Source organism: Staphylococcus sp. GDX7P312P, from assembly GCF_008385775.1.
GTDB classification, from domain to species: Bacteria; Bacillota; Bacilli; order Staphylococcales; family Staphylococcaceae; genus Staphylococcus; species Staphylococcus haemolyticus.
Genome location: NZ_VUKI01000005.1, coordinates 1 through 57,671, shown reverse-complemented (window position 1 = coordinate 57,671; position 57,671 = coordinate 1). Strand labels below are relative to the sequence as shown.

Annotated in this window: 71 protein-coding genes (1 of these 71 running past the window's edge); 65 read left to right on the top strand and 6 right to left on the bottom strand. The window is 32.9% G+C overall.

Annotated features, from left to right (window positions below):
• Together F1592_RS02025 and F1592_RS02020 are read left to right on the top strand one after the other, a co-directional pair.
• Positions 1-1,802: the 3' portion of a DNA topoisomerase III gene (locus F1592_RS02025; RefSeq protein ID WP_053016659.1), read on the top strand. Its footprint begins 334 nt before the window's first position; 1,802 of the gene's 2,136 nt are visible here — the last part of the coding sequence; the start codon falls outside the window, past its left edge; the stop codon is at positions 1,800-1,802.
• 113 nt (positions 1,803-1,915) lie between these two features.
• Positions 1,916-3,250, top strand: a complete 1,335-nt coding sequence (locus F1592_RS02020; RefSeq protein ID WP_016931146.1) for an NCS2 family permease — start codon at positions 1,916-1,918, stop codon at positions 3,248-3,250.
• Between the two features lie 43 nt (positions 3,251-3,293).
• Here F1592_RS02020 and F1592_RS02015 read toward each other — a convergent pair whose 3' ends face one another.
• Positions 3,294-3,689 carry a hypothetical protein gene (locus F1592_RS02015; protein ID WP_037536006.1) on the bottom strand — a complete coding sequence of 132 codons (396 nt, stop codon included), beginning with the start codon at positions 3,687-3,689 and terminating at the stop codon, positions 3,294-3,296.
• A gap of 377 nt (positions 3,690-4,066) precedes the next feature.
• Here F1592_RS02015 and rpsJ point away from each other — a divergent pair, with 377 nt between their 5' ends.
• The 35 genes from rpsJ to rpsI all read left to right on the top strand — a co-directional run bounded on the left by rpsJ (position 4,067) and on the right by rpsI (position 22,846).
• Positions 4,067-4,375 (top strand): 30S ribosomal protein S10, encoded by a 309-nt coding sequence (gene rpsJ / locus F1592_RS02010; protein ID WP_033079618.1) that lies wholly within the window; start codon positions 4,067-4,069, stop codon positions 4,373-4,375.
• 27 nt (positions 4,376-4,402) lie between these two features.
• Positions 4,403-5,065, top strand: a complete 663-nt coding sequence (gene rplC, locus F1592_RS02005; RefSeq protein ID WP_037536010.1) for a 50S ribosomal protein L3 — start codon at positions 4,403-4,405, stop codon at positions 5,063-5,065.
• Positions 5,066-5,091: 26 nt separating this feature from the next.
• Positions 5,092-5,715 (top strand): 50S ribosomal protein L4, encoded by a 624-nt coding sequence (gene rplD, locus F1592_RS02000; protein ID WP_149809432.1) that lies wholly within the window; start codon positions 5,092-5,094, stop codon positions 5,713-5,715.
• On the top strand, positions 5,715-5,990 hold the full coding sequence (gene rplW / locus F1592_RS01995) for a 50S ribosomal protein L23 (RefSeq protein ID WP_011275127.1): 276 nt from the start codon (positions 5,715-5,717) through the stop codon (positions 5,988-5,990). The genes rplD and rplW overlap by 1 nt, the downstream gene beginning before the upstream one ends.
• A gap of 39 nt (positions 5,991-6,029) precedes the next feature.
• A complete protein-coding gene (gene rplB, locus F1592_RS01990; RefSeq protein WP_011275128.1) occupies positions 6,030-6,863 on the top strand; it encodes a 50S ribosomal protein L2 in 834 nt (277 codons plus the stop codon).
• A 64-nt stretch (positions 6,864-6,927) separates the two neighbouring features.
• On the top strand, positions 6,928-7,206 hold the full coding sequence (gene rpsS / locus F1592_RS01985; protein WP_001829710.1) for a 30S ribosomal protein S19: 279 nt from the start codon (positions 6,928-6,930) through the stop codon (positions 7,204-7,206).
• A gap of 27 nt (positions 7,207-7,233) precedes the next feature.
• The gene (gene rplV / locus F1592_RS01980; protein WP_001829734.1) at positions 7,234-7,587 is read left to right on the top strand and encodes a 50S ribosomal protein L22; all 354 of its coding nucleotides are present in this window, start codon (positions 7,234-7,236) and stop codon (positions 7,585-7,587) included.
• Positions 7,588-7,610: 23 nt separating this feature from the next.
• The gene (rpsC, locus tag F1592_RS01975; RefSeq protein WP_011275129.1) at positions 7,611-8,264 is read left to right on the top strand and encodes a 30S ribosomal protein S3; all 654 of its coding nucleotides are present in this window, start codon (positions 7,611-7,613) and stop codon (positions 8,262-8,264) included.
• A 2-nt stretch (positions 8,265-8,266) separates the two neighbouring features.
• Positions 8,267-8,701, top strand: a complete 435-nt coding sequence (gene rplP / locus F1592_RS01970) for a 50S ribosomal protein L16 (protein WP_002432945.1) — start codon at positions 8,267-8,269, stop codon at positions 8,699-8,701.
• Positions 8,691-8,900, top strand: a complete 210-nt coding sequence (rpmC, locus tag F1592_RS01965) for a 50S ribosomal protein L29 (protein WP_011275130.1) — start codon at positions 8,691-8,693, stop codon at positions 8,898-8,900. The genes rplP and rpmC overlap by 11 nt, the downstream gene beginning before the upstream one ends.
• 26 nt (positions 8,901-8,926) lie before the next feature.
• Positions 8,927-9,190, top strand: coding sequence for a 30S ribosomal protein S17 (rpsQ, locus tag F1592_RS01960; protein WP_011275131.1), 264 nt, complete (start codon positions 8,927-8,929; stop codon positions 9,188-9,190).
• 31 nt (positions 9,191-9,221) lie between these two features.
• Positions 9,222-9,590: a 50S ribosomal protein L14 gene (gene rplN / locus F1592_RS01955; RefSeq protein ID WP_002466492.1), complete on the top strand. Its 369-nt coding sequence runs from the start codon at positions 9,222-9,224 to the stop codon at positions 9,588-9,590.
• Positions 9,591-9,625: 35 nt separating this feature from the next.
• Entirely contained in the window at positions 9,626-9,943 is a 318-nt protein-coding gene (gene rplX, locus F1592_RS01950) for a 50S ribosomal protein L24 (RefSeq protein WP_033079619.1), read from the top strand.
• A 25-nt stretch (positions 9,944-9,968) separates the two neighbouring features.
• Positions 9,969-10,508, top strand: coding sequence for a 50S ribosomal protein L5 (gene rplE, locus F1592_RS01945; RefSeq protein WP_011275133.1), 540 nt, complete (start codon positions 9,969-9,971; stop codon positions 10,506-10,508).
• A 22-nt stretch (positions 10,509-10,530) separates the two neighbouring features.
• Complete coding sequence (locus F1592_RS01940) at positions 10,531-10,716, top strand: type Z 30S ribosomal protein S14 (RefSeq protein ID WP_001140799.1); 186 nt, start codon at positions 10,531-10,533, stop codon at positions 10,714-10,716.
• Between the two features lie 31 nt (positions 10,717-10,747).
• Positions 10,748-11,146, top strand: coding sequence for a 30S ribosomal protein S8 (rpsH, locus tag F1592_RS01935; RefSeq protein ID WP_011275134.1), 399 nt, complete (start codon positions 10,748-10,750; stop codon positions 11,144-11,146).
• A gap of 24 nt (positions 11,147-11,170) precedes the next feature.
• The gene (rplF, locus tag F1592_RS01930) at positions 11,171-11,707 is read left to right on the top strand and encodes a 50S ribosomal protein L6 (protein ID WP_011275135.1); all 537 of its coding nucleotides are present in this window, start codon (positions 11,171-11,173) and stop codon (positions 11,705-11,707) included.
• A gap of 31 nt (positions 11,708-11,738) precedes the next feature.
• Positions 11,739-12,101, top strand: coding sequence for a 50S ribosomal protein L18 (rplR, locus tag F1592_RS01925; RefSeq protein ID WP_011275136.1), 363 nt, complete (start codon positions 11,739-11,741; stop codon positions 12,099-12,101).
• Between the two features lie 20 nt (positions 12,102-12,121).
• The gene (gene rpsE / locus F1592_RS01920; RefSeq protein WP_011275137.1) at positions 12,122-12,622 is read left to right on the top strand and encodes a 30S ribosomal protein S5; all 501 of its coding nucleotides are present in this window, start codon (positions 12,122-12,124) and stop codon (positions 12,620-12,622) included.
• 16 nt (positions 12,623-12,638) lie between these two features.
• Positions 12,639-12,818 (top strand): 50S ribosomal protein L30, encoded by a 180-nt coding sequence (gene rpmD / locus F1592_RS01915; RefSeq protein WP_011275138.1) that lies wholly within the window; start codon positions 12,639-12,641, stop codon positions 12,816-12,818.
• A gap of 19 nt (positions 12,819-12,837) precedes the next feature.
• Positions 12,838-13,278 (top strand): 50S ribosomal protein L15, encoded by a 441-nt coding sequence (gene rplO / locus F1592_RS01910; RefSeq protein WP_011275139.1) that lies wholly within the window; start codon positions 12,838-12,840, stop codon positions 13,276-13,278.
• Positions 13,278-14,570, top strand: coding sequence for a preprotein translocase subunit SecY (gene secY / locus F1592_RS01905; RefSeq protein ID WP_149809433.1), 1,293 nt, complete (start codon positions 13,278-13,280; stop codon positions 14,568-14,570). The genes rplO and secY overlap by 1 nt, the downstream gene beginning before the upstream one ends.
• A gap of 18 nt (positions 14,571-14,588) precedes the next feature.
• On the top strand, positions 14,589-15,239 hold the full coding sequence (locus F1592_RS01900; protein WP_037536020.1) for an adenylate kinase: 651 nt from the start codon (positions 14,589-14,591) through the stop codon (positions 15,237-15,239).
• A gap of 198 nt (positions 15,240-15,437) precedes the next feature.
• A complete protein-coding gene (infA, locus tag F1592_RS01895; RefSeq protein ID WP_001829792.1) occupies positions 15,438-15,656 on the top strand; it encodes a translation initiation factor IF-1 in 219 nt (72 codons plus the stop codon).
• Positions 15,657-15,687: 31 nt separating this feature from the next.
• Positions 15,688-15,801 carry a 50S ribosomal protein L36 gene (gene rpmJ, locus F1592_RS01890; RefSeq protein WP_001829709.1) on the top strand — a complete coding sequence of 38 codons (114 nt, stop codon included), beginning with the start codon at positions 15,688-15,690 and terminating at the stop codon, positions 15,799-15,801.
• A gap of 22 nt (positions 15,802-15,823) precedes the next feature.
• A complete protein-coding gene (gene rpsM / locus F1592_RS01885; RefSeq protein ID WP_011275142.1) occupies positions 15,824-16,189 on the top strand; it encodes a 30S ribosomal protein S13 in 366 nt (121 codons plus the stop codon).
• Positions 16,190-16,211: 22 nt separating this feature from the next.
• Positions 16,212-16,601, top strand: coding sequence for a 30S ribosomal protein S11 (rpsK, locus tag F1592_RS01880; RefSeq protein WP_000101625.1), 390 nt, complete (start codon positions 16,212-16,214; stop codon positions 16,599-16,601).
• Between the two features lie 83 nt (positions 16,602-16,684).
• Positions 16,685-17,629 carry a DNA-directed RNA polymerase subunit alpha gene (locus tag F1592_RS01875; RefSeq protein ID WP_011275143.1) on the top strand — a complete coding sequence of 315 codons (945 nt, stop codon included), beginning with the start codon at positions 16,685-16,687 and terminating at the stop codon, positions 17,627-17,629.
• A 21-nt stretch (positions 17,630-17,650) separates the two neighbouring features.
• Positions 17,651-18,022 (top strand): 50S ribosomal protein L17, encoded by a 372-nt coding sequence (gene rplQ / locus F1592_RS01870; protein WP_011275144.1) that lies wholly within the window; start codon positions 17,651-17,653, stop codon positions 18,020-18,022.
• A gap of 445 nt (positions 18,023-18,467) precedes the next feature.
• Positions 18,468-19,280, top strand: a complete 813-nt coding sequence (locus tag F1592_RS01865; RefSeq protein ID WP_053016662.1) for an energy-coupling factor transporter ATPase — start codon at positions 18,468-18,470, stop codon at positions 19,278-19,280.
• Positions 19,277-20,140, top strand: coding sequence for an energy-coupling factor transporter ATPase (locus F1592_RS01860; RefSeq protein ID WP_053016663.1), 864 nt, complete (start codon positions 19,277-19,279; stop codon positions 20,138-20,140). The genes F1592_RS01865 and F1592_RS01860 overlap by 4 nt, the downstream gene beginning before the upstream one ends.
• Positions 20,130-20,936 carry an energy-coupling factor transporter transmembrane component T family protein gene (locus tag F1592_RS01855; RefSeq protein WP_053016664.1) on the top strand — a complete coding sequence of 269 codons (807 nt, stop codon included), beginning with the start codon at positions 20,130-20,132 and terminating at the stop codon, positions 20,934-20,936. The genes F1592_RS01860 and F1592_RS01855 overlap by 11 nt, the downstream gene beginning before the upstream one ends.
• Positions 20,937-20,940: 4 nt before the next feature.
• The gene (gene truA, locus F1592_RS01850; protein WP_053016665.1) at positions 20,941-21,744 is read left to right on the top strand and encodes a tRNA pseudouridine(38-40) synthase TruA; all 804 of its coding nucleotides are present in this window, start codon (positions 20,941-20,943) and stop codon (positions 21,742-21,744) included.
• Positions 21,745-21,996: 252 nt separating this feature from the next.
• Entirely contained in the window at positions 21,997-22,434 is a 438-nt protein-coding gene (gene rplM / locus F1592_RS01845; RefSeq protein WP_011275149.1) for a 50S ribosomal protein L13, read from the top strand.
• Positions 22,435-22,453: 19 nt separating this feature from the next.
• Positions 22,454-22,846: a 30S ribosomal protein S9 gene (gene rpsI / locus F1592_RS01840; protein WP_011275150.1), complete on the top strand. Its 393-nt coding sequence runs from the start codon at positions 22,454-22,456 to the stop codon at positions 22,844-22,846.
• Between the two features lie 168 nt (positions 22,847-23,014).
• On the opposite strand, the gene F1592_RS01835 is transcribed toward rpsI, so the two are convergent.
• On the bottom strand, positions 23,015-23,746 hold the full coding sequence (locus tag F1592_RS01835; protein WP_149809434.1) for an NAD-dependent protein deacylase: 732 nt from the start codon (positions 23,744-23,746) through the stop codon (positions 23,015-23,017).
• 268 nt (positions 23,747-24,014) lie between these two features.
• Here F1592_RS01835 and F1592_RS01830 point away from each other — a divergent pair, with 268 nt between their 5' ends.
• The 9 genes from F1592_RS01830 to F1592_RS01790 all read left to right on the top strand — a co-directional run bounded on the left by F1592_RS01830 (position 24,015) and on the right by F1592_RS01790 (position 32,522).
• On the top strand, positions 24,015-24,770 hold the full coding sequence (locus F1592_RS01830) for a DeoR/GlpR family DNA-binding transcription regulator (protein WP_149809435.1): 756 nt from the start codon (positions 24,015-24,017) through the stop codon (positions 24,768-24,770).
• A 249-nt stretch (positions 24,771-25,019) separates the two neighbouring features.
• A complete protein-coding gene (gene lacA / locus F1592_RS01825; protein ID WP_037536038.1) occupies positions 25,020-25,448 on the top strand; it encodes a galactose-6-phosphate isomerase subunit LacA in 429 nt (142 codons plus the stop codon).
• A 16-nt stretch (positions 25,449-25,464) separates the two neighbouring features.
• Positions 25,465-25,980: a galactose-6-phosphate isomerase subunit LacB gene (gene lacB / locus F1592_RS01820; protein ID WP_037536041.1), complete on the top strand. Its 516-nt coding sequence runs from the start codon at positions 25,465-25,467 to the stop codon at positions 25,978-25,980.
• Between the two features lie 12 nt (positions 25,981-25,992).
• Complete coding sequence (locus F1592_RS01815; RefSeq protein WP_149809436.1) at positions 25,993-26,925, top strand: tagatose-6-phosphate kinase; 933 nt, start codon at positions 25,993-25,995, stop codon at positions 26,923-26,925.
• A 3-nt stretch (positions 26,926-26,928) separates the two neighbouring features.
• A complete protein-coding gene (lacD, locus tag F1592_RS01810) occupies positions 26,929-27,906 on the top strand; it encodes a tagatose-bisphosphate aldolase (RefSeq protein WP_053016669.1) in 978 nt (325 codons plus the stop codon).
• A gap of 19 nt (positions 27,907-27,925) precedes the next feature.
• A complete protein-coding gene (locus F1592_RS01805) occupies positions 27,926-28,240 on the top strand; it encodes a PTS lactose/cellobiose transporter subunit IIA (protein ID WP_037536047.1) in 315 nt (104 codons plus the stop codon).
• A gap of 5 nt (positions 28,241-28,245) precedes the next feature.
• Positions 28,246-29,997 carry a lactose-specific PTS transporter subunit EIIC gene (locus tag F1592_RS01800; RefSeq protein WP_053016670.1) on the top strand — a complete coding sequence of 584 codons (1,752 nt, stop codon included), beginning with the start codon at positions 28,246-28,248 and terminating at the stop codon, positions 29,995-29,997.
• Positions 29,998-30,012: 15 nt separating this feature from the next.
• Positions 30,013-31,425, top strand: coding sequence for a 6-phospho-beta-galactosidase (gene lacG, locus F1592_RS01795; protein WP_029376694.1), 1,413 nt, complete (start codon positions 30,013-30,015; stop codon positions 31,423-31,425).
• Between the two features lie 245 nt (positions 31,426-31,670).
• Positions 31,671-32,522 carry an alpha/beta hydrolase gene (locus F1592_RS01790; RefSeq protein ID WP_053016671.1) on the top strand — a complete coding sequence of 284 codons (852 nt, stop codon included), beginning with the start codon at positions 31,671-31,673 and terminating at the stop codon, positions 32,520-32,522.
• Positions 32,523-32,561: 39 nt separating this feature from the next.
• Here the strand turns inward: F1592_RS01790 and F1592_RS01785 are convergent, their stop codons facing one another.
• Positions 32,562-33,563: an LLM class flavin-dependent oxidoreductase gene (locus F1592_RS01785; RefSeq protein WP_037536057.1), complete on the bottom strand. Its 1,002-nt coding sequence runs from the start codon at positions 33,561-33,563 to the stop codon at positions 32,562-32,564.
• 143 nt (positions 33,564-33,706) lie between these two features.
• Between F1592_RS01785 and F1592_RS01780 the strand changes: the two genes are divergently transcribed.
• The 5 genes from F1592_RS01780 (at position 33,707) to F1592_RS01760 (ending at position 37,946) form a co-directional block, all read left to right on the top strand.
• Positions 33,707-34,717 (top strand): zinc-binding alcohol dehydrogenase family protein, encoded by a 1,011-nt coding sequence (locus F1592_RS01780; RefSeq protein WP_053016672.1) that lies wholly within the window; start codon positions 33,707-33,709, stop codon positions 34,715-34,717.
• Between the two features lie 119 nt (positions 34,718-34,836).
• The gene (locus tag F1592_RS01775) at positions 34,837-36,387 is read left to right on the top strand and encodes a BCCT family transporter (RefSeq protein ID WP_053016673.1); all 1,551 of its coding nucleotides are present in this window, start codon (positions 34,837-34,839) and stop codon (positions 36,385-36,387) included.
• A gap of 176 nt (positions 36,388-36,563) precedes the next feature.
• On the top strand, positions 36,564-37,100 hold the full coding sequence (amaP, locus tag F1592_RS01770) for an alkaline shock response membrane anchor protein AmaP (RefSeq protein WP_037536063.1): 537 nt from the start codon (positions 36,564-36,566) through the stop codon (positions 37,098-37,100).
• A gap of 12 nt (positions 37,101-37,112) precedes the next feature.
• Positions 37,113-37,352, top strand: a complete 240-nt coding sequence (locus F1592_RS01765) for a DUF2273 domain-containing protein (RefSeq protein ID WP_149809437.1) — start codon at positions 37,113-37,115, stop codon at positions 37,350-37,352.
• 60 nt (positions 37,353-37,412) lie between these two features.
• The gene (locus tag F1592_RS01760; RefSeq protein WP_037536065.1) at positions 37,413-37,946 is read left to right on the top strand and encodes an Asp23/Gls24 family envelope stress response protein; all 534 of its coding nucleotides are present in this window, start codon (positions 37,413-37,415) and stop codon (positions 37,944-37,946) included.
• 79 nt (positions 37,947-38,025) lie between these two features.
• On the opposite strand, the gene F1592_RS01755 is transcribed toward F1592_RS01760, so the two are convergent.
• On the bottom strand, positions 38,026-39,975 hold the full coding sequence (locus F1592_RS01755; RefSeq protein ID WP_053016674.1) for an IucA/IucC family protein: 1,950 nt from the start codon (positions 39,973-39,975) through the stop codon (positions 38,026-38,028).
• Positions 39,976-40,089: 114 nt separating this feature from the next.
• Here F1592_RS01755 and F1592_RS01750 point away from each other — a divergent pair, with 114 nt between their 5' ends.
• The 7 genes from F1592_RS01750 (at position 40,090) to F1592_RS01720 (ending at position 48,921) form a co-directional block, all read left to right on the top strand.
• Positions 40,090-41,259, top strand: coding sequence for an MFS transporter (locus F1592_RS01750; RefSeq protein ID WP_037536069.1), 1,170 nt, complete (start codon positions 40,090-40,092; stop codon positions 41,257-41,259).
• Positions 41,260-41,262: 3 nt separating this feature from the next.
• The gene (locus F1592_RS01745; RefSeq protein ID WP_149809438.1) at positions 41,263-43,023 is read left to right on the top strand and encodes an IucA/IucC family protein; all 1,761 of its coding nucleotides are present in this window, start codon (positions 41,263-41,265) and stop codon (positions 43,021-43,023) included.
• Positions 43,024-44,091, top strand: coding sequence for an alanine/ornithine racemase family PLP-dependent enzyme (locus F1592_RS01740; RefSeq protein ID WP_053016677.1), 1,068 nt, complete (start codon positions 43,024-43,026; stop codon positions 44,089-44,091).
• A 240-nt stretch (positions 44,092-44,331) separates the two neighbouring features.
• Complete coding sequence (locus F1592_RS01735; RefSeq protein ID WP_037536078.1) at positions 44,332-45,330, top strand: ABC transporter substrate-binding protein; 999 nt, start codon at positions 44,332-44,334, stop codon at positions 45,328-45,330.
• Positions 45,331-45,341: 11 nt separating this feature from the next.
• Positions 45,342-46,373, top strand: a complete 1,032-nt coding sequence (locus F1592_RS01730; protein ID WP_053016678.1) for a FecCD family ABC transporter permease — start codon at positions 45,342-45,344, stop codon at positions 46,371-46,373.
• Positions 46,370-47,335 (top strand): FecCD family ABC transporter permease, encoded by a 966-nt coding sequence (locus F1592_RS01725; protein WP_053016679.1) that lies wholly within the window; start codon positions 46,370-46,372, stop codon positions 47,333-47,335. The genes F1592_RS01730 and F1592_RS01725 overlap by 4 nt, the downstream gene beginning before the upstream one ends.
• A 269-nt stretch (positions 47,336-47,604) precedes the next feature.
• A complete protein-coding gene (locus F1592_RS01720) occupies positions 47,605-48,921 on the top strand; it encodes a YjiH family protein (protein ID WP_267918339.1) in 1,317 nt (438 codons plus the stop codon).
• A gap of 75 nt (positions 48,922-48,996) precedes the next feature.
• Here F1592_RS01720 and F1592_RS01715 read toward each other — a convergent pair whose 3' ends face one another.
• Together F1592_RS01715 and F1592_RS01710 are read right to left on the bottom strand one after the other, a co-directional pair.
• Complete coding sequence (locus F1592_RS01715) at positions 48,997-49,311, bottom strand: heme oxygenase (protein WP_037536087.1); 315 nt, start codon at positions 49,309-49,311, stop codon at positions 48,997-48,999.
• 153 nt (positions 49,312-49,464) lie between these two features.
• Positions 49,465-49,725, bottom strand: a complete 261-nt coding sequence (locus F1592_RS01710; protein WP_011275180.1) for a SunI/YnzG family protein — start codon at positions 49,723-49,725, stop codon at positions 49,465-49,467.
• A gap of 176 nt (positions 49,726-49,901) precedes the next feature.
• On the opposite strand from F1592_RS01710, the gene F1592_RS01705 reads away from it, so the two are divergent.
• The 7 genes from F1592_RS01705 to F1592_RS01675 all read left to right on the top strand — a co-directional run bounded on the left by F1592_RS01705 (position 49,902) and on the right by F1592_RS01675 (position 57,160).
• Positions 49,902-50,420 carry a metal-dependent hydrolase gene (locus F1592_RS01705; RefSeq protein WP_053016680.1) on the top strand — a complete coding sequence of 173 codons (519 nt, stop codon included), beginning with the start codon at positions 49,902-49,904 and terminating at the stop codon, positions 50,418-50,420.
• Between the two features lie 55 nt (positions 50,421-50,475).
• Positions 50,476-51,663, top strand: a complete 1,188-nt coding sequence (locus tag F1592_RS01700; RefSeq protein WP_037536090.1) for a UTP--glucose-1-phosphate uridylyltransferase — start codon at positions 50,476-50,478, stop codon at positions 51,661-51,663.
• A gap of 16 nt (positions 51,664-51,679) precedes the next feature.
• Positions 51,680-52,363, top strand: a complete 684-nt coding sequence (gene trhA / locus F1592_RS01695; protein ID WP_149809439.1) for a PAQR family membrane homeostasis protein TrhA — start codon at positions 51,680-51,682, stop codon at positions 52,361-52,363.
• A gap of 138 nt (positions 52,364-52,501) precedes the next feature.
• Complete coding sequence (gene sdrM, locus F1592_RS01690; protein WP_053016682.1) at positions 52,502-53,830, top strand: multidrug efflux MFS transporter SdrM; 1,329 nt, start codon at positions 52,502-52,504, stop codon at positions 53,828-53,830.
• 123 nt (positions 53,831-53,953) lie between these two features.
• Complete coding sequence (locus F1592_RS01685) at positions 53,954-54,421, top strand: SepA family multidrug efflux transporter (RefSeq protein ID WP_016931351.1); 468 nt, start codon at positions 53,954-53,956, stop codon at positions 54,419-54,421.
• Between the two features lie 75 nt (positions 54,422-54,496).
• Positions 54,497-55,948: an MDR family MFS transporter gene (locus F1592_RS01680; protein WP_053016683.1), complete on the top strand. Its 1,452-nt coding sequence runs from the start codon at positions 54,497-54,499 to the stop codon at positions 55,946-55,948.
• Positions 55,949-56,092: 144 nt separating this feature from the next.
• Positions 56,093-57,160: a P-loop NTPase gene (locus tag F1592_RS01675; RefSeq protein ID WP_037536100.1), complete on the top strand. Its 1,068-nt coding sequence runs from the start codon at positions 56,093-56,095 to the stop codon at positions 57,158-57,160.
• Positions 57,161-57,671 lie beyond the last annotated feature (511 nt).

Below are 57,671 nucleotides of genomic sequence, written 5' to 3'. Positions count from 1 at the left end.
TTGCACGGTTAATATTGGATAAAGTTCATAATAAAAAACCGATTAAGCGCTTGTGGATTAGCTCCGTTACCAAAAAAGCAATTCAAGAGGGATTTAAAAAGCTTAAAGACGGACGTGAATTTCAACATCTTTATGAAGCAGCATTAGCTAGAAGTGAAGCGGATTGGATTGTGGGTATCAATGCAACACGTGCATTAACGACGAAATATGATGCTCAATTATCATTGGGTCGAGTTCAAACACCAACAATCCAATTAGTTAATGCTAGGCAACAAGAAATCAATCATTTTAAACCGAAGAAATATTATACACTATCTACTGAAATAGGTGGATTAACTTTCCAATTAAGTACAAAGAAGCAGCACATGACTAAGGAAGACGCAACTCAAATTGCTAATGAAATAGAACATGTAGAAGGTATTGTTGATAATGTTGAAAAGAAAGTTAAAAAAAGTCATCCTAAGCCTCTGTATAACTTAACCGATTTGCAACAAGAGGCATACCAACGATACAAAATGGGGCCTAAGGAAACACTTAATACCATTCAAAATTTATATGAACGCCATAAAGTTCTTACTTACCCACGTACAGATTCTAATTATTTAACAGATGATATGGTGGATACTATTAAAGAACGACTTTATGCTTTATTAGCAACTGACTATAAATCACAAGTCAAATCATTGTTGGGGCAATCTTATTCAAGTAAAATGCGGATTTTTAATAATCATAAAGTATCAGACCATCACGCAATTATTCCAACAGAAGTACGTCCAGATATGCAAAGTTTGAGTAACAGAGAAAGTAAGATATATATGATGGTAGCTGAAAGGTTCCTAGAATCATTAATGGCACCTCATGAATATGAAGCGGTTAGAGTTAATGTTACTGTTGGCCAACATATCTTCGTTTTTAATGAAAAAGTCACACGTCAATTAGGTTATAAAGCACTTAAAAAGAACAATGATAATGTGGTAAAGAAAGTTGCTTTTCAAAAAGGGGAAAAGTATCACCTTCAAAATTTAAAAGTAAATGAACATGAAACGACACCACCTGATTACTTTAACGAAGGTTCATTGCTAAAAGCCATGGAGAACCCTCAAAATTATATACAACTTAAAGAAAAGAAACATGCTAACACATTGAGACAAACTGGAGGGATTGGCACAGTTGCTACAAGAGCGGATATAATTGAAAAACTATTTAATCTTAATGCAATCGAATCTAGAGATGGCAAAATCAAAGTAACATCTAAAGGAAAGCAAATTCTGGATTTAGCGCCTCAAGAATTAACATCTCCATTATTAACTGCCGAGTGGGAAGAGAAACTATTATTAATAGAAAAAGGAAGATATAATTCTCGACACTTTATTGACGAAATGAAGGCATTTACTCAATCGATTGTAAATACTATTAAAAATAGCGAGCAAAAGTATAAGCATGATAATTTAACTACTACTGAATGTCCGACATGTGGAAAATTCATGATAAAAGTTAAAACTAAAAATGGACAAATGTTAGTATGTCAAGATCCTACATGTAAAACTAAAAAGAATGTCCAACGTAAGACAAATGCACGTTGTCCAAATTGTAAGAAGAAAATGACATTATTTGGACGTGGAAAAGATGCAGTTTATCGATGTGTCTGTGGTCATACTGAAACACAAGAACAGATGGATAAACGATTTAAAAATAAATCCAGTGGCAAAGTATCTAAAAAAGAAATGAAAAAGTATATGAATAATGAAGATTCACTTGAGAATAATCCGTTTAAAGATGCATTGAAAAACTTGAAATTATAGTTTAAAATCGAACTTAATCATATTTGTTGGTAAAAAAGTTCGTTTTTAGTATTGTGTTTTTCGAAAAGTAATATTAAAATATTAAAGTATTTTAATAAAAGGAGTTTAAAACCGTGAAAAAATACTTTCAATTCGACGAGTATGATACTAATTATAAGAAAGAGATAATCGGTGGTATCACAACTTTCTTATCAATGGCATACATTTTAGCTGTAAATCCTCAAGTATTAAGTTTAGCAGGTGTTAAAGGTGTATCAGGTGACATGAAAATGGATCAAGGAGCTATTTTCGTGGCAACTGCTTTAGCAGCGTTTGTTGGTTCTTTATTTATGGGACTTATTGCAAAATATCCAATAGCACTTGCGCCAGGAATGGGACTAAATGCGTTCTTTGCTTTTACAGTAGTTTTAACGATGGGAATTCCTTGGCAAATAGGTTTAACTGGCGTACTTTGTTCAGGTATATTCTTTGCTATACTTACAGCAACCGGTCTTCGAGAGATAATAATCAATGCTATTCCATATCAAATGAAAATGGCTGTATCTGCTGGTATAGGATTATTTATTACCTTTGTTGGTTTACAAAGTGCTGGTATCATTGTGAAAAATGACTCAACATTAGTTACATTAGGACATTTAACAAAAGGTCCAGTTTTATTAGCAATCTTTGGAATTGCGATTACAATTATTTTATATGCTAGAAAAGTACCAGGTTCAATTTTTATAGGTATGATTATAACTGCTATAGTTGGAATGATAACTGGATTAATACATACACCTTCTGGCGTAGTTGGTAAAATCCCTAGTATAACACCAACATTCGGTGCAGCATTTGAAGCCTTTAAGGATCCAAGTCAATTATTTACGATTCAATTTTTAATTGTAATTTTAACTTTCTTCTTTATAGATTTCTTTGATACTGCTGGAACATTAGTGGCAGTAGCTACTCAAGCAGGTATTATGAAAGATAACAAGCTTCCTAGAGCAGGTAGAGCTTTATTTGCTGACTCTTTAGCTACTATTGTTGGTGCCATTTTTGGTACAACAACAACTACATCTTATATTGAATCTACTTCTGGTGTAGCTGTGGGTGCGAGAACAGGTTTTGCTAGTATCGTGACAGGGATTTGTTTCCTATTAGCATTATTCTTTAGTCCGTTAATTGAAATTGTTACAAGTGCAGTAACAACACCTGCATTAGTAGTAGTTGGGATTTTAATGGCAGCTAACTTTGCAGAAATAAATTGGAAGAAATTTGAAGTTGCAGTTCCAGCATTTATAACAATTATTATGATGCCACTATCATATTCAATTGCGACTGGTATCGCTTGCGGATTTATATTTTATCCAATAACTATGCTTATCACAAAAAAACACAAAGAAGTACATCCAATTATGTATTTCTTAATGGTACTATTTATTTTATATTTTGTATTTGTACACGGTTAATAAGGAAAAGGACGATGCTCTATTAAGAGACATCGTCCTTTTTTTACCATTTATTTGAATGATCATCTTTGTACTGAGTATAAATGACTTTTGCATCTTTATTACGAATATAGGTAGGTGCGCTCAATACTATAAAAATAAAGAAGACCAGTAAGAAAAATAGCACCCAATGAACAAACATTCCTACAATTGGAATAAATGCGACAAAAGATCCCACAATACCAATTATTGGAATAATTGACATAGGCTTGATTGCATTTTGATTATCAACTAAAAGAATAATTGCTAGTATGAGATATAAAAAAGCATTAATTAACAATGGTTGCCAACCAAAACCTAATATAAAGCTTCCACCTAGAAATGGAATGCCATAGAAAAATTCACATACTAATAAGAAGAAACTTATCAGAGCAAGAGCTACTTTAGTATTTCTTTTCAATATAACTACGCCTCCAACTATTTATTAAAACAAATTTTAAATTCCTACTATTATAATAGTAGAAGCTTAATTTAAGACTTAACTTATATACATTATAAAGTAAAAATAAAAAAAGGGAAAAAATTTACTTAAAATGGTTGATGTACAAAACTATTTAAAGTACAATACTTAGGTATGTGTTAGACAAAGTACAAAAAGTTACAGAAAAACCTTGATTTATCACCGTTTTTCCTGTAACATATCTAATGTTGGACTTGATGAAAGCGATGAAGCGAAAGGTTACTGACACACCCGGCCGCTTTGCCATGGCGTTGTGTGAGATAGTTTTCGTGGAGAAGTCTATCACTTTTAAAGTAGACGAATAAGGAGGGAAAATTATGGCAAAACAAAAAATCAGAATCAGATTAAAAGCTTACGATCACCGTGTGATTGATCAATCAGCAGAGAAAATTGTTGAAACTGCAAAACGTTCTGGTGCAGAAGTTTCTGGACCAATTCCGTTACCAACTGAAAAATCAGTTTATACAATTATCCGTGCGGTGCATAAGGACAAAGATTCACGTGAACAATTCGAACAACGTACTCATAAACGTTTAATCGACATTGTTAACCCAACACCAAAAACAGTTGATGCCCTAATGGGATTAAACTTACCATCTGGTGTAGACATCGAAATTAAATTATAATAGAAAATTTTAGGAGGTGGACTTTCGATGACCAAAGGAATCTTAGGAAGAAAAATTGGGATGACACAAGTATTCGGAGAAAACGGTGAATTAATCCCAGTTACAGTAGTAGAAGCAAGTCAAAACGTAGTATTACAAAAGAAAACTGAAGAAGTAGATGGTTATAACGCTATCCAAGTAGGTTTTGAAGACAAAAAAGCATACAAAAAAGATGCTAAATCTAATAAATATGCTAATAAACCAGCTGAAGGTCACGCTAAGAAAGCGGGCACAGCACCTAAGCGCTTCATTCGTGAATTCAGAAACGTTAATGTTGATGAATACGAAGTAGGTCAAGAAGTCACAGTTGATACTTTTGAAGCTGGAGACATTATTGATGTAACAGGAACTTCAAAAGGTAAAGGTTTCCAAGGTGCTATTAAACGTCATGGCCAAGCTCGTGGACCAATGGCTCACGGTTCTCATTTCCATAGAGCGCCAGGTTCAGTAGGTATGGCTTCAGATGCTTCAAGAGTATTCAAAGGCCAAAAAATGCCTGGACGTATGGGTGGAAACACAGTTACTGTTCAAAACTTAGAAGTAGTTCAAGTTGATACAGAAAACAATGTAATTTTAGTAAAAGGTAACGTACCTGGACCTAAAAAAGGTTTCGTAGAAATCCAAACTTCTATTAAAAAAGGTAATAAATAATAAGTAGCGAAAGGAGGAAAAGCATAATGGCTAATTATGATGTATTAAAAGTAGACGGATCTAAATCAGGTTCTGTTGAATTAAGCGATTCAGTATTCGCTATTGAACCAAACAACAGTGTTCTTTTCGAAGCAATTAACTTACAACGTGCTTCATTACGTCAAGGAACTCACGCAGTTAAAAATCGTTCAGCTGTACGTGGTGGCGGACGTAAACCATGGAGACAAAAAGGTACAGGACGTGCGCGTCAAGGTACAATCCGTGCTCCACAATGGCGTGGTGGTGGTATCGTATTCGGACCAACACCAAGAAGCTATGCATACAAAATGCCTAAGAAAATGCGTCGTTTAGCATTACGTTCTGCATTATCTTTCAAAGTTAAAGAAAACAACTTCACTATCGTTGATAATTTTGGTTTTGAAGCTCCAAAAACAAAAGAATTCAAAAATGTATTAACTAAACTTGAACAACCTAAAAAAGTGTTAGTAGTTACTGATAGCGAAGACGTAAACGTTGAATTATCTGCACGTAACATTCCTGGTGTACAAGTTAGTACAGCTCAAGGATTAAACGTTTTAGATATTACTAGCGCTGACAGTGTTATTATTACTGAATCAGCTGCGAAAAAAGTTGAGGAGGTGCTCGGATAATGGAAGCAAGAGATGTTCTTAAGCGCCCCGTAATCACTGAAAAATCTTCTGAAGCAATGGCTGAAGATAAATATACTTTTGACGTAGATACTCGTGCTAATAAAACACAAGTTAAAATTGCAGTTGAAGAAATTTTCGACGTTAAAGTTGCAAATGTAAACATCATCAACTACAAACCTAAGAAAAAACGTATGGGCCGTTACCAAGGCTATACAAACAAAAGAAGAAAAGCAATTGTTACTTTAAAAGAAGGTTCAATTGACTTATTCAACTAAACAATAAAATAAAAGTTACCATTAAGGAGGTAAGCGACAATGGCTCTTAAAAAATATAAGCCAATAACAAATGGTCGTCGTAATATGACTAGTTTAGATTTCGCTGAAATCACGAAATCTACTCCTGAAAAGTCATTATTACAACCGCTACCGAAAAAAGCGGGTCGTAACAACCAAGGTAAATTGACAGTTCGTCATCATGGTGGAGGACATAAACGTCAATACCGCGTTATCGATTTCAAACGTAATAAAGATGGAATCACTGCAAAAGTTGATTCAATCCAATATGATCCAAACCGTTCAGCTAATATTGCTTTATTAGTATATGCTGATGGTGAAAAACGATATATTATTGCTCCAAAAGGATTACAAGTAGGCCAAGTAGTTGAGAGTGGTGCAGATGCTGACATTAAAGTTGGTAACGCATTACCATTACAAAACATTCCAGTTGGTACTGTAATTCATAATATCGAATTAAAACCTGGTAAAGGTGGACAATTAGCTCGTTCAGCGGGTGCGAGTTCACAAGTACTTGGTAAAGAAGGTAAATACGTACTAATCAGATTACGTTCTGGTGAAGTTCGTATGATCTTATCAACTTGCCGTGCTACAATTGGTCAAGTTGGTAACTTACAACATGAATTAGTTAATGTTGGTAAAGCAGGACGTTCTAGATGGAAAGGCATCCGTCCTACAGTTCGTGGTTCAGTAATGAACCCTAACGATCACCCACACGGTGGTGGTGAAGGTCGTGCACCTATCGGTAGACCATCTCCAATGTCACCATGGGGTAAACCAACGCTTGGTAAGAAAACTCGTCGTGGTAAAAAATCATCAGACAAACTTATCGTTCGTGGACGTAAGAAAAAATAATAACAACTTATTTGGGTGTGCGGCTTAATTGCTGCACGCACACAATAAGAAGGGAGGCGCCCAAATGGCTCGTAGTATTAAAAAAGGACCTTTCGTCGATGATCATTTAATGAAAAAAGTAGAAGCTCAAGACGGAAGTGAAAAGAAACAAGTAATCAAAACATGGTCTCGTCGTTCTACAATTTTCCCAAATTTCATCGGTCATACTTTTGCAGTATACGATGGTCGTAAACATGTACCTGTTTATGTAACTGAAGATATGGTAGGTCACAAATTAGGTGAATTTGCTCCAACTCGTACATTTAAAGGACATGCTGCAGACGATAAAAAAACTAGAAGATAATAAAAAGAAGTAGAGGAGGAAATCCTAATGGAAGCAAAAGCGGTTGCTAGAACAATCAGAATCGCACCTCGTAAAGTAAGATTAGTTCTTGACTTAATTAGAGGTAAAAATGCTGGAGAAGCTATTGCTATTTTAAAATTAACTAACAAAGCTTCATCACCAGTAATTGAAAAAGTATTAATGTCCGCTTTAGCAAATGCTGAACATAACTATGACATGAACACTGATGAATTAGTTGTTAAAGAAGCATATGCAAATGAAGGACCAACTTTAAAACGTTTCCGTCCACGTGCACAAGGTCGTGCAAGTGCTATCAATAAACGTACAAGCCACATTACAATCGTCGTAAGTGACGGTAAAGAAGAAGCTAAAGAAGCTTAATAACTATTTAAGGAGGGAACACTGTGGGTCAAAAAATTAATCCTATCGGACTTCGTGTCGGAATCATCCGTGACTGGGAAGCTAAATGGTATGCTGAAAAAGATTTCGCTTCACTTTTACACGAAGATTTAAGAATCCGTAAATTCATTGATAACGAATTAAAAGAAGCATCAGTTTCTCACGTTGAAATCGAACGTGCTGCTAACCGTATTAACATTGCTATTCACACTGGTAAACCAGGTATGGTAATTGGTAAAGGCGGATCAGAAATTGAAAAACTTCGTAATAAATTAAACAACTTAACTGATAAAAAAGTACACATCAACGTTATCGAAATCAAAAAAATTGATATCGATGCTCGTTTAGTTGCTGAGAATATTGCACGTCAATTAGAAAACCGTGCTTCATTCCGTCGTGTACAAAAACAAGCTATTTCAAGAGCTATGAAACTTGGTGCTAAAGGTATCAAAACTCAAGTATCAGGTCGTTTAGGCGGAGCTGACATTGCTCGTGCTGAACAATATTCAGAAGGAACTGTTCCACTTCATACTTTACGTGCTGACATCGATTATGCACATGCTGAAGCAGACACTACTTACGGTAAATTAGGTGTTAAAGTATGGATTTATCGTGGTGAAGTTCTTCCTACTAAGAATACTAGTGAAGGAGGAAAATAATAATGTTACTACCAAAACGTGTTAAATATCGTCGTCAACATCGTCCTAAAACAACTGGTCGTTCAAAAGGCGGTAATTATGTAACATTTGGTGAGTATGGATTACAAGCTACTACAACATCTTGGATCACATCTCGTCAAATCGAATCTGCTCGTATTGCTATGACACGTTACATGAAACGTGGCGGGAAAGTTTGGATTAAAATCTTCCCTCATACACCATATACTAAAAAACCTTTAGAAGTACGTATGGGTGCTGGTAAAGGTGCCGTTGAAGGCTGGATCGCTGTTGTAAAACCAGGTAGAATTTTATTCGAGGTTGCAGGCGTATCAGAAGAAGTTGCTCGTGAAGCATTACGTTTAGCAAGTCACAAACTTCCAGTGAAAACTAAGTTTGTAAAACGTGAAGAATTGGGTGGTGAAACAAATGAAAGCTAAGGAAATTAGAGACTTAACCACTTCAGAAATCGAAGAACAAATCAAATCTTCAAAAGAAGAGCTTTTTAACCTACGCTTTCAGTTAGCTACAGGTCAATTAGAGGAAACTGCACGTATTCGTACAGTTAGAAAAACAATTGCACGTCTAAAAACTGTTGCTCGTGAAAGAGAAATCGAAGAAAGCAAAGCTAATCAATAATATATTCGAAAGAGGAGGTTACAAAAGTGAGTGAAAGAAACGATCGTAAAGTTTATGTAGGTAAAGTTGTTTCAGACAAAATGGACAAAACTATCACTGTATTAGTTGAAACTTACAAAACACACAAATTATACGGTAAACGTGTAAAATACTCTAAAAAATACAAAACTCATGATGAAAACAATTCAGCTAAATTAGGAGACATTGTTAAAATTCAAGAAACTCGTCCTTTATCAGCATCAAAACGTTTTCGTTTAGTAGAAATTGTTGAAGAGTCAGTAATTATTTAATACAAGATTAGAGATAAGGGAGGTTTAACTAATGATCCAACAAGAAACTCGTTTAAAAGTAGCAGACAACTCTGGTGCTCGTGAAGTTCTTACAATTAAAGTATTAGGTGGATCTGGTCGCAAAACAGCGAACATCGGCGATGTTATCGTATGTACTGTTAAAAATGCAACACCAGGTGGCGTTGTTAAAAAAGGTGACGTAGTCAAAGCTGTTGTCGTTAGAACTAAATCAGGCGTTCGTCGTAATGATGGTTCTTATATCAAGTTTGATGAAAATGCATGTGTCATTATTCGTGATGACAAAGGCCCACGTGGTACTCGTATCTTTGGTCCTGTTGCTCGTGAATTACGTGAAGGTAACTTCATGAAAATCGTTTCATTAGCACCAGAAGTACTTTAATTTATAAAAACCAAATCATTTAAGGAGGTGCCCACATGCATATCAAAAAAGGTGACAACGTAAAAGTTATCGCAGGTAAAGACAAAGGTAAAGAAGGTAAAGTAATCGCTACTGAACCTAAAAAAGACCGTGTCGTTGTGGAAGGTGTTAATGTTATTAAAAAACACCAAAAACCAACTCAATTAAATCCTGAAGGTGGAATCTTAGAAACAGAGGCAGCAATCCATGTTTCTAACGTACAATTATTAGATCCTAAAACAAACGAACCTACTCGTGTTGGTTACAAATTTGTTGATGGTAAAAAAGTTCGTATCGCTAAAAAATCTGGCGAAGAAATCAAAACTAATAATTAATAACTAGTTGAAAGGAGGATCCACTTTGAACCGTTTAAAAGAAAGATACAATACTGAAGTTACTGAAAACTTAGTGAAAAAATTCAATTATAGTTCTGTAATGGAAGTACCAAAAATCGAAAAAATCGTTGTAAATATGGGTGTAGGTGATGCAGTTCAAAACTCTAAAGTGTTAGATAACGCTGTAGAAGAATTAGAATTAATCACTGGTCAAAAACCATTAGTAACAAAAGCAAAAAAATCAGTTGCAACATTCCGTTTACGTGAAGGTATGCCAATCGGTGCGAAAGTTACACTTCGCGGAGAAAGAATGTATGAATTCTTAGATAAATTAATCGCAGTTTCATTACCTCGTGTACGTGACTTCCAAGGTGTTTCTAAAACAGCATTCGATGGTCGTGGTAACTACACTTTAGGAATTAAAGAACAATTAATTTTCCCAGAAATCGACTATGATAAAGTAAGTAAAGTAAGAGGAATGGATATTGTTATCGTAACAACTGCTAACACTGACGAGGAAGCTCGTGAATTGTTAACAAACTTCGGTATGCCATTTCGTAAATAATCTCTAAAAGGAGGCTAATTAAGTGGCTAAAACTTCTATGGTTGCTAAGCAACAGAAAAAACAAAAATATGCAGTACGTGAATATACTCGTTGTGAACGTTGTGGTCGTCCACATTCTGTATATCGTAAATTCAAATTATGCCGTATTTGTTTCCGTGAATTAGCTTACAAAGGGCAAATCCCTGGCGTACGTAAAGCTAGCTGGTAATATATAAGAGTCTGAAAGGAGGCAACAATCAATGACAATGACAGATCCAATCGCAGATATGCTTACTCGTGTAAGAAACGCAAACATGGTGCGTCACGAGAAATTAGAATTACCTGCGTCTAACATTAAAAAACAAATTGCTGAAATCTTAAAAAGTGAAGGTTTCATTAAAAACGTAGAATACGTTGAAGATGATAAACAAGGTGTTATTCGTTTATTCTTAAAATATGGTCAAAACAATGAACGTGTTATCACAGGATTAAAACGTATCTCTAAACCAGGTTTACGTGTATATGCTAAAGCAAACGAAGTACCTAAAGTATTAAATGGTTTAGGTATTGCATTAGTTTCAACTTCTGAAGGTGTTATCACTGACAAAGAAGCTAGAAAACGTAACGTTGGCGGAGAAATTATCGCATACGTTTGGTAATAATAAATTAGGAGGTGCCATAACATGAGTCGTGTTGGTAAGAAAATTATTGACATCCCTAGCGACGTTACAGTAACTTTTGATGGTCATACTGCTACTGTAAAAGGTCCTAAAGGTGAATTAACTAGAACATTTAACGAAAGAATGACTTTCAAACAAGAAGAAAACACTATCGAAGTTGTAAGACCTACTGAGTCTAAAGAAGATAGAACAGTTCATGGTACAACTCGTGCTTTATTAAATAATATGGTACAAGGTGTTTCTCAAGGTTTCGAAAAAACACTTGAGCTTGTTGGTGTAGGTTACCGTGCTCAAATGCAAGGTAGTGACTTAGTATTAAACGTTGGTTACTCTCACCCTGTTGAAATTAAAGCTGAAGATGGCATTACTTTCGCAGTAGAGAAAAACACAACTGTTAGAGTATCTGGTGTATCTAAAGAACAAGTTGGAGCAATTGCTTCTAACATCCGTTCAGTAAGACCTCCAGAACCTTACAAAGGAAAAGGTATCCGTTACCAAGGTGAATATGTTCGCCGTAAAGAAGGTAAAACAGGTAAATAATAGATAACTCTCTTAAGAAAGGAGTAATACAATGATCAGTAAAATTGATAAAAACAAAGTGCGTTTGAAAAGACATGCTCGTGTGCGTACTAAATTATCAGGTACAGCTGAAAAACCACGTTTAAATGTATATCGTTCAAACAAACACATTTATGCACAAATTATCGATGATGTTAAAGGCGAAACTTTAGTTCAAGCTTCATCAAAAGATAAAGATATCGCAAGTGATTCAACTTCTAAAGTAGATTTATCTACTAAAGTAGGCGAAGCAATTGCTAAAAAAGCATCAGACAAAGGTATTAAAGAAATCGTATTTGATCGTGGCGGTTACTTATACCATGGTCGTGTAAAAGCTTTAGCAGAAGCTGCTAGAGAAAGCGGATTAGAATTTTAATTTAAAGGAGGGACAAATACATGGCTCGTAGAGAAGAAGAAACGAAAGAATTTGAAGAACGCGTTGTAACAATCAACCGTGTTGCTAAAGTTGTTAAAGGTGGTCGTCGTTTCCGTTTCACTGCATTAGTAGTAGTTGGAGACAAAAATGGTCGTGTAGGTTTCGGTACTGGTAAAGCTCAAGAGGTACCTGAAGCTATCAAAAAAGCTGTTGAAGCAGCTAAAAAAGATTTAGTAGTTGTTCCACGTGTTGAAGGAACTACTCCTCACACTATCACTGGCCGTTATGGTTCAGGTAGCGTATTCATGAAACCAGCTGCACCTGGTACAGGAGTTATCGCTGGTGGTCCAGTTCGTGCCGTATTAGAATTAGCAGGTATCACTGATATCTTAAGTAAATCATTAGGATCTAACACACCAATCAATATGGTTCGTGCTACAATCAATGGTTTACAAAACCTTAAAAATGCTGAAGATGTTGCTAAATTACGCGGCAAATCAGTAGAAGAATTATATAATTAAGGAGGGAAAATAGATAATGGCTAAATTACAAATTACCCTCACTCGTAGTGTTATTGGTCGTCCTGAAACACAACGTAAAACTGTTGAAGCATTAGGTCTTAAAAAGACTAATAGTTCAGTAGTAGTTGAAGATAACCCTGCTATCCGTGGGCAAATCAACAAAGTTAGACACTTATTGACAGTAGAAGAAAAATAATTAAGGAGGTGCCTATATAATGAAATTACATGAGTTAAAAGCAGCTGAAGGTTCACGTCGTGTACGTAACCGCGTTGGCCGTGGTGCTGGTTCTGGTAACGGTAAAACTAGTGGTCGCGGACAAAAAGGTCAAAAAGCACGTTCAGGTGGTGGCGTAAGACCTGGATTTGAAGGTGGACAATTACCTTTATTCCGTCGTTTACCAAAACGTGGTTTCACTAACATTAATCGTAAAGAATATGCTATTGTTAACTTAGACCAACTTAATAAATTTGAAGATGGTACTGAAGTAACTCCAGCTTTATTAGTTGAAACTGGTGTAGTTAAGAATGAAAAATCTGGTATCAAAGTACTAGGTAATGGCTCACTTGATAAAAAATTGACAGTGAAAGCTCATAAATTCTCAGCTTCAGCAGTAGAAGCAATTGATGCAAAAGGTGGAGCACACGAGGTGATCTAATGTTTCAAACGCTTGTGATCTTCTTTAAAACTAAAGAAGTTCGAAACAAGATTTTCTTTACCTTAGCAATGTTAGTTATATTCAAAATAGGAACTTACATTCCGGCTCCAGGAGTTAACCCTGAGCCTTTTGAACAACAAGGTTCTGATCAAGGAGTCGCCGCTCTTCTTAATACGTTTGGTGGCGGAGCCTTAAAGAACTTTTCAATATTTGCTATGGGCATCATGCCCTACATCACCGCATCTATCGTAATGCAATTACTACAAATGGATATTGTTCCGAAATTCTCTGAATGGGCGAAACAAGGTGAAGTAGGTAAAAGAAAGCTTAGCAATGTAACACGTTATTTCGCTATCATTTTGGCTTTTATACAGTCAAATGGTATGGCATTCCAATTTAATAACTATTTAGGTGGTAAATTAATTATTCACCAATCTATTATGAGTTATTTATTGATTGCCGTTGTTTTAACAGCAGGAACTGCATTTCTAATTTGGCTTGGTGATCAAATCACTCAATTCGGAGTTGGTAATGGTATTTCTATCATTATCTTTGCAGGTATTTTATCAACTTTGCCTTCATCAATTATTCAATTCGTGCAACAAGCATTCGTTGGTAATGATGATACTACATTGGCATGGTTAAAAGTTATTGGTTTAATTGTAGGATTAGTTTTACTAACAATTGGTGCTATTTATGTACTAGAAGCGAAACGTAAAATTCCTATCCAATATGCTAAAAAACAGTCTGCTCAAAGATTAGGATCACAAGCAACTTATCTACCTTTAAAAGTTAACTCTGCAGGGGTAATTCCAGTAATCTTTGCGATGGCATTTTTCCTATTGCCAAGAACATTAACATTGTTCTTCCCAAAAGCTGATTGGGCGCAAACTATATCTGAATATGCTAACCCTTCAAACACTTACGGCATGATTGTTTATGTAGTATTAATTATTGCATTTACGTATTTCTATGCCTTTGTTCAAGTTAATCCTGAAAAAATGGCTGATAACTTGAAGAAACAAGGTAGTTACGTTCCAGGTATAAGACCTGGTGAACAAACTAAAAAATATATTACTAAAGTACTTTATCGCTTAACTTTTGTCGGCTCTATTTTCTTAGCAGTCATTGCGATATTACCAATATTAGCGACTAAGTTCATGAGTTTACCTCAATCAATACAAATTGGTGGTACAAGTTTATTAATCGTAATTGGTGTTGCAATTGAAACTATGAAATCACTTGAAGCTCAAGTGAGTCAAAAAGAATATAAAGGCTTTGGTGGTAGATAATTTGTAGGAGGGCAATTTATGAATATCATTTTAATGGGTTTACCTGGCGCAGGTAAAGGAACTCAAGCGAGTGAAATTGTTAAGAAATTCCCAATACCACATATATCTACTGGTGACATGTTCAGAAAAGCGATTAAAGATGAAACAGATTTAGGAAAAGAAGCTAAATCTTACATGGATCGTGGAGAATTAGTCCCTGATGAAGTTACTGTAGGTATCGTTAAAGAAAGAATATCTGAAGACGATGCAAAAAAAGGATTCTTATTAGATGGCTTCCCAAGAACAATCGATCAAGCTGAGGCGTTAAATGATATTATGTCTGAGCTTGATAGAAACATCGATGCTGTCATTAACATCGAAGTTCCTGAGGAAGAATTGATGAATCGTCTTACAGGTCGTCGTATCTGTGAAAAATGTGGTACGACTTATCATCTTGTATTTAATCCTCCAAAGGTTGATGGTATTTGTGATATCGATGGTGGAAAGCTTTATCAACGCGAAGATGATAATCCTGAAACAGTATCTAATCGCTTAAACGTTAATGTTAAACAGTCAAAACCTATTTTAGAGTACTATAATGAAAAAGGTGTGCTAAAAAACATTGATGGTGCGAAAGATATTGACGATGTAACCAAAGATGTCATTGATATCTTAGATCAATTAAAATAGATCAACTTAATACGGTCTAGATTTATGTGAATTTGATTAGGTTTCTCTGGCAAGAATTAATTTTCTGAGTGTCGAATGACGATAATAATTCCCGCATTTTGTTAAACTTATTTTAACTAGTCACTATATTAGATTCGTATCGTTGAAGTTGTCTATTGACGATTACCTTACTATTGTAAAAAGGGAGGAAGTTAATCAATGGCGAAACAAGATGTAATTGAATTAGAAGGTACAGTATTAGATACTTTACCAAATGCTATGTTTAAAGTAGAATTAGAAAATGGTCATGAGATTTTAGCTCACGTAAGTGGTAAAATTAGAATGAATTATATTCGTATTCTACCTGGCGACAAAGTAACTGTAGAAATGTCTCCGTATGATTTATCACGCGGTAGAATTACTTATCGTTATAAATAATCGTCACTCCATAATATAGGGAGGTATAAAAATGAAAGTAAGACCATCAGTTAAACCAATTTGCGAAAAATGTAAAGTCATTAAACGTAAAGGTAAAGTAATGGTAATTTGTGACAATCCTAAGCACAAACAAAGACAAGGTTAATAAAAGAGAGGTGTAAATATATATGGCACGTATTGCAGGAGTAGATATCCCACGTGAAAAACGCATTGTTATCTCATTAACATATGTATATGGTATTGGTACTTCAACAGCTAAAAAAATCGTTGAAGAAGCTAATGTATCAGCAGACACACGTGTAAAAGATTTAACAGATGACGAATTAGGTCGTATTCGTGAAGTTGTTGACAGTTATAAAGTTGAAGGTGACTTACGTCGTGAACAAAACTTAAACATTAAACGTTTAATGGAAATTTCTTCATACCGTGGTATCCGTCACCGTCGTGGTTTACCAGTTCGCGGTCAAAAAACTAAAAACAACGCACGTACTCGTAAAGGCCCAGTTAAAACTGTAGCTAACAAGAAAAAATAATAGGTAAAGGAGGCAAATATAAATGGCACGTAAACAAGTATCTCGTAAACGTAGAGTTAAAAAGAATATTGAAAATGGTGTGGCTCACATCCGTTCAACATTCAACAATACAATCGTAACTATCACTGATGAATTTGGTAATGCTTTATCTTGGTCATCAGCTGGTGCATTAGGTTTCAAAGGATCTAAAAAATCAACACCATTCGCAGCTCAAATGGCTTCTGAAACTGCTTCAAAATCTGCAATGGAACATGGTTTAAAAACTGTTGAAGTAACAGTAAAAGGACCTGGACCAGGTCGTGAATCAGCTATCCGTGCATTACAATCAGCTGGTTTAGAAGTAACTGCAATCAGAGACGTTACTCCAGTACCTCATAACGGTTGTCGTCCACCAAAACGTCGTCGCGTCTAATTTATAATAGATTGTTATTGTTACAGGTCACTGAGCGAAACAGTTTAAAATTAAGTCGACGTAATTAAGGAGGATTTTTGTAAATGATAGAAATTGAAAAACCTAGAATTGAGACAATTGAAATTAGTGAAGATGCTAAATTCGGTAAGTTCGTTGTTGAACCACTAGAACGTGGCTACGGTACTACACTAGGAAACTCCTTACGTCGTATCCTACTATCTTCATTACCAGGTGCAGCCGTTAAGTACATTGAAATCGAAGGTGTTTTACACGAATTTTCAGCTATAGATAATGTTGTTGAAGATGTTTCTACTATTATTATGAACATCAAAAAATTAGCACTCAAAATCTATTCTGAAGAAGATAAAACATTAGAAATCGATGTTCGAGATGAAGGCGAAGTTACTGCAAGTGACATTACTCACGATAGTGATGTAGAAGTTCTAAATCCAGAACTTAAAATCGCAACAGTGTCTAAAGGTGGACATTTAAAAATTCGTCTAGTTGCTAACAAGGGTAGAGGTTACGCATTAGCAGAACAAAATAATACTAGTGATTTACCAATCGGTGTAATTCCTGTTGATTCACTATACTCACCAGTTGAACGTGTTAACTATACAGTTGAAAACACACGTGTCGGTCAAAGTAGTGATTTTGATAAATTAACTTTAGATGTTTGGACTAATGGTTCAATCACTCCACAAGAGTCAGTATCATTAGCTGCTAAGATTTTGACTGAACATTTAAATATTTTTGTAGGTCTTACAGATGAAGCTCAAAATGCTGAAATCATGATTGAAAAAGAAGAAGATCAAAAAGAAAAAGTACTTGAAATGTCTATTGAAGAATTAGACTTATCAGTACGTTCATACAACTGTTTAAAACGTGCAGGAATCAATTCAGTTCAAGAATTAGCTGATAAATCTGAAGCTGATATGATGAAAGTTCGTAATTTAGGTCGTAAATCTCTAGAAGAAGTTAAATATAAATTAGAAGATTTAGGATTAGGATTAAGAAAAGAAGATTAATAAGTTAAAGGAGGTCAACTCATGGGTTACAGAAAATTAGGTCGTACTTCTGATCAACGTAAAGCTATGTTACGTGACTTAGCTACTTCACTTATCGTTAGTGAGCGCATTGAAACTACAGAAGCTCGTGCAAAAGAAGTTCGTAGTGTTGTTGAGAAATTAATCACTTTAGGTAAAAAAGGAGATTTAGCTTCTCGTCGTAATGCTGCAAAAACATTACGTAATGTTGAAATCTTAAATGAAGATGAAACTACACAAACTGCACTTCAAAAATTATTCGGTGAAATTGCTGAACGTTATACAGAACGTCAAGGTGGTTACACTCGTATTCTTAAAGTAGGTCCTCGTCGCGGAGACGGTGCTGAATCAGTTATCATCGAATTAGTAGATTAATTCAAGATATAAATACACTAACTACTTATATGTAAAGCAAATGAGTGCAACGATAATGTTTGCCACATACAAATATTGTCTAGCTCAGAGTGCCCCATCAATTAAATATATTTCAAAGCGTGAACTCAACTAAAATATGATGGGGTGCGCGCTTTTTTATTTTCAAAGAAGCAATTAGCTTCTATTCAACCAATAAATTATTATATATAATACTAAGAACTCAAATGGTCATAGTTTATATTGAAAAATCGCATTAGTTGACCGAAATGAAAGCTTTTTATTTAGTTTTTCAGTTTTAGTCATCCTTAATAGGGGCGGGACAATGGATTCGAAATGAATTCTGTCCGGTCCCTTTTTATTTTGAAAAAATGAAATAAAACAATAATATACATGCAATTCATATTCATGTAAACTATACTAGTACAAAGTTTTAGGAGGGATTCTAGTGGAGGCGATTAACACTAATATTATTGAACTTAAGCAAGTTGACTTTCAATATCAAGGCGATGCAGCCTTCACATTAAATAATGTATCCTTTAAGATTCCTAAAAATCAATGGACTTCAATTGTTGGACATAATGGGTCAGGAAAATCAACAATAGCTAAATTAATAGTTGGTATTGAAATTGCGACCAATGGTACGATTTTTTTCAATCAATCACCTATCTCTAATAATGATTTCAAAGATATACGAGAACACGTTGGAATTGTCTTCCAAAATCCAGAAAATCAATTTGTAGGTTCGATTGTTAAATACGATGTTGCGTTTGGTTTAGAGAACCACGCTGTTCCAACTGAAAAAATGAAGGAAATAGTAGCACAATCTATTAGTGACGTTGGAATGACCGATTATGCGGATAGTGAACCACATTCATTATCAGGAGGACAGAAGCAAAGAGTAGCTATTGCAGGTGTATTAGCATTAAGTCCTTCAGTCATTATTTTAGATGAAGCGACATCTATGTTAGACCCTCAAGCAAAGAAATCATTGATGAGTTTAATACAAGAAGTTAAAGCAACTAAAGATGTAACAATTATTTCGATTACGCATGACTTAACTGAGGCGCTTGAAGGTGATCATGTCATAGTGATGAATCAAGGAACAGTTTATAAAGAAGGAAATCCACAAACAATATTTAAAGATATAAAAATGTTACAAGAAATTGGACTAGATTTACCTTTCTCAATGAAAATCAATCAACTTTTAGGATTTGATGACCACTTTATTACTTACGAAGGGTTGGTCGAAAAGCTATGAAAATAAAGTTTAATGATGTTACCTACACCTATCAACAGGGTACACCATATGAGTATAAAGCGTTAGACCACATTAATTTAACTATTGAGCAGGGTAAATACTATGCAATTGTTGGACAAACTGGAAGTGGAAAATCAACTTTAATTCAGCATTTCAATGGGTTATTAAAACCTACTAATGGCAATATTGAGCATGATGAACTTACGATTCACTCTAAAACTAAAGATAAATTTATTAGACCAATCAGACAAAAAGTTGGGCTAGTTTTTCAATTTCCTGAATCACAATTATTTGAAGATAATATTGAAAGAGAAATTGAGTTTGGACCTAAGAATTTTGGAATGAATGTTGAAGAAGTGAAAGAAAGAGCTTTTGATTTATTGTTAGAGTTAGGTTTTCCAAGAAATGTTATGTCTTTGTCACCATTCCAAATGTCTGGCGGCCAAATGCGTAAAATTGCAATTGTTTCAATCTTAGCTATGAACCCGGATGTCATTGTTTTAGATGAACCTACTGCTGGATTAGACCCAAAGAGCCGTCAACAAGTAATGGAGCTATTTAAAGAAATACAACTAAAACAAAATAAAACAATCATACTTGTATCTCATGATATGAATGAAGTTGCGAAATATGCTGAAGAAATTATCGTGATGAATGATGGAAATATTATCGAGCAAGTCACACCAAAAGAGTTGTTTAGACAAGGTAGTAAACTTGAAGAGTGGCATATAGACTTACCAGATATTGTTCAGTTACAACGTGATATTGAAATTAAACATGGTATCAAATTTAAGACAATCGCACTTACTGAGAATGAATTTGTAAGTATGTACCAGGAGTGGCAACATCATGAAGAATAAATTAATTATAGGTAGATATTTACCTAATAACTCTGTAATTCATCAGTTAGATCCACGAGCTAAAGTTTTATTTGTATTTATGTTTATTGTTTTAATATTTTTTGCTCATTCTTTTGCAACGTTTGGGTGGATTATCTTATTAATTCTAATGTTTATGTTTTTAGCGAAGATTAAATTATGGTTTTTAATTAAAGGATTAACACCAATATTTATTTTTACTATATTCACATTCTTCATGCATATCTTCTTCACACATGGTGGTACAAGATTAGTTGATTTTGGAATTATTAAAATTGATAGTGCTGGTATTTTAGAAGGTATCTTTATTTCATTACGTCTCATCACAATTGTTATGGTTGCAACAATAATGACGCTATCAACGAGCCCAATCGATTTAACAGATGCTTTTGAAAAATTGCTAACGCCATTAAAATGGTTTAAATTGCCTGTGCATCAATTAAGCATGATTATGTCAATCGCTTTAAGATTCATTCCAACTTTAATGGATGAATTAGATAAAATCATACTAGCTCAAAAATCACGAGGTTCTGAGTTAAGTTCGGGTGGCTTAATGACACGTATAAAAGCATTTATTCCTTTAATGATTCCATTATTTATCTCAGCTTTTCAAAGAGCAGAGGAATTAGCAATCGCTATGGAAGTACGTGGTTATGATGCTAATGTAAAACGAACAAGTTACAGAAAGCTACAATGGCATATTGGGGACACGATGTGCTTAATAAGTATCATCCCAATAGCCATAGTATTATTAGTATTAAAATATATTGGAGTGTAATACAGTGCGTATACTTGTTAATATTTCTTATCAAGGAAGTCAATTTCTAGGGTTTCAAATTCAACAGCAAGGAAGAACTGTGCAACAACAATTTGAAAAGATATTGAAGCGTATGCATCGGCGACATGTTCGCATTCATCCTTCAAGTCGTACGGACAGAGGTGTACATGCGTATGAACAATTTTTTCATTTTGATACAGACTTAAATATTGAACCACAGCAATGGAAGTATGCGATGAATAGTGCTTTACCTGATGATATATACGTCAAAGAAGTTCAACAAGTCGATGATCATTTTCATTGTCGTTATGACTGTCTAGGCAAGCGATATCGTTATAAAGTATATCAAGCAACGCATCGTAATCCTTTTGAAAGTGGCTTAAAGACATTTATTAAAGAAGATTTAAATTATTCAAAAATGAACGAAGCTGCAAAACATTTCATTGGAACACATGATTTTACAGGATTCTGCTCTCAAAAGACTGAAGTCGAAAGCAAAGTACGTACGTTATACCAAAGTGAAATCATTCAAACAGATGAAGGGTTTGACTATGTTGTGACAGGGTCAGGCTTTTTATATAATATGGTTCGCGTGTTAGTAGCGTTTCTAATTGAAGTAGGAAAAGGTAAACGTCATCCAAGTGAAGTGCCAACGCTATTAAATGAAAAAAATAGAGATAGTGTACCATTTACAGCACCTGCAGAAGGTCTCTATTTAGAGAAGATATATTTAACAGAAAAAGACTTAACAACAGACTTTGGAGACAATATTAAAATTCATCGTAAAAAATCATTACAAAATGACTAAATTGCATTGACAAACGGAGCTATAAAATATAACATAGTTAACGGTATTGTTTTATATCCACCCCATGATAAGCCCCGGAAACTTATTGTGTTACAAGATATATAAGCAAATTATACAGGAATAAAATAAATGAACATTTACGCTTTGAAAATCGTAACAGAATGAATAGATTGCAGGCCTCGTTCGTAGGTTCGACTGCGATACGTACCTGTAATCTAAAACGAAGCATTTATTTTTAGGAGGACAATTATTATGCGTCAAACATTTATGGCAAATGAATCAAACATTGAGCGCAAATGGTATGTTATTGATGCTGAAGGCCAAACATTAGGTCGTTTATCATCTGAAGTAGCATCTATCTTACGCGGTAAAAATAAAGTAACTTATACACCACACGTTGACACTGGTGATTATGTAATCATCATTAACGCTGCTAAAATCGAATTAACTGGTAAAAAAGAATCAGATAAAATTTATTATCGTCACTCAAACCACCCAGGCGGTATCAAATCAGTTACAGCTGGTGAGTTAAAACGTAATAATCCAGAACGTTTACTTGAAACTTCAATCAAAGGTATGTTACCAAGTTCACGTTTAGGTGAAAAACAAGGTAAAAAATTATTTGTATATGGTGGCGCTGAACATCCACACGCTGCACAACAACCAGAAAACTACGAGTTACGTGGTTAATTAGAAGGAGGAAATTACATTGGCACAAGTTGAATATAGAGGCACAGGCCGTCGTAAAAACTCAGTAGCACGTGTACGTTTAGTACCAGGTGAAGGTAATATCACAGTTAACGAACGTGACGTACGTGAGTACTTACCATTCGAATCATTAATCTTAGACTTAAACCAACCATTTGATGTTACAGAAACTAAAGGTAACTATGATGTATTAGTTAACGTACACGGTGGTGGTTTCACTGGACAAGCACAAGCTATCCGTCACGGAATCGCACGTGCATTATTAGAAGCAGATCCTGAATACAGAGGTTCTTTAAAACGCGCAGGTCTATTAACTCGTGACCCACGTATGAAAGAACGTAAAAAACCAGGTCTTAAAAAAGCACGTCGTTCTCCACAATTCTCAAAACGTTAATTGCCAAAGCTGTTGCGAATTTATTCGCTTACAGATTTGGTACGCAAATTGCATCAGCAATTTGTGTTCCATTGGAACGTTCAAAGCACTTCTCAACTTTGAGAAGTGCTTTTTTGTATGCAATAAAAGCTAGAGATCCATAAAACCTCTAGCTTTTGAACTTTATATTTATTTTTTAAATACTTCCTCAACAACTTCTGTCATATCGTTATGAATGACTAAATCTGCCTTTCTATCATACGGTGTTTTATCTCGATTAATAATGACTAAATTATCTCCTGTGAAGTTTGAAATGAAGCCAGCAGCAGGTTGCACTACAAGTGATGAACCTAACACAATAACAGTGTCTGCCTTTTGGATTTTATCAAGTGCACGGAAAACTGTTGGTTGATCTAACATCTCACCATATAAGACAATGTCAGGTCGAATAACTTCACCACATGATTCACAATATCTTAATTCATGTTCCATGACATATGATTTTGTATATTCTTTACCACATTTAATGCAATAGAACCGATTGAGTGTACCATGAATTTCATCGATATTCTGACTTCCAGCATCTTCATGTAAGCCATCGATATTTTGTGTGATGACACCTAAAGATTTACCTTCTGTCTCTAACTCAGCGATCCATTCATGAACAATATTTGGTTTTTTATCAGCTACAAGTAAACGTTTATGATAAAAATCAATAAAGCTTTCCTTATTATCATTAAGATGGTCAACACTCAATAAATATTCAGGAGAATAGCCATCTTTAGATATTTCATCAAATAGTCCACCCATTGATCGGAAATCAGGAATACCACTTGCTACAGAAACACCTGCACCTGTAAAGAATACAATGCTATTTGATTTATCTACAATTTCTTTTAATTTTTCTATCTTGTTGCTCATTGAAAACACTCCATATACAGAATTTAATGCTTACTTTTGGTAAAATAATTTTAATATTACTTATATATCTATTACAACATACAATCAAATACACTTTCTAGAAATAATGTCTTAATTTATAAATGCAGAAAGTTAGATTATTGACGAAAAGTATTAGAGTTCACTAGATTAATAGTATAAAATTAATATGCGCAAATAAACTTTATAAATTCAAGTATTCATTTATTATAATAATACTTGAAAATGTGATGTGGGAGTGAAGAATTGAATGAATAAATACGATCGTTTAGATGAAATTACTAAACTCGTAAATCAAAAGGGTACCGTCAGAACAAATGAAATTGTAGAAGAATTAAATGTATCAGATATGACGGTACGACGTGATTTAGCAGAACTCGAAGAAAAAGGTTTGCTCACTAAAATTCATGGTGGCGCAAGAAGTAATTCCATCTTTCAATTTAAAGAGAAATCACATCAAGAGAAACACACACACAATATAGAAGAAAAACGTAGTGTTGCACGTAAAGCAATTCAAATAATCGAAGAAAATGATACGATTTTTCTGGGACCAGGTACTACTATTGAGTGCTTAGCAGAAATAATGGAGTTGAAATCATTAACAGTTATTACCAATTGTTTTCCTGTATTTAAAATATTATTCGAAAAAAGATCAATTAATTTCAAAGTGTATTTGCTAGGTGGCGAAATGAGAGATTTAACTGAATCATTTGTAGGAGAAATGGCTAATACACTACTGAAAACAATGCGATTTAGTAAAATGTTTTTTAGTTGTAATGGCATAAAAGATATCGATGTCCTCACTTCGACTATTGATGAAGCATATACTCAACAATTGGCTTTGGAGCGTTCAGTTGAAAAGTACTTACTAGTAGACTCATCAAAATTAGGAAAAGAAGACTTCACTCAATTATGCAAGTTAGACGATTTAACTGCCGTCATCATTGATAAGGGTGAGATAGATAACATAGAGAAATTAAAATTACATACTGAAGTGATTGATTAAATCACACTTTAAGCCTGATATTGTTTGAAATTGAACAATATTAGGCTTTTTTGTCTTTCTAAAAGATTAAACAAACATAAATAAAACTTATTTGTTTAAAACAACTAATTATCAAACAATATTCAAACATTCAATGTTGATTAATTGTTTATTTATGTTTATAATTTAAACATAAAGAGTTGAAAGCGCTTTTTCACAATATAAAAATAGACACATATATGTGAATCAATTTATTAAAGGAGAATGATTATGACAGTTATTATTGGTTCAGATGTAGACGGTAAACGACTCAAAGAAGTAGTAAAAGCATTTTTAAAAGAAAATAATCATGAAGTAGTAGATGTGACAGAAGGCAAGGATGTAGACTTTGTTGATTCAACATTAGCCGTTGCTCAAGAAGTACAAAAGAATGATGAAAATTTAGGCATAGCAATTGATGCATTTGGCGCAGGAAGTTTCATGGTAGCTACGAAAGTTAAAGGGATGATTGCAGCAGAAGTTTCAGACGAAAGATCTGCTTACATGACACGTGGTCACAATAATGCACGTATGATTACGATGGGTTCAGAAATAGTTGGAGATACACTTGCTAAGCATGTCGCTAAAGAATTTGTAAATGGACACTATGACGGTGGTCGTCATCAAATCCGTGTAGATATGTTAAATAAAATGTGCTAAATAGGAGGACTTTAATATGAAAATAGCTATTGGTTGCGATCATATTGTAACAGACACAAAAATGGCAGTTTCAAAACATTTAAAAGAACAAGGACACGAAGTAATTGATGTAGGAACTTACGATTTCACAAGAACACACTATCCAATTTTCGGTAAGAAAGTTGGTGAAGCTGTAACAAGTGGAGAAGCGGATTTAGGCGTATGTATTTGTGGAACAGGAGTTGGAATAAGTAACTCTGCTAATAAGGTGCCTGGCGTACGTACTGCTTTAGTTCGTGATATGACTACAGCACTATATTCTAAAGAAGAATTAAACGCAAATGTCGTAAGTTTTGGTGGAAAAATTGTAGGTGAACTATTCATCTTCGATATTGTAGATGCTTTCATAAAAGCTGAATATAAGCCGACAGAAGAAAATAAAAAATTAATAGCTAAAATTGAACATTTAGAAGCACATAACGAAAAACAAGCTGATCCTCATTTCTTCGATGAATTTTTAGAAAAATGGGACAAAGGTGAATATCACGATTAAGGGTGACAATCTATGATTCTAACATTAACACTAAATCCTTCGATTGATATTTCATATTCTTTAGATCAATTTAATCTAGATACAGTGAATCGCGTTAATAAAACGATTAAAACTGCAGGAGGCAAAGGATTAAATGTAACTCGAGTTTTATCAGAATATGGAGAAGATGTTGAAGCGAGTGGTTTCTTAGGTGGTAAGTTGGGAGAGTTCATTGAGCAACAATTGAACAACGCTCAAATTAACCATAATTTTTTTAAGATTAAAGAAGAAACTCGAAATTGTATTGCCATTCTACATGAAGGTCAACAGACAGAGATTCTTGAGCAAGGTCCTTCAATTACTAAAGTAGAAGCTACAGAATTTAAAACACATCTATCACATTTATTAAGAAGATCTGACGTTATTGCTATTTCTGGTAGTTTACCAAAGGGCTTAAAGTCGGATTACTATGCTGATTTAATTCAATTAGCTGATCAACATCAAATATCGACTGTGCTCGATAGTTCGGGTCAATCTTTACTAGATGTTCTACTTAGTGACTATAAACCAACGGTAATCAAACCAAATATCGATGAGTTAGCACAATTATTACAAACTAAAGTAACCACTGATGTAGAGTGTCTTAAAGATGCAGTGAATCAACCCATATTTGATGGTATAGAGTGGATTATCGTTTCACTAGGCAGCCAAGGCGCGTTCGCTAAGCATCTTAATAAGTTTTATAAAGTAAATATTCCTCATATAGAAGTAGTAAATCCTGTAGGATCAGGTGATTCTACTGTAGCAGGCATAGCCTCAGGATTAATTCATGATGATGAGGATGATGTGTTATTAAAAAAAGCCAATGCATTTGGAATGTTGAATGCAATGGAAAGCCAAACAGGACATATTAATGTAAATAAATTTGACGAAATATTCCAACAAATTGAAGTTATAGAGGTGTAACTAATGACAAAATCACAACAAAAATTAGCATCAATAGAACAATTAAGTACTAAAGAGGGGGTTATCTCAGCTTTAGCATTTGACCAACGTGGTGCTTTGAAAAGAATGATGGCAGAACATCAAACAGAAGAACCAACTGTTGAACAAATTGAACAATTAAAAGTTCTAGTTTCAGAGGAATTAACTAAATATGCGTCATCAATTTTATTAGACCCAGAATATGGACTTCCAGCATCAGATGCTCGTAATAAAGACTGTGGTTTATTATTAGCCTACGAAAAAACAGGTTATGACGTAAACGCTAAAGGTCGCTTACCTGACTGTTTAGTTGAATGGTCAGCAAAGCGCTTAAAAGAGCAAGGAGCTAATGCTGTTAAATTTTTACTTTACTACGATGTTGATGATGCTGAAGAAATTAACATTCAAAAGAAAGCATATATTGAAAGAATTGGATCTGAATGTGTAGCAGAAGATATACCATTCTTCTTAGAAGTACTAACATACGATGATAATATTCCAGATAATAAGAGTGCTGCGTTTGCAAAAGTAAAACCACGTAAAGTAAATGAGGCAATGAAATTATTCTCTGAAGAACGATTTAATGTGGATGTTCTAAAAGTTGAAGTACCTGTAAATATGAATTATGTAGAAGGATTTGCTGAAGGTGAAGTAGTTTATACAAAAGAAGAAGCGGCTCAATATTTCCGTGATCAAGAGGCTTCAACACAATTACCTTATATCTATTTAAGTGCTGGTGTATCTGCAGAATTATTCCAAGAAACATTAAAATTTGCACACGAAGCTGGTGCTAAATTTAACGGCGTACTTTGTGGTCGTGCAACGTGGTCAGGTGCAGTGAAAGTATATATCGAACAAGGTGAAGAGGCTGCACGTGAATGGTTACGTACAACTGGTTTCAAAAATATTGATGATTTAAATAAAGTACTAGAAACAACTGCAACATCATGGAAATCAAAATAATTTAAAGGAGGCGTTAATGATGAATAGAGAAGAAGTGCAATTACTTGGGTTTGAAATTGTAGCATATGCTGGCGACGCTCGTTCTAAGTTGTTAGAAGCACTAACAGCAGCTAAAAATGGGGAGTTAGATAAAGCTGAACAATTAACTGAAGAAGCCAATGAATGTATTGCAAATGCTCATAAAGCTCAAACAAGTTTATTAGCAAAAGAAGCACAAGGAGAAGATATTGCCTATAGTGTCACAATGATGCATGGTCAAGATCATTTGATGACGACATTATTATTAAAAGATTTGATGAAACATCTATTAGAATTATATAGAAGAGAGAGTTGAGTACTATGAACAAATTAATTGCCTGGATTGAGAAAGGAAAGCCATTCTTTGAAAAAATATCACGTAATATTTATTTAAGAGCAATTCGTGATGGATTTATAGCAGCAATCCCAATTATCTTATTCTCTAGTATCTTTATTTTAATTACGTATGTTCCTAACGTATTTGGTTTCACATGGAGTAAAACAATGGAAGGTATCTTAATGAAACCATATAACTATACGATGGGTATTGTTGGTTTTATTGTAGCAGGTACTACTGCCAAATCGTTAACTGATTCATTTAACCGGAAGCTTGATAAAACAAATCAAATTAACTTTATATCTACGATGATGGCAGCAATGTGTGGGTTCTTATTCCTAGCAGCTGATCCTGCTAAAGATGGTGGATTTTTAAGTGCATTTATGGGAACTAAAGGTTTATTAACAGCCTTCCTTTCAGCTTTTATCACTGTAATTGTATATAACTTCTTTATCAAACGTAATATTACAATCAAAATGCCTAAAGAAGTTCCACCAAATATTTCACAAGTATTTAAAGACATCTTCCCTTTATCAGCAGTAATTATTATTTTATATGCATTAGATTTAATTGTTAGAGCTACTGCTCATACGAATGTAGCAAACGGCATATTAAAATTATTCGAACCATTATTTACAGCAGCAGATGGATGGGTCGGTGTAACAATTATCTTTGGTGCCTTTGCATTCTTCTGGTTCGTGGGTATCCATGGTCCATCAATTGTAGAACCAGCAATTGCAGCAATTACTTATGCTAACTTAGAAGCAAACTTACATTTAATTCAAGCTGGAGAACATGCTAATAACGTTATTACACCAGGTACACAAATGTTCGTAGTTACAATGGGTGGTACTGGTGCAACTTTAGTCGTGCCATTTATGTTCATGTGGTTAACGAAATCGAAACGTAATAAAGCGATTGGTAGAGCATCTGTAGTACCTACCTTCTTTGGTGTAAATGAACCGATTTTATTCGGTGCACCATTGGTATTAAACCCAGTATTCTTTATTCCATTTATCTTTGCACCAATTGCAAACGTATGGATATTTAAATTCTTCGTCGATGTATTAGGAATGAATAGTTTTAGTATCTTCTTACCATGGACTACGCCAGGTCCTTTAGGTATCGTGATGGGTACTGGTTTTGCATTCTGGTCATTCGTATTAGCAATCGTCTTAATCGTAGTAGATGTAATCATTTACTACCCATTTGTAAAAGTTTATGATGAACAAATTTTAGAAGAAGAATTAGGAAACAAAGAAGCTAATAATGAATTACAAGACAAAGTGGCAGCAAACTTTGATACTAAAAAAGCAGATGCCATCCTAGCATCAGCTGGAGCAACTGAAGCTAGTCATGCACAGTCTAATCAAAGTAATGATTCAGAAGAAAATAAAGCGAAACAAAGTAATATAACAGAACAAACAAATGTACTTGTATTATGTGCTGGTGGAGGAACTAGTGGATTATTAGCTAACGCATTAAATAAAGCAGCTGAAGACTATAATGTTCCAGTTAAGGCAGCAGCAGGTGGTTATGGTGCTCACATGGATATAATGAAAGATTATCATTTAATTATATTAGCACCACAAGTGGCTTCAAATTATGAAGACATTAAACAAGATACAGATCGACTAGGTATTAAATTAGCTAAAACACAAGGTGTTGAATACATTAATTTAACTCGAGATGGCAAAGCAGCATTAGACTTCGTTCAACAACAATTTGAAAAATAATTAGGAGATGAAAGTATAATGAAAAAATTACCAGAAGATTTTATATTCGGTGGTGCGACAGCAGCTTATCAAGCAGAAGGTGCGACTCAAACAGATGGAAAAGGTCGTGTAGCATGGGACACTTATCTTGAAGAAAACTATTGGTATACAGCTGAACCAGCAAGTGATTTTTATAATAAATATCCTATAGATTTAGAATTAAGTGAAAAATTTGGTGTGAATGGTATTCGTATTTCGATTGCATGGTCACGCATATTCCCTAAAGGATATGGTGAGGTTAATCCTAAAGGTGTTGAATACTATCATAATTTATTTAAAGAATGTCATAGAAGACATGTAGAACCATTTGTAACATTACATCACTTTGATACACCAGAGACACTGCATAGTGATGGTGATTTCTTAAATCGTAAGACAATTGAGTACTTTGTTGAGTATGCAAAATTCTGTTTCGAAGAATTTGAAGAAGTAAATTATTGGACTACATTTAATGAGATTGGGCCTATCGGTGATGGCCAATATTTAGTAGGTAAATTCCCTCCTGGAATTAAATACGACTTTGCTAAAGTGTTTCAATCACATCACAACATGATGGTTGCACATGCGAAAGCAGTTAAATTGTTTAAAGATAATGGCTATAGTGGTGAAGTAGGTGTCGTGCATGCGTTACCAACTAAATATCCTTATGATCCAACTAATCCTGAAGATGTTAGAGCGGCTGAATTAGAAGATATTATTCATAATAAATTCATTTTAGATGCAACTTATCTTGGTAAATATTCTCGTGAAACTATGGAAGGCGTCCAACACATTTTATCTGTAAATGGTGGTAAATTAGATATACCAGAAGAGGATTATAAAGTACTAGAAGCGGCTAAAGATTTAAATGACTTCCTTGGTATCAATTACTACATGAGTGATTGGATGAGAGGTTATGATGGCGAATCTGAAATTACACATAATGCTACTGGTGATAAAGGTGGTTCTAAATATCAACTTAAAGGTGTAGGTCAACGTGAATTTGATGTTGATGTACCACGTACTGATTGGGACTGGATGATTTATCCTAAAGGCTTATATGATCAAATCATGCGAGTAGTTAAAGATTATCCTAATTACCATAAAATTTATATTACTGAGAACGGACTTGGTTATAAAGACCAATTTGATGAGGAACGTAAAACTGTAGATGATGATGCACGTATAGATTATGTGAAAAAACATTTAGAAGTCATTTCTGATGCTATTCGTGATGGTGCGAATGTGAAAGGGTACTTCATTTGGTCACTGATGGATGTATTTTCTTGGTCAAATGGTTATGAAAAACGATACGGTCTATTTTATGTCGATTTTGAAACGCAAGAACGTTATCCTAAGAAGAGCGCATATTGGTACAAAGAACTAGCGGAAAGTAAGGAAATAAAATAATTGCATTTAATATAACTTTGTAACAAAAAGCAATGATAGATACAATTGTAAGGTAGGATTGGGAAATGCTAAATTTAGCTTTTCTCAGTCCTATTTATTTTTTCTTGGCTTGATCACATGAAAAAAATAATTCAAAAATATATATTCAACTTATTACCACATATGCTTAAACGTTCTATTTAACTTAATTTTCATTTTTGTAACTACATCATTTATACTTAAAGAAAACATATTGGAGTATTATTATGAGAACTTTTAAAAAGATAATATTTAGTTTAATTATTAGCCTAATGATTTTTACATTAATAGGATGTCAATCAAAGAGTAACAATTCATCTCATTATCAAAGTAATGATAAAAAGCAAGTTGCAACTTTATTTATGCATGGATATGGCGGAACCAATAATTCTGAAAAATATATGGTCAATCAAGCTGTAAAAAAAGGTGTCACCAAGGATGTAGTTACAGCATATGTTTTATCAAGCGGAGAAGTACAGTTTAGTGGCAAAATTTCAAAGAAGTCTAAAAATCCAATTATAAAAATATTATTTGAGGATAATAAAAATGGTGACATAATGCAAAATGCTCAAAACATAAAAAATGTACTTACAAAAATGAAATCAAAATACAATATAGATAATTATAATTTTGTAGCGCATTCAATGGGAAACTTATCTTTTGCTTATTTTATGAAATATTATGGAAATGATAGACAATTACCTCAACTTCAAAAAGAAGTAAATATAGCTGGTACATATAACGGTGTTTTAAATTTAAATGAAAAAGTAAATGAAATTACTGTCGATAAAGATGGTAAGCCTAGTAAAATGAATGCTGATTATGAAAAATTATTAGATCTAAAAGATGTCTATAAAAATAAAAACATAGAAGTGTTAAATATTTATGGGGATTTGCAAGACGGAACACACTCTGATGGAAGGGTATCTAATAGTTCGTCTCGCTCTTTAAAATACTTATTGGGCAATAGTCCTAAAACATATAAAGAATCTGAATATAAAGGGGAGAAAGCGCAACATAGTGCGCTACATCATAATAAAGAAGTGTCAGATGAAATCATAAATTTTTTATGGCAATAGTAAGTTATAACATAACTTGAACACTGAAATAATCAAAGTTTAAAGTGAATTATTGGCGACTAATTGAATCAATTCCAATCTTGCTTGTTCCCCATATACATGAGGCATTATCATGATTTCATCCACTTGATACGTATTTAATAAATAAGTTAATTTTAGATGAATATCTTTAGGCAATCCACTTATGACACGGCTTTTATTTTTCTCAATTTTATTACGTTCACTAGTGCTATACTTACGTTTTTGAGCAGTATTAATAGAAGGATATGATTTAGGTTGGTTAAGATAATTAATGCGTAAAAGCCATAAATGTAATGCATCTAATAAATCATCAACTTTATTAAGCGTGTTTGCAGTAACTACAAATGTCGACATAATTACATATGGCTCATTAGATTTTGAAATATCATTCAATTGTTTGTATCGTTGTCGATAATATTCTATTAGTCTATTAATCTTGGTTTGAGATTGTCCCATAAATGCAATGACGAATGGTAGCCCTTTTTGAGCAGCTAATTCCGCACTTCTCTCACTCAGACCTAGAATAAACATTTGTGGAGAAGTATCAATCTCAGGTGTTGCTTTGATAGACATGAATCGATGCGGGGCTTCATATTTGTTGCTAAAGTAATGTAGTAAGTCCTCTATTTGATTGTCTAAATTTGGTTTTGTTGATTTAAACTCATTAAGTGCTTCATTTACTTGCTTGAAACTCGGAGAACGACCTAAACCCATATCTACTCTATTAGGATGGCGAGCTTCCATTATTCTAAATTGTTCTGCCACTTTGTAGGCACTGTAGTGCGGTAACATGACGCCTCCGCTTCCTATTTTAATAGTTTGTGTTTGCTCTAATAACATCATCATTACGATCTCAGGTGCACTTGACGCAACAGAGAATACATTATGATGTTCAGCAACCCAATATCTTGTATAACCTAATTGTTCAGCAGTTTGGGCTAATGTAATGCTATGATTAAATGCATCATGGGCGTTTCTATCTTCAAAAATTGGAACATAATCTAAAATACTTAATTTCAATTTTTATATGCTCCTTTCAATGATTTTATAGGATAAATTAGATTTAGTTGTATTTTAAATTGAAGGCTTCTATATTGCTATATATTTGTTTGAAATATTATACTTAGTGTAATATTAGCTTTGAAAAAGGTGGCGGATGAATAGTGAAAGCAATTGGATTTGAACAACCGTTTAAATTATCAGATGGAAATTTATTTAAAACTTATAATTTAGATATACCAGAACCAAAAGCACATGAATTATTAGTTAAAATTCAGTCTATGAGTGTCAATCCCGTTGATACAAAACAGCGATTAATGGATGTATCAAAAGCACCTCGAGTACTAGGATTTGATGCGATTGGTGTGGTTGAATCTGTTGGAAGTGAAGTTACTATGTTTAATCAGGGTGACGTTGTATATTACTCTGGTTCACCTGATCAAAACGGATCAAATGCAGAATACCAATTGATTGATGAGAGATTAGTAGCTAAGGCACCTAAAAATATTAGCGCTGAGCAGGCAGTAAGCTTACCATTAACCGGTATAACAGCATATGAAACATTGTTTGATGTGTTTAGTATTTCACGCAACCGTAATGAAAATGAAGGTAAAACGTTGTTAATTATAAATGGTGCAGGTGGCGTAGGAAGTATTGCTACTCAAATTGCTAAGGCCTATGGTTTAAGGGTTATTACTACAGCGTCGCGTAATGAAACGATTGAGTGGACTAAAAAAATGGGTGCTGATATTGTACTCAATCACAAAGAGAGTTTACTAAAACAATTTAAGACACAAGGTATTGAACTGGTTGATTACGTATTCTGTACATTCAATACGGATATGTACTATGACGACATGATTCAATTAGTGAAACCTAGAGGGCATATTGCTACTATTGTAGCTTTTGAAAATGACCAAGATTTAAATGCTTTGAAACCAAAAAGCTTAAGTTTCTCACATGAATTTATGTTTGCTAGACCATTAAATCAAACTGATGATATGATAAAACATCATGAATATTTAGAAGACATAACAAATAAAGTTGAACAAAATATTTATCAACCTACAACAACTAAAGTTAAAGAAGGATTAACCACTGAAAACATCTATCAAGCACACCAAATATTAGAATCCAATACAATGATTGGCAAATTGGTCATTAATTTAAATTAACAAACTATTATATTTCTTTATAAATGGCGTTTATTCCTATAAAAAAAGGCAATAGGATAAACGTCATTTTATTTTGACTTAAATGTATAATTAACCATTTTATTGAAAGGAGTATTATGATGCGAAAGAAATCAATTAGTTTTGTGTTTTGGACAGCATTAGCTATTTGTACACTATTCGTTTTATACGGCGCGTTTATGCCTAAACAATTGGAAACGGGAACACAAAACATTACTTCATTTATAGCAAAGAATTTCTCTTGGTATTATTTGTTACTGGTTTTACTCATATTCTTTGTTTGTGTATATTTATTGTTTTCAAGATATGCATCGATAACACTTGGTGAAGAAGGAGAAGATCCTGAATTCTCACTACCATCTTGGTTTGCCATGTTATTTAGTGCTGGTATGGGTATTGGACTAGTATTTTGGACTACTGCAGAACCAATAAGCCACGCATTTACGTTAACCCCTATACATAAAGCAGGTACTCAATCTGCAATCAATGATGCATTTCAATTTTCGTTCTTTCATTGGGGATTACATGCATGGGCAGTATATGGAATTGTAGCATTAGTCTTTGCATATTTTAGTTTCCATAAAGGCTACCCTGGATTAGTAAGTGCAACCTTAGTTCCTATATTTGGTGAAAAATCAATGAAAGGCCCTATAGGTGGTGCAATTGATGTATTAGCTGTTATCGCCACTGTTACAGGCGTCGCAGCAACTCTCGGATTTGGTGCACTTCAAATAAATGAAGGCCTAAATTTCCTATTTAATGTACCAAGCAATTTCGGTACACAGGTAATATTAATTATTATTGCGACTATATTGTTTACATGGTCTGCTTGGTCAGGTATTGATAAAGGGATTAAAACGCTTAGTAACGTCAATATGTTGTTAGCCTTTATTGTACTAATTGGCTTATTTATTCTTGGCCCAACACTTTATATTCTAAATACATTTACAAATGGTTTAGGTAATTATATCTTTAATTTCTTTAGTATGAGTTTACGTATTCCAATGAATGGAGGAGAAAAATTCCAATGGCTCCAAAACTGGACAATATTCTATTGGGCTTGGTGGGTATCATGGGCACCATTCGTGGGTATCTTTATTGCTAGGGTATCTAGAGGTCGTACAATTAAAGAATTTATACTTGGTGTTCTATTTGTACCTGCACTTGTATGTTTCTTCTTCTTTGCTGTATTTGGAGCATCTGCCGTTTATTTACAAGATAATGGCATTGCTAACATTGCAAAAGAAGCTACTGAAACTGCAACATTTGCTACGTTGGAACATTATCCACTAGGATTTATTCTTAGCATAATCACTCTCATAGTTATTATGATCTTCTTCGTTACTTCAGCCGATTCAGCAACATACGTATTGGGTATGCTTAGTTCAAAAGGTGACATCAATCCTGCATCATTTGTTAAAGTCAGTTGGGGTATTATTCTAGCATTATTTGCAATGATTATGATTTATACAGGTGGTACACAAGCGATTCAAAACTTATTAATCATTGCCGCTTTACCATTTTCAATAGTTATTATTTTAATGATTTGGTCATTGTTTAAATCATTAAGTATCGATCATCCAAGAACTTCTAATAAGTTTCCAAACATACTACAGTATAAAAGTTCAAAGCAAAACGAATTGAAAAAATAATAATAAAATATATGTTTTTATTATGCTAAATTTGGGAATATTCTATCTAGAAAGTAAAACTTTAATAAATATTTATATAATTAAATTAATAGTTTTTCATTAATGTTTTGAAAAATATTTAAAGGGTATTATTTTCTATATAATAATTCAACAATAATTTAGGAGGTGCATACGAGGTGAAAAGGCTAAAAAACTTTATCCTCGGCCTATTAATAGTTGCTATTGTTGGATTCCTATTGTTTATGTACATAAAAGATAGTCGTATATCTAAGTATCAAGACTTCTTCTTACAATTCAATTGGTTCCAACCACTATTAATTGGTTTAGCTGCTCTACTTATATTGATAGGTTTAATATTAGTATTCAGCATCTTTAAACCAACATATAGAAAACCAGGATTATACAAAGATTATGATGATGGTCATATTTATGTATCTCGTAAAGCAGTTGAAAAATCAGCTTACGATACACTTACTAAATACGATCAAGTAAGACAACCTAATGTTGTAGCGAAGCTTTATAATAAGAAAAGCAAATCTTACATTGATATCAAGGCTGACTTCTTAGTACCAAATGATGTACAAGTTAAGTCACTAACTGAAAGTATTCGTTCAGACATTAAGCATAATGTAGAACATTTTACTGAATTACCAGTGAGAAAACTTGAAGTAAATGTCAGAGATCAAAAAACTGCTGGACAACGCGTTCTGTAAGGGAGGGATAACATGGCTGATAATAATAATCAAAATGGACAAGATGCAAGTGAACAAATCATTGACTTCATTAAATCATATAAATGGCGTATCATTGGTTTCTTTGCATTTTTAATTATAGCAATCTTATTCCTAACTTTAGGATTTTGGAAAACAATTTTGGTTATCGTTTTATGTTTAATCGGAATTGGTGTTGGGTATATTAAAGACCGTACACAGGATTTCATGAATTTCTTAAATAGATGGAGTTAAATACTTTATTTAAGAACTAAATATTAAAAGAAAAAAATCAATTATAAAGGAGAATGTAATATGTCAGTAGATAACAATAACAAAGCTAAACAAGCTTACAATAATCAAACTGGAGTTAATGAAAAAGAAAGAGAAGAACAACAAAAACAAGCTGAACAATACAGAGAACAAAATGAACAACAACAATTTGAAAACAAATTAACTTTCTCAGATGAAGTTGTAGAAAAAATTGCTGGAATCGCAGCTCGTGAAGTTAAAGGTATCTTAGATATGAAAGGCGGTTTCGCTGATAACTTTACTAACGCATTCTCTAGTGGCAACAATGTAACTACTGGTGTTTCTGTTGAAGTTGGCGAAAAACAAGCAGCAATCGACTTAAAAGTAATCTTAGAATATGGTGAATCAGCACCAAAAATCTTCCGTAAAGTTACTGAATTAGTAAAAGAACAAGTTAAATACATCACTGGTTTACAAGTTGTAGAAGTTAACATGCAAGTTGATGATGTTATGACTAAAAAAGAATGGCAACAAAAAAACGAAAAAAACAACAATAATAATAACAACAACAATTCTGAAAGATCAGGATTACAATAATAATAGATTTAACCCTTTAGGTTTATATAACCTAAAGGGTTTTTTTATTTTAGAATTAAGTTTTGATTTCTAATATCATTTAACCATGTAGTGGATTACTTACTTTAATATAAGTATAGTGATGTGCTTCATCTTCTAAACGCATCGTTGTCACGCATTTATAATCAATGTCTCTATCAAACATAATTTGTTTAATTTCTGAAATGCGGCTTGTGTTAATATCCGTTAAGCTATTTAAAATGTTATGAATAATTTTGCTTACGCTATCCCACAGTTTAGATTCAAATTCCTCATCTTCAATGAATTTTGAAACAGTTAATATAAGTTCACCTATGTGGTTTTGAACTGTCGAGTAAAAGACTTTATTAAATACTGTTGTTTTAGAATCGGTCAAGATTCTAGATTTTTCGTGAAAATCATTTGTCGTATATCCAGCTTCATTTAAAAGTTGTTCATCAATACGTAAGCCTTCAAAATCGCGAATATAAATAGTATTTAATCGTCCATCAGCGTTAAATGTTGCAATTGAATTTTGTAAATGTGCTTCAAGTGCAATGCCATATTTAGCAAATAAAGGAATCACTATGCCTAACAATTGAGAAATGTAATCTGACAACCATTCTTGAGCTGCGATATCAAGATTAGATTTGTCATAATGATGTTTATAACGTTGAATTAAACTAATAATTGGTGGTTCTTCATTATATTTATAATTAACCACTAAACTTGAAGGAATCATAGGAATACTATCTTTTTCAGTTAGATTGTATACATTGTCCCTAAAGAGCGTTCCTAATTGTTCACTTCGATCTGTTTGAATAGCTTCCTCGTCATTTAAATTATAAAAGTGAATACCAGCAAATTCATTTAAAATACCAACTCTATAATGAGTGAAATCTTTATCTTGCTTTAAAATGTCATTTAAGATTTGAGTAACTAAAGGACCATTGTGAGTTGTTTGTTCAGATAAAGTTCTAATTTCACCAGTAATATGTACATTGGTAGATAACTTAATATGTGGCAGCATGCTTGGGAATTTTGGCATTAAAGTTCTAAAAGATAAACCAGCGTAATAAGGTATTTCTATCTTTAGTGGAATCATTAAATTATTATTTATTTCCTCTTCGTATTGACTTAATAATACATTATCTAACTGCCAAGGATGAACAATCATTAAATGATATTCACTCAGATTACTCAAGTTATCACACTCAGTTTTAATTTGGCTATATAGTTCTGGAAATTGTGCTTCTAATTCAGCATTATAAGTAAACGATAAAGATTGTGTTCTAGCGATACTTTGGTGAATAAGCACACACTTTAAATGAATTTCTTTGTTATATTCTGAACTATATTTAATATTCTCATTAGCATTAAGGCCTTTGCGCAATTTAGCTCCAGGATGAAGCGGATGTCCCTCTATAACTGCCTGCTCTGAACGCAAATAACTATCTTGTTCATTAAGAATTATTTCCAATAAAGGTTCATTTGAATGTTGCATCTCATATGCTTGATATGCAAGTGCTAACGCCATATTTGCAACACTGTTTTCCATATCGTCTTTGAATTGAGAACTTGCCTCATTATCTAGCTCTGGATTTTCTTTTAAGATATCAGATAATACTTCATTAGGATGAAGTATACGAACACATTGACTACCATCACTATCACAATAATAAAATGGACCTTCAACATCTACACGACCAAATGCATGTGTTCCGGAAACTTTTGCGAATAAATATTTATCGCTTTCGGGAAAATGCACACGCATAATTTGATGTTCTCCACTTATTGGAAAGTTTTTAATATCACATGATGAGACAAAGGTACTATTTGATTTAGCGTTGACTAAATTTTCTCTGTAAAGGGATGTAATTAAGCGTTGAGAAATTTTATCTCGTGCAACGAGCAATTCATTTTTAAAGTAGTTTACTAAATGGGGTATTTCTTGCTTTAAAAACGATAAAGCTCCTAATTCTTCATCAGTTAAATGTAAATCTATATTGTCTATTGAAATTAAATTATCCATATTGCACCTCAAATTCATTTTACAAAAATCTAAATCATTTGTATAATCCATAATATCGATAATGATATTCATTATCAATTATAAAATTTATTATAAATAAGTAGGTGGAATACTGTGGCGAAATTTTTCTTCTCTAGTTCCTTTTTATTATTTCTAGGGAATTGGATAGGACAAATTGGCTTGAATTGGTATGTACTTACTAGTTATCATAACGCAGTCTATTTGGGATTGGTTAATTTTTGCCGACTCGTACCAATTTTGTTACTAAGTGTCTGGGCTGGCGCTATAGCTGATAAATTTGATAGAGGAAAATTATTGAAACTTACCATTTCATCTTCATTTTTAGTGACAAGCACACTATGTGTTTGTACCTTTTTATTAGAACAAGTGCCGATTATTATAATCCTTATTTATGCCACACTTCGAGGTATGATTAATGCGACGGAAACACCAATAAGACAAGCTGTATTGCCCGATTTATCTGTACATTTAAATACAAGCCAAGCCGTTTCATATCATTCTTTTATCATAAACATATGTCGCTCAATAGGTCCGGCAATCGCAGGATTGATACTCTCAATTTACCATGCACCGTTTACTTTCCTAGCGCAATCAATGTGTTACTTCATTGCTGTTCTATTGTGTTTACCATTAACCTTCAAGACAGTTGGTGAGGTAAATAAAGCTAACAAAGGGTTTTCATTTACGGTTGTGTGGGAATACTTTAAGAATAATATGCAGGCCTCAAGAATATTTATTACGTCATTGATTATCATGGCTACTGGGTTTTCGTATACTACACTAGTACCTGTATTAGTACATGATCTCTTTCCTGGTCGCTCAGAAATCTTTGGTGTGTCAATGACCTTTTGTGCTGTAGGTGGTATGATTGCAACACTTATACTACCCATAATTTTGAAAAAGTTCACCACTGTTCAAATGTATTATTTAAGTTCTTGTCTATTTGGATTAGCGCTTGTAGGTGTCATTATGCATAACATTATATTCATGTTTATCTGCATGTCACTTGTAGGTTTATTTGGTCAATTAGCTAGAACATCAAATCGTATATATTTTCAAGAGGATATAGCATCAGAGCATCGAGGAAAGATATTAAGTATCGTCATGATGGATAGAGGGATGATTCCTTTAGGTAGTTTAATATTAACAACATTATCAGAAATAATGGGACCTATTAATACATTTATCACAATGGGAACATTTACTTTTGTAATTGCATTTATTGCATATATAATTCAAAGACCAATTAAATTGGAGGAGTAAAGTATGATTCTAAACGCATGGCAAAATGCGGATACTAATATACAATATCGTATTTTAAATGCTTTAATAAAAGAAGGCATTTGGCAAGAACAAACTATTATTACAACTAAAGATGATCAATTAGATATACAATATCATGGATGTATACTTTCTACTCACTTTAATCATAACAGTGTAATGTCAAGGTATGAATTTGTAGGACCAATTACATATCAATGTGGTGCTAATATAATGGAAGTATCAACAGTAGAAGCTTTATTAGAAATATTAAGTAATCATTTTGACATTAATATACATCAGCAATTAATAGATGAAATAATACATAGTAGAGATAGTTTTGTTGAAATTTATAAACAATTTTATCAACGTCAACATAATGTGCAATCTAGTATGCAATTTTCTGGTATGCCAACAACTTTAAATTTTTTTGCATGGTTACAACATTTGAGTGACGCGAATGAAATCAATGATTTGTTATATTCAGAAAGCTTAGTATTAGAAGGTCATCCTACACATCCACTTACTAAAACGAAACTGCCATTAACTATGGATGAAGTTAAAATGTATTCACCTGAGTTTGAAAAAGTAATACCGTTAAAAATTATGTTAATCCATAAAGACTGTGCACAAGCTACGTGTATAGATAATGATGAAGATTATATATTGAAGAAAGTAATACCTGAATATCAAACAAGAATTAGAAAATATGCACAGTCTATTCATATTTCGTTAGAAGACTATTTTGTGATATTAGTACATCCATGGCAATACAACCATACTATCTACGATAAGTTTGCGAATTGGATTGAAAATAAGTTTTTATTAACAACACCATTTGATGTCGATTCGAAAGCAACACTATCATTTAGGACGATGGCACTCATCAATAAGCCATATCATATAAAATTACCTGTCAATGTACAAGCAACGAGTGCTGTCAGAACAGTTTCAAGTGTTACAACGGTAGACGGACCTAAATTAAGTAGCGCTTTACAAAATGTATTAAATCAATATCCACAACTAAATGTTGCATTAGAACCTTATGGTTTATGTGCGAAAACAAATGACGAGGATGCTAGACAGCTAGCATGCATTGTCAGAGAAACACCTTATATTGCAAACAATGGGGTGACTATTGTTACTGGTGCATTGGTTAATCCTAATCCAATTGATCGACATATTACAGTTGATAGTTATATCGAATGGGTTAATGGTGAGTTAAATAATATAGGTATATTAACCTTTATTCAAAATTATAGTCGACAACTTATTACGCCTTTAATCAATTTAATTCAAGAGTATGGCATAGCTTTAGAAGCGCATATGCAAAATACTATAGTTAATTTAGGACCTAATTATCAAATGAATTTTATTGTGCGTGATTTAGGTGGGTCTCGTATTGATTTAAATACACTTACGCATAAACTGAAAAATATCAACGTGTCCAATCAAAGTTTATTGGCAGATTCAATTGAAGAAGTGATTGCGAAATTTCAGCATGCTGTTATTCAGAATCAGTTAGCTGAATTAATTCATCACTTTTCAAAAACGGAATTTGTAACTGAAGAAGAATTGTTCTCTCTAGTTCAAAATGAAGTTAAATTAGCAATAAATGATAATAAACCACATGCTCAAGCTTTAAAAGATGTACTCTTTGGTTCAAAGATTACTGTTAAGGCATTATTACGCATGCGTATGAGCAATAGAGTGAAAAAATATTTAAATATCGAACTTGATAATCCAATTAAAGATGAGGTGAGATAATTGGCTCAAATCAATATAAACTTATCTAAAATTGAATATAATGCAGATGTACTAAGAACGTTATTAGAAAATAATGATATACATTTAACCCCAGTAATTAAATGTGTAGCTGGTGATAGTCGAATTATCGAAACATTAATTCAATCAGGGTTCACCCATTTTGCAGAATCAAGACTTGAAAATATAAATGAAGATTTCAAAGGGCAATGTGATTATCTTTTACTAAGACCAACATCTAAAAAACATTATACTCAACTGATTAAATCAGTGAAAATGAGTATGCAAACTGAAATTGAGTCAATTAAAGAGATTAATGAGATTGCTAAACAGTTAAATCAAAAACATCAAATTATGTTAATGATAGATTGGAAGGATAGACGTGAAGGGGTTATAACTTATGATGTACTAAATTATATTGAAGAAATCATCAAAATGACTCATATTCAATTAATAGGTATTGCATTTAACTTTATGTGTTTCAAGTCTTCGGCTCCGACTGAAGAAGATATATTAAAGATAAATCAATTCGTTGATGCTATTGAATATAATTTAGGGTTTAGACTAAAAGTTGTATCAGGTGGAAACTCAAGTATGATACCCCAATTAATGTACAATGATTTGGGTAGGATTAATGAGTTACGAATAGGCGAGGCATTATTTAGAGGGATAGATACTACAACAAATCAATCTATACCCATGCTTTTTCAAAATGCAATTACATTAGAAGCGGAAATTTTAGAGATTAAACCACGTCTATCTGACAATAACCAATGCTATTTACAAGCGATTGTAGATATTGGATATGTTGACACAGACGTAAATAAAATTAAACCTATTAAGAATGATGTTAGCATTGTTGGTGCATCAAGTGATCATCTAATGATTAATTTAAATAATCAAGATTACTATAAAGTTGGTGATATTATAGAATTTGCTATGGAGTATGAGGCGCTTTCTCAAGTAATGTATCATAACCATATGACAAAGCACTATTTTAAGGATAATTATATTCACTCTTTGAATAGTAAGATGGTCAATTCTCCATTATTGATTAATAAAAAATGTTAATCAATTCTTTGTAGGTATTATTAATCATATAAACTTTAATAAATGAATTAGCCTTTAATTTTGAATTTATTCTGATTAATGGCTTTTTATTTTATCATTTATAGGTAAAATCCATTAATAATTAAAATTCTAATCTACTTTTATAAAAAATTTAAAAATTATACTAAATTATATTGACATTGATAATCGTTATCAATAAACTATGTATTGTAAACCTATACATATTAAGGAGTGGAATTCATGAAAGGCTTTAAGTTTGCAGGTATAGTCGCATTATTATTTGCATTAGTTTTAGTTACTGCTTGTGGTAATGTTAGCAATAATGGATCAGGTGATTCAGGTAATAAATCGTCATCGAAAGATTCTATTAAAATTAAACACGAATTAGGCACAACTAAAGTTCCTAAAGATGCTAAACGTGTCGTAGCGTTGGAATTTTCATTTGTAGATGCTTTAGCGGCACTAAATGTTAAACCTGTTGGGGTTGCTGATGACAACAAACCAAATCGTATTATTAAACCATTAAAAGAAAAAATTGGAGATTATAAATCTGTTGGTGCTCGTAAACAACCCAACCTAGAAGAAATCAGTAAATTAAAACCAGATTTAATTATTGCAGATAGTAACAGACACAAAGGTATTTACAAAGAATTAAGTAAAATTGCTCCAACAATTGAATTAAAAAGTTTTGATGGAGATTATAATGATAATATAGAGGCTTTTAAAACAATTGCCAAAGCTTTAAATAAAGAAGATGAAGGTAAGAAACGTTTAGAAGAGCATAAAGAAAAACTTGCAAAATATAAAGATGAAATTCAATTTGATAAAAATGAAAAAGTATTACCAGCTGTAGCGTCTAAATCTGGATTATTAGCTCATCCAAGTGAATCTTATGTAGGTCAATTCTTAAGTCAACTTGGCTTTAAAGAAGCATTAAATAAAGACGTCACTAAAGGGTTAAGCAAATATTTACAAGGACCTTATTTACAACTTAATGCAGAAACATTAAAAGACGTCAATCCTGAACGTATGTTTATAATGACTGATGGCGCAAGTCCTAAAGAACCATCATATCAAGAAATGAAAAAAGATCCGGTTTGGGACACATTAGATGCGGTTAAACATAATCGTGTAAGTATCGTTAGTCGTGATACTTGGGCAAGAGCTCGAGGGTTAATATCTTCTGAAGAAATGGCTAAAGAACTTGTAGAAATTTCAAAGAAAGATAAAGAAAAGTAAGGTGGCAAAATATGACTATTAGATCTACTGATAGTCAATCTGCTTTAGACAAAGCAAATAAGAGACGCACTGCACTCACATTTATTGTGAGTGGGTGCTTTCTTTTTATTTTTGCTTATTTTAATTTAGCGATTGGCTCGTCTGAAATTCATGCTAAACATATTTTTGAATACTTTTTTACATCTATAAATAATAAGCAAACATTTCTAATTCATAATGTGAGAATGCCAAGAATGATTGGTGGGTTATTAATTGGCGGTGCGTTAGCCTTAGCTGGCCTCTTAATGCAAGCGATTACTAGGAATCCATTAGCGTCTCCACAAATATTTGGTGTTAATTCAGGTGCATCATTTGTAATAGTATTAGTGACGATATTAATACCTTCATTAGGTAACTATGCAACATATCTGGCATTCTTAGGGGCATTTATTGGCGGACTAACTGTATATATACTATCTGGTTCAACGAAAAAAATAACGCCAATTAAATTAGCTCTTGCTGGAATGGCAATTCATTTATTTTTCAGTAGTTTAACGCAAGGTATCATAATACTAAATGAAGATTCTAATACCACTGTTATGTTCTGGTTGGTAGGATCTCTTAATGGATTGAAATGGACTGCAGTATTGTCAGTTATGCCTTGGCTAATATTATCACTAATTATAACTATGTTATTAGGACGTCAATTAACCATTATGGAATTAGGGGACGACATAGCGAAAGGGTTAGGACAAAAGACCCAATTGATTAGAATTGTAATAGGTATACTTGTAATTGTATTAGCAGGTGCATCTGTTTCAATAGCTGGACCGATTGGATTCATTGGTTTAATCGTCCCTCATATAGTTAAACGTTATATAAGTAAAGATTACTTCTTAATGGTGCCTTTAACTTTTTTGATAGGTGCCGATTTATTATTACTATCAGATATGTTAAGTAGACTTATTACATTTCCTTACGAATCTCCAGTTGGTATTGTCACTTCATTTGTTGGGGCAATTTATTTCCTATTAATAACTTTAAAAGGGGTGAAACGAATATGACAAAACGACAATTATCTATTCGTTACACTGTTGTAATCATCTGCTTAATTGTAAGCATATTTGTAAGTTTATGTGTTGGTTCAACAATGTACAGTCCTTTGAAAGCAATTCACGGAATTCTAAAATTCGATGATTTCATTTTAAACGAGTACCGAATTCCAAGAACGTTACTAGGTTTAGTTGTAGGAAGTAGTTTGGCCATTTCTGGTGCGGTGATTCAAGGGGTAGTTAGAAATCCACTAGCATCTCCAGATGTTATAGGTATAACTAAAGGCGCAAGTTTGGCAGCTATTATAGTAATTATGCTATTTCCTTCAGCGCCGCTATTAGTACTACCTATTGGTTCCTTCATAGGTGCATTATTTATTAGTTTGATTTTGTCATTTTTAATTTCTAAATATAATATTAAAGGCTCAACTTTAGCTTTAATAGGGTTAGCTATCGGTGCTATATGTACCGCTGTAGTTCAATTTTTACTTATTAGAAACCCTATGGATGCAAACAATGCATTAGTTTGGTTGACAGGAAGTTTATATGGTCATACTATTGAAAATTTCTATTCAATCATACCCTGGTTTGTTATAACCTTACCACTCGTATTATGTTTAAGTTATCAATTAGATATTTTAAATTTAGGAGAAAATATTGCTACGGCACTTGGTGCAAGAGTACAAAGACTCAAAATGATCTTACTTATTTTGTCGGTTATGCTGGCTGGTGCCTCCATTTCAGTAGTAGGCGGTATAAGTTTTCTAGGCCTAATTGCACCACATATCGCCAGATCTATTGTAGGTCAGCGTTACTTCCATGTTGTAATTATGTCTGGTTGTATAGGTTCAATTTTAATCTTGTTCAGTGATGGGTTAGCGAGAGGAATTCATCCACCATTAGATATACCTGTGGGTGTAATAATTGCTATCATTGGGGTGCCATATTTCTTATTTTTATTAAGACGAATTTAATGAAATATAAGAGCTAATTATTCTCATATTTATGATGAAAATTAGCTCTTTTTATATTGCATATCATTTAAAAATGATATATAGTATTTAACATGCTATTTATAAAAATGCATATATTCTTATATTTATATAAAAGTTCGTTGTTTTACTAAATATATTTACATAATCAATGTATATAAAAGCATCAATAATGAGAAAGAAAGAGGTTATTAGTGGTGGAAGGTTACTCAAAGCAACAGATTGCCAAAGGTAGAGCGAAATTCATAACTATGTCTATTATTGGAATTATACTTTTCTTAATTCCAGTACCAGTTACACAAGATGGTGAGAAACAAACTACATTACCTGTAGCCTTTTTAGCAAATTGGCTAAAAGGTCTACTAGGTGATGCAATGCCAATTATTATAATTTTTATTATTACATTGTCTGCAATATTAACAGTACTTTATTCGACAATTTTTAAAAATAAAGTTAAACCAGGCGGATTATTAGATAGTGCATTTAAAGTTGGTCCAGTCTGGATGACATTAAGATTATTAGCCGTCGTCTTTGTATGGATGACCTATTTTAAACTTGGTTCAAAGGTTATTTATTCAGAGGACACTGGTGGTTTAGTGTTTTATGATCTTTTACCTACATTGGTTGCAGTATTTTTATTTGCTGCACTATTCTTACCTTTTTTAATGGAATATGGTTTATTAGAATTTTTAGGCCCCTTATTTAGACCAATTATGAGACCATTATTCACATTGCCAGGGCGCTCTACAGTGGATAATTTAGCTTCGTTTATTGGTGATGGAACTGTAGGTGTCCTAATAACAAGTCGTCAGTATGAAAGAGGCATTTACTCTAGAAGGGAATCCATAGTGATTTCTACTACGTTTAGTGTCGTTTCTATTACTTTTGCTATCGTTATTGCAGAAACTGTGGGATTACAACATAAATTTTTTGCGTTTTATTTAACTGTAATTATTTCATGTTTTGTTGCTGCAATGATTATGCCACGTATTTGGCCATTAAACAAAATACCTGATGAATTTACTAAAGAAGTTTCTGAGAATACTAGATTAGAAAAACTACCTGAAGGTAAAACGGCACTGGGATATGGTTTTGAAGAGGCAACTATTGTTGGATTGAAAGCACCAGGGTTTAAAGAGTTTTGGAAATCCGGTTTAAAAACTGTAATAGATATGTGGTTTGTTATCCTTCCAGTCGTTATGAGCATCGGAACGCTTGCGACTATGATAGCTAATTATACGCCAGTTTTTTCAATTATTGGTCAACCTTTTATTCCAATACTTGAATTATTACAAATACCAGAAGCGGCTAAAGCCTCTGAAACATTATTGATTGGTTTTGCAGATATGTTCTTACCATCTATATTAATTGCTGATGCGCACAGTGAGATTACAAGATTTGTAATTGGTGCTTTAAGTATTTCTCAATTAATATATTTATCAGAAGTTGGTGGTGTAATATTAGGTTCTAAAATACCGGTAAGTTTAGGTAAATTATTTATGATTTTCCTAATTAGAACTGCAATCACTTTACCAATTATAGCGTTATTGGCTCATTTATTATTATAAAATAGTAAAGGCAATGAAGTTAAAGGTTAGAAATGTTGAAATAAACAATTCCTAACTATACTTCATTGCCTTTTTTTAATTTAATGTAGATAATACCGTAGCTTTAACAATTTCACTGCTAATCACCGGTGAAGATTCAGACGATGTTTTGTCTCTGTTTTGATGTGCTTCTTTAAATGCATCGCTTTTAGTCCAAGCTTCAAAGTCTTTTTCAGTCTCCCACCATGTATTTACGTACATGTCTTCACTTTCATGATCTCGTGCCACTTTCCAAACTTCAATTTTATGAAAACCTTGCAATGCTTCAATTTTTCCACCTTTAGTGAATCTTGGCGCCATTTTTTCTGCAAATCCTTTTTTTACGGTGATTCTATTTGTAACAACAAACATAATTTAACCTCCTTATCTAAGTGTAGTTTAATTAATATTAAGAAAAATACAAAGTAATACAGTATTTATTATTTTAGATTAAAAAACTGTCAACTACATAGCGGAAGTTGACAGTTTATTTATAACTTTGCGAATGAAAAATGTATATTGTTATTACTTAGTTAATTCGTTATAAACCTTTTGGTCATTGTGCGTATAAATAATGTATTCATGATCATCTGTATCAATAATCACTCTATTAGTTTTACCAAAGGTAGAACCTATACGTGAAATATTTTTAGAATCTAAATCTGGAACGGCATGAATTTCTTGGTCTTGTGAAATATTTTTAATTTCACTAGTAGGGATTTTGATATCAGCTACTCTCCATTGAATTCTAACTTCATTATTATCTTTCTTAACAGTCATTGCCATTAAAGAACACATCCTTTATGTTATTTATGTCTATATCATATATCAGTGTGTAATCGTTTTCAAGTATTAATGATATACTTTTTAAATTTTGTGATACACTATTTAGTCAACACCGAAAATATGTTCGTATTTTAGAGTGGTTTATGTTAAAATGTTCTGTATAAAGGAGAAGGTTTATGACAGGCAAAACTCACGTATCTGCTGGATTACTAGTAGGTGCATTAACAACCGAACACTTTCAAACAGATTTGTTCTCAACTGTTACAGTAATATGTTTATCTGTAGTTTCAAGTTTATTACCAGACATTTGTCACACTGGAAGTAAAATTGGTAGAAAATTAAAATTGCTTAGTTTAATTATAAGGCTGTTATTCGGTCATAGGACATTCACTCACTCCTTATTATTTATAGGTATCATTATATTTCTCCTTAATTTGATTCAAACTCCTACTTACTATTTGGTTTCTATTATCGGTGGTATGGCCTCTCATGTTATACTAGATATGTTAACGCCAAGGGGAGTAAAGTTACTTTATCCTATTCCTCTTACTATTAAGTTCCCGTTTACCTTTAAAACTGGTGGCTTAGTCGATGTATCACTGGCTACTGCATTAAGTATTGGCGCATTATACATATTATTTCAAACTTCTATTAGTCATTTATTAAAATATATAAGTCAGTCCATTTTAGGGTAACTATCAAATAATGAGAGTATGAATACATATTGAATTAATCACAAGGAGAGTTAAAATGTTAGATCAAAATCAATTAAAGAAATATAATCAAGAACATTTGAGTGAATATGAAAAGTTAATGAGCAGCAATGAAAAAGAAAAATTAGAATCGAAAGTAAATGAATTAGATTTAGAAAGTATTCAACAATTATTTCAAGATTTATATGTTAACCGTCAATCAATTTCTGATGTGTCATCTGTTTCAGAAGTAAAATATCTACGCAAGACTGAATTGACTAATCAAGAAAGTGATAAATATGAACAAAAAGGCATAGAAGCAATACGAAACGGTGAATTTGCAGTTTTATTAATGGCCGGTGGTCAAGGTACGCGTTTAGGTTATAAAGGCCCTAAAGGTTCATTTGAAATAAAAGGAGTTAGTTTGTTTGAATTACAAGCACGACAATTACTTAAACTTAAAAAGGAAACTGGTCATTTAATCAATTGGTATATCATGACTAGTGATATCAATCATGAAGAAACGTTATCGTACTTTGAACAACATGATTATTTTGGTTATAACCCTGATAATGTACATTTCTTTAAACAAGAAAACATGGTCGCGTTAAGTGAAACTGGGCAATTGGTACTTAATGAACAGGGATATATAATGGAGACGCCAAACGGAAATGGTGGTGTATTTAAATCATTAGAAAAAAATGGTTACTTGGATAAAATGGCATCTGATGGTGTGAAATTTATTTTCTTAAATAACATTGATAACGTATTAGTTAAAGTATTAGATCCATTATTTGCTGGGTTTACAGTGGTAAACGATTGCGACGTAACTTCTAAATCAATTCAACCTAGAGATGGTGAAAGTGTCGGACGATTAGTAAATCAAAATAGTAAGGACACGGTACTTGAGTATTCTGAATTGGATGAAGCGGTCGCTAATACGTTTGATAATGCAAACATTGGAATTCATGCCTTTAAAGTTGCATTTATTAAACAAGCAGTAAATAATGATTTACCATATCACTTAGCAGTGAAAAAATTAAAGCAATTAGATGAAGATTTTGGAGTTGTTGAAAAGCCAACATTGAAATTTGAATTGTTTTACTTTGATATTTTTAGATATGCAACAAGTTTTGTAACGTTGCAAGTTAATAGAGAAGATGAATTTTCTCCACTTAAAAATAAAGAAGGCAAAGATAGTGTTGAAACTGCTACATCAGATTTAGAACGTTTGAATTTAATTTAAAAGGTGGTGGAGCCAGATGTCTAACTCAACTAAGAATGTAAAAGGTACTGTTGTCGAATCATTTAAAGACATCATTCCTCTATCTTTCGGTGAAGAAATTGGTAACTCAGTTTCACATGGTGTAGCTGCGTTACTTACACTTTTTTTACTACCATATGCTGCAGTTCATAGTTATATAGCACATGGAACGTTAAGCTCAGTTAGTATTTCTATATTTGTAATTAGTATTTTTATGATGTTTATCTCTTCAACTATATATCATGCAATGAAAAATAATACTGCTCACAAATATATTTTAAGAATTATTGATCATAGTATGATTTATGTTGCTATTTCAGGTACTTATACGCCAGTTTTATTAACTGTCGTAGGAGGATGGGTTGGTTGGTTTGTATTCATATTACTTTGGGTTACTACAATTTGGGGAATTTTGTATAAGTCCATTTCTGTTAATGTGAATCCTAAATTAAGTTTGATTGTCTATTTAGTAATGGGATGGGTTGGTATTATTTTTCTACCTATTATCATTATGCGTACATCTTGGTTATTTATCTTATTCATTGTACTAGGAGGCTTATCTTACACTATTGGTGCTTGGTTTTATGCCCAAAAAAACCGTCCATACTTTCATATGATTTGGCATATTTTTATCGTAATCGCTTCAATGTTTCATTTAATAGCAATACTTTATTTTATATAGAGAATTCAAAATAAGGTTGATGATTTTATCGGTCATCAGTCTTATTTTTTATTAAAAGTAATCATTCTATTGCATGTAAAATAAAATGTTGATTATCCTATTAAAGAATCTGAAATTTATTTAGGAGGAATAATGTTCATGAACTTTAAATCAATAGGTATCGTCGTAACTTTAGTTTTAACTATGTTTATGGCTGCAATAGAAAGCTCAATTATCTCATTAGCGATGCCCACTATAAGAACTGATTTAAACGCTGGTGCATCTATATCATTAGTATTTACTGTTTATTTCATAGCGCTTGTAGTTGCGAATCCTATTGTTGGTGAATTATTGACAAGATTTAAAATATTATATATTGCAATGGTAGGCGTGTTTTTATTTGGTATTGGTAGTTTAATGTCAGGAATGAGTGGCACATTTTTAATGCTTATTATCTCTAGAATCGTTCAAGGATTGGGAGCAGGAGTTATGATGTCGCTGACTCAAATTGTTCCAAAATTAGCATTTGAAATACCATTTAGATACAAAATTATGGGAATAGTAGGAAGTGTCTGGGGAATTTCAAGTATTATTGGACCGTTATTAGGTGGGGCAATTTTAGAGTTTGCAACATGGCATTGGTTATTTTTTATAAACATTCCGATAGCAGTTATTGCAATCATACTTGCATTTATTACTTTTCATTTTCCAGAAGAAGCAGAAGTTAAATCCTCAAGCTTCGATGTTAAAGGACTTTCTTTCTTTTACATATTTATAGGATTATTTATGTTTGGTTTATTGAATAAGTCATCAGTAGTATTAAATATTATTTCATTGATGTTAGCTTTCATTTTTATCTTTATTTTATTTAAATTTGAGAGCAAAATAAAACATCCATTTATCCCAATTTCAGAGTTTAATCGTTCAGTTTCACTAGTGTTTATAACAGATTTATTAATAGCTATGTCTTTAATGGGATACAATTTATACATTCCAATCTACTTACAAGATCACTTACATCTTTCACCACTTCAAAGTGGTTTGGTAATATTCCCACTATCAGTAGCTTGGTTAGTTTTAAATTTTAACTTAGCAAAGGTAGAAGAGAACTTAACTCGAAAAGCATTATATATTAGTGCTTTTACATTATTATTGATTAGCAGTATCATACTCATGTTTGGTCTCAAATTACCATTATTAATAGCAGCAACAGTAATTCTTGCTGGGTTAAGTTTTGGATTTGTTTATACAAAGGACAGTGTCATCGTTCAAGAAGAAACAGATCCTAGACATATGAAAAAAATGATGTCTTTCTATGCATTAACTAAAAATTTAGGTTCATCAATAGGTTCAACTGTAATGGGATATTTCTATGCTATGTCAGTTGGAATCATGGATGGGCATTTTTACAATATATTATTTGCAGTTTCATTAGTCGCTATTCTTCTTATTATTATGTGGTCAACGCTTTATAGATCAGATGTATAGAGTGTTTAATCATTCAAATGTAATATAATTGAAGAATAATAAAGTTTTAGACTAACGTACTTTAAATTTTATATCGTGATTTATTAATGATAAAATGACCGTGTATAAAAGGAGGACAGAAAGATGAAGTTTTTTAAAAATAATTATAAAAATATTTTATCAACTTTACTTGTCCTCACTATCTTTATCATTTCAGGTGCTATTTTTTTAATGTTTTTAGGATTTGGTTTATTTGGATTAAGTCGAATTCTAATTTTTTTTAAGCTAGGTTATTTTACCTACAATAAAAATTTAGTAGATAATTTAGTTTATTATGGTAGCTATATTGTTTTTGGTTACTTCATTTTATTTGCCATTGAACATTTAATGGACTATTTTAGAAAACAATTGCCCAATAATCCATATTTTAATGGCAGTTTGTACCACTTGATTTCATACGTTGTTACTACGATACTCTTCTATTTTATTATTCACATACATTACGTTTATATCGAGATTGATTTTTGGGTTATTTCAGTCATCATAGGATTGTTATATATATTTAAAATTATATTTTATCCAGATAGTGAGAACCTTAATAATAAGAAATAGCAAGCATTTAGTTTGCTTGGCATACTAAAGTTTGATTGAATATAAAAATATGTATGAAATAAAAGGAGTTTATATATGGCGAATATAGAAGTATCCACAAAAAAACGGAACCTTATCGTAGCGGTAATGCTATTAAGTGCATTTATCGCTATTTTAAATCAAACTTTACTAAATACGGCTTTGCCACACATTATGAGAGAATTAAATACATCTGAAAATACTGCTCAGTGGTTAGTAACAGGCTTTATGCTTGTAAATGGGACGATGATTCCTTTAACTGCTTATCTGATGGATCGAATAAAAACAAAACCATTATATTTAGTTTCAATGGGAATTTTCTTAGTTGGTTCAATTATAGCTGCCATTGCACCTAGCTTTGGTGTCCTAATGTTTGCCAGAGTGATTCAAGCTATTGGTGCCGGAATTATTATGCCACTCATGCAGTTCACATTGTTTACTTTATTTTCAAAAGAGAAACGTGGATTTGCAATGGGATTGGCTGGTTTGGTCATACAATTTGCTCCAGCAATAGGTCCTACGTTTTCAGGGTTAATTATTGATAATACAAGTTGGAGAGTGCCTTTCATTATAGTTGTAGGCATTGCGCTTGTAGGATATATATTTGGTGCTATCACGCTATCTAGTTATAACGAGACTAAAAAGACAGCGTTAGATAAAAGATCAGTTGTTTATTCAACGTTAGGATTCGGATTAATGCTTTATGCGTTCAGTAGCGCAGGTAATTTGGGGTTCACTAATCCAATTGTTATAATCTCGGCCATTATTGGTATTCTAATAGTTATCACATTTATTAGAAGACAGTTAAGTATCACTAATCCTTTGTTAAACCTCAGAGTTTTTAAAAGCAAAATATTCACTTTCAGTACTATAACTTCAATGATTGTAATGATGTCAATGGTAGGTCCAGCCCTCTTAATTCCTTTATTTGTTCAAAATGGACTTGGGTTGAGCGCATTTATGTCTGGATTGGTCATTATGCCCGGAGCCATTTTAAACGGTATAATGTCTGTTTATACAGGTAAAATATATGATAAGTATGGGCCTAGACTTTTAATTTTAATTGGTTTCATTATTCTTATCGCAACAACGGCATCTTTAAGTTTCTTGAAATATGATTCATCATACACTATGTTAGTTGTTGTTTATGCTATAAGAATGTTTGCAGTTTCATTACTAATGATGCCTATCAATACTGCTGGCATCAATGCACTTAGAAATGAAGATATATCACATGGTACTGCCATCATGAACTTCGGTCGTGTTATGGCCGGCTCTCTAGGAACAGCTTTAATGGTCACTTTTATGAGTATTGGTGCAAAAATACTAAGCACTGGTTCTTCAGCAAGTTCAAACCATGAAATATTACAAAGACAGAGTGTTGCAGCTGGTGTAGATTTATCGTTTGCAATAGTAACTGGTCTTGTAATTATTGGTTTTATTTTCTCTTTATTCATCAAAGAGGAAAGACACTATAATAAAAATTCAACAAATACACGGGATATGTAATTCTCATATTGATAAAAGTTAGCGAACAGATAGTGAGCTAACTTCTTTTTTTATACATTTAAAAAATATATACTAATTTAGAAAGTCAATACATATTAATATTTGATATTATAGAGGTATAAAGAATACTAAGGGGGATTTTCATTGTTAACGGTAGATCAAGTGAAAGAAATAGTTGGAGCATTAAAAGATCCAATTATAGATGTACCACTTAAAGAGACAGACGGTATTGTAGAAGTAACTATCAAAGAAGAAATAGAGCATGTTAGTGTCAAAGTGGCAATGGCACAATTAGGCGGACAACCGCAATTAGATTTACAAATGGCAATAGTTAAAGCGCTTAAAGATAATGGTGCTAATACTGTTGGCATAAGATTTGAAGAATTACCTGCCGAAACGGTTGAGCAATATACTGGTAAGAAGGAAGAACAACCTAAGACCATTGAAGGGCTTTTATCTAAAGACAATCCTGTAGAATTTATAGCGATCGCTTCAGGAAAAGGCGGTGTAGGTAAATCTACAGTAGCAGTAAATTTAGCAGTAGCCTTAGCCCGCGAAGGTAAACGTGTTGGTTTAGTTGATGCGGATATTTATGGTTTTAGTGTTCCAGATATGATGGGTATTGATGAGAAACCAGGAGTTCAAGGAAAAGAGATTATTCCAGTAGAACGTCATGGAGTGAAAGTTATATCAATGGCCTTTTTCGTAGAAGAGAATGCACCAGTAATATGGCGTGGCCCTATGTTAGGGAAAATGTTAACCAATTTCTTTGTAGAAGTGAAATGGGGAGAACTTGATTACTTACTATTAGACTTACCTCCAGGAACAGGTGATGTAGCTTTAGATGTACATTCAATGCTACCAAGTAGTAAAGAGATAATTGTAACGACACCGCATCCTACTGCAGCATTTGTTGCGGCTAGAGCAGGGGCAATGGCAAAACATACCGAGCACTCTATTCTCGGTGTTATCGAAAATATGAGTTATTTCGAAAGTAAAGAAACAGGTAATAAAGAATATGTCTTTGGTAAAGGCGGAGGACGTAAACTAGCAGATGAATTAAATACTCAGTTATTAGGAGAACTACCATTAGAACAACCTACTTGGAATCCTAAAGATTTCTCACCCTCTATTTATCAAGCAGATGATCGTTTAGGAAAAATCTACACATCTATCGCTCAAAAAGTGATTGCATCTACAATTAAAAAATAAAGATAGATTTAGTGTAAAATTGACGCATGGAATTTTAAATTTCATGCGTTTTTTCTATTGCAAAATATCTTGAATCTGATAAAATAATTTCTTGTGAGTAACACATCCATTTGAATAATAAATAATTTATAATTTAGTTCAAAAAAGTGTTGACGTAATACTTTTATCTTGATATTATATAAAAGTCGTCAAAAACGGAATGTTAATTCTTTATAAAGTTTGTTTTGATGGTGTAAAAGTTACCATTGCAAAACAAATTAAGATGACTTAAAATATTAAAAGTAATCAACAAAAGTTATTGACTTTGTTAAATGAAAGTTATATAATTAAGAAGTTGATTTTAAAAAATGAACATTGAAAACTGAATGACAATATGTCAACGTTAATTCCAAAACAGTAACTTAAATGTTAAAAACACTATTAAGTATTATGAGCTAATCAAACATCATAAATGTTTATGGAGAGTTTGATCCTGGCTCAGGATGAACGCTGGCGGCGTGCCTAATACATG

What these genes read in the sequence shown, in the direction of transcription:
- rpsJ (WP_033079618.1), top strand. Translation starts at nt 4,067, where the DNA reads ATGGCAAAACAAAAAATCAGAATCAGATTAAAAGCTTACGATCACCGT.
- rplC (WP_037536010.1), top strand. Translation starts at nt 4,403, where the DNA reads ATGACCAAAGGAATCTTAGGAAGAAAAATTGGGATGACACAAGTATTC.
- rplD (WP_149809432.1), top strand. Translation starts at nt 5,092, where the DNA reads ATGGCTAATTATGATGTATTAAAAGTAGACGGATCTAAATCAGGTTCT.
- rplW (WP_011275127.1), top strand. Translation starts at nt 5,715, where the DNA reads ATGGAAGCAAGAGATGTTCTTAAGCGCCCCGTAATCACTGAAAAATCT.
- rplB (WP_011275128.1), top strand. Translation starts at nt 6,030, where the DNA reads ATGGCTCTTAAAAAATATAAGCCAATAACAAATGGTCGTCGTAATATG.
- rpsS (WP_001829710.1), top strand. Translation starts at nt 6,928, where the DNA reads ATGGCTCGTAGTATTAAAAAAGGACCTTTCGTCGATGATCATTTAATG.
- rplV (WP_001829734.1), top strand. Translation starts at nt 7,234, where the DNA reads ATGGAAGCAAAAGCGGTTGCTAGAACAATCAGAATCGCACCTCGTAAA.
- rplP (WP_002432945.1), top strand. Translation starts at nt 8,267, where the DNA reads ATGTTACTACCAAAACGTGTTAAATATCGTCGTCAACATCGTCCTAAA.
- rpmC (WP_011275130.1), top strand. Translation starts at nt 8,691, where the DNA reads ATGAAAGCTAAGGAAATTAGAGACTTAACCACTTCAGAAATCGAAGAA.
- rplN (WP_002466492.1), top strand. Translation starts at nt 9,222, where the DNA reads ATGATCCAACAAGAAACTCGTTTAAAAGTAGCAGACAACTCTGGTGCT.
- rplX (WP_033079619.1), top strand. Translation starts at nt 9,626, where the DNA reads ATGCATATCAAAAAAGGTGACAACGTAAAAGTTATCGCAGGTAAAGAC.
- rpsH (WP_011275134.1), top strand. Translation starts at nt 10,748, where the DNA reads ATGACAATGACAGATCCAATCGCAGATATGCTTACTCGTGTAAGAAAC.
- rplF (WP_011275135.1), top strand. Translation starts at nt 11,171, where the DNA reads ATGAGTCGTGTTGGTAAGAAAATTATTGACATCCCTAGCGACGTTACA.
- rplR (WP_011275136.1), top strand. Translation starts at nt 11,739, where the DNA reads ATGATCAGTAAAATTGATAAAAACAAAGTGCGTTTGAAAAGACATGCT.
- rpsE (WP_011275137.1), top strand. Translation starts at nt 12,122, where the DNA reads ATGGCTCGTAGAGAAGAAGAAACGAAAGAATTTGAAGAACGCGTTGTA.
- rpmD (WP_011275138.1), top strand. Translation starts at nt 12,639, where the DNA reads ATGGCTAAATTACAAATTACCCTCACTCGTAGTGTTATTGGTCGTCCT.
- rplO (WP_011275139.1), top strand. Translation starts at nt 12,838, where the DNA reads ATGAAATTACATGAGTTAAAAGCAGCTGAAGGTTCACGTCGTGTACGT.
- secY (WP_149809433.1), top strand. Translation starts at nt 13,278, where the DNA reads ATGTTTCAAACGCTTGTGATCTTCTTTAAAACTAAAGAAGTTCGAAAC.
- F1592_RS01900 (WP_037536020.1), top strand. Translation starts at nt 14,589, where the DNA reads ATGAATATCATTTTAATGGGTTTACCTGGCGCAGGTAAAGGAACTCAA.
- infA (WP_001829792.1), top strand. Translation starts at nt 15,438, where the DNA reads ATGGCGAAACAAGATGTAATTGAATTAGAAGGTACAGTATTAGATACT.
- rpmJ (WP_001829709.1), top strand. Translation starts at nt 15,688, where the DNA reads ATGAAAGTAAGACCATCAGTTAAACCAATTTGCGAAAAATGTAAAGTC.
- rpsM (WP_011275142.1), top strand. Translation starts at nt 15,824, where the DNA reads ATGGCACGTATTGCAGGAGTAGATATCCCACGTGAAAAACGCATTGTT.
- rpsK (WP_000101625.1), top strand. Translation starts at nt 16,212, where the DNA reads ATGGCACGTAAACAAGTATCTCGTAAACGTAGAGTTAAAAAGAATATT.
- F1592_RS01875 (WP_011275143.1), top strand. Translation starts at nt 16,685, where the DNA reads ATGATAGAAATTGAAAAACCTAGAATTGAGACAATTGAAATTAGTGAA.
- rplQ (WP_011275144.1), top strand. Translation starts at nt 17,651, where the DNA reads ATGGGTTACAGAAAATTAGGTCGTACTTCTGATCAACGTAAAGCTATG.
- F1592_RS01860 (WP_053016663.1), top strand. Translation starts at nt 19,277, where the DNA reads ATGAAAATAAAGTTTAATGATGTTACCTACACCTATCAACAGGGTACA.
- F1592_RS01855 (WP_053016664.1), top strand. Translation starts at nt 20,130, where the DNA reads ATGAAGAATAAATTAATTATAGGTAGATATTTACCTAATAACTCTGTA.
- rplM (WP_011275149.1), top strand. Translation starts at nt 21,997, where the DNA reads ATGCGTCAAACATTTATGGCAAATGAATCAAACATTGAGCGCAAATGG.
- F1592_RS01835 (WP_149809434.1), bottom strand. Translation starts at nt 23,746, where the DNA reads ATGAGCAACAAGATAGAAAAATTAAAAGAAATTGTAGATAAATCAAAT.
- F1592_RS01830 (WP_149809435.1), top strand. Translation starts at nt 24,015, where the DNA reads ATGAATAAATACGATCGTTTAGATGAAATTACTAAACTCGTAAATCAA.
- lacA (WP_037536038.1), top strand. Translation starts at nt 25,020, where the DNA reads ATGACAGTTATTATTGGTTCAGATGTAGACGGTAAACGACTCAAAGAA.
- lacB (WP_037536041.1), top strand. Translation starts at nt 25,465, where the DNA reads ATGAAAATAGCTATTGGTTGCGATCATATTGTAACAGACACAAAAATG.
- F1592_RS01815 (WP_149809436.1), top strand. Translation starts at nt 25,993, where the DNA reads ATGATTCTAACATTAACACTAAATCCTTCGATTGATATTTCATATTCT.
- lacD (WP_053016669.1), top strand. Translation starts at nt 26,929, where the DNA reads ATGACAAAATCACAACAAAAATTAGCATCAATAGAACAATTAAGTACT.
- F1592_RS01805 (WP_037536047.1), top strand. Translation starts at nt 27,926, where the DNA reads ATGAATAGAGAAGAAGTGCAATTACTTGGGTTTGAAATTGTAGCATAT.
- F1592_RS01800 (WP_053016670.1), top strand. Translation starts at nt 28,246, where the DNA reads ATGAACAAATTAATTGCCTGGATTGAGAAAGGAAAGCCATTCTTTGAA.
- F1592_RS01790 (WP_053016671.1), top strand. Translation starts at nt 31,671, where the DNA reads ATGAGAACTTTTAAAAAGATAATATTTAGTTTAATTATTAGCCTAATG.
- F1592_RS01775 (WP_053016673.1), top strand. Translation starts at nt 34,837, where the DNA reads ATGCGAAAGAAATCAATTAGTTTTGTGTTTTGGACAGCATTAGCTATT.
- F1592_RS01765 (WP_149809437.1), top strand. Translation starts at nt 37,113, where the DNA reads ATGGCTGATAATAATAATCAAAATGGACAAGATGCAAGTGAACAAATC.
- F1592_RS01760 (WP_037536065.1), top strand. Translation starts at nt 37,413, where the DNA reads ATGTCAGTAGATAACAATAACAAAGCTAAACAAGCTTACAATAATCAA.
- F1592_RS01755 (WP_053016674.1), bottom strand. Translation starts at nt 39,975, where the DNA reads ATGGATAATTTAATTTCAATAGACAATATAGATTTACATTTAACTGAT.
- F1592_RS01745 (WP_149809438.1), top strand. Translation starts at nt 41,263, where the DNA reads ATGATTCTAAACGCATGGCAAAATGCGGATACTAATATACAATATCGT.
- F1592_RS01735 (WP_037536078.1), top strand. Translation starts at nt 44,332, where the DNA reads ATGAAAGGCTTTAAGTTTGCAGGTATAGTCGCATTATTATTTGCATTA.
- F1592_RS01730 (WP_053016678.1), top strand. Translation starts at nt 45,342, where the DNA reads ATGACTATTAGATCTACTGATAGTCAATCTGCTTTAGACAAAGCAAAT.
- F1592_RS01725 (WP_053016679.1), top strand. Translation starts at nt 46,370, where the DNA reads ATGACAAAACGACAATTATCTATTCGTTACACTGTTGTAATCATCTGC.
- F1592_RS01720 (WP_267918339.1), top strand. Translation starts at nt 47,605, where the DNA reads ATGTCTATTATTGGAATTATACTTTTCTTAATTCCAGTACCAGTTACA.
- F1592_RS01715 (WP_037536087.1), bottom strand. Translation starts at nt 49,311, where the DNA reads ATGTTTGTTGTTACAAATAGAATCACCGTAAAAAAAGGATTTGCAGAA.
- F1592_RS01710 (WP_011275180.1), bottom strand. Translation starts at nt 49,725, where the DNA reads ATGGCAATGACTGTTAAGAAAGATAATAATGAAGTTAGAATTCAATGG.
- F1592_RS01705 (WP_053016680.1), top strand. Translation starts at nt 49,902, where the DNA reads ATGACAGGCAAAACTCACGTATCTGCTGGATTACTAGTAGGTGCATTA.
- F1592_RS01700 (WP_037536090.1), top strand. Translation starts at nt 50,476, where the DNA reads ATGTTAGATCAAAATCAATTAAAGAAATATAATCAAGAACATTTGAGT.
- trhA (WP_149809439.1), top strand. Translation starts at nt 51,680, where the DNA reads ATGTCTAACTCAACTAAGAATGTAAAAGGTACTGTTGTCGAATCATTT.
- sdrM (WP_053016682.1), top strand. Translation starts at nt 52,502, where the DNA reads ATGAACTTTAAATCAATAGGTATCGTCGTAACTTTAGTTTTAACTATG.
- F1592_RS01685 (WP_016931351.1), top strand. Translation starts at nt 53,954, where the DNA reads ATGAAGTTTTTTAAAAATAATTATAAAAATATTTTATCAACTTTACTT.
- F1592_RS01680 (WP_053016683.1), top strand. Translation starts at nt 54,497, where the DNA reads ATGGCGAATATAGAAGTATCCACAAAAAAACGGAACCTTATCGTAGCG.